Origin of the sequence: Undibacterium sp. WLHG33, assembly GCF_049544815.1 — a bacterium.
GTDB lineage: Bacteria > Pseudomonadota > Gammaproteobacteria > Burkholderiales > Burkholderiaceae_D > Undibacterium.
On sequence record NZ_CP186697.1, the window covers coordinates 288,357 to 344,426 of the forward strand.

At 51.6% G+C, this 56,070-nt stretch carries 56 protein-coding genes and 1 pseudogene (1 of these 57 cut by a window edge); 31 read left to right on the forward strand and 26 right to left on the reverse strand.

Annotated features, from left to right (window positions below):
* Window positions 1-178: 178 nt before the first annotated feature.
* From ACOTSW_RS01285 to ACOTSW_RS01295, 3 genes are all read left to right on the forward strand, one after another.
* Window positions 179-985: an IclR family transcriptional regulator gene (locus tag ACOTSW_RS01285; RefSeq protein WP_423680577.1), complete on the forward strand. Its 807-nt coding sequence runs from the start codon at window positions 179-181 to the stop codon at window positions 983-985.
* Between the two features lie 80 nt (window positions 986-1,065).
* A complete protein-coding gene (hutG, locus tag ACOTSW_RS01290; protein ID WP_423680578.1) occupies window positions 1,066-1,881 on the forward strand; it encodes an N-formylglutamate deformylase in 816 nt (271 codons plus the stop codon).
* Window positions 1,878-3,239 carry a formimidoylglutamate deiminase gene (locus ACOTSW_RS01295; protein WP_423680579.1) on the forward strand — a complete coding sequence of 454 codons (1,362 nt, stop codon included), beginning with the start codon at window positions 1,878-1,880 and terminating at the stop codon, window positions 3,237-3,239. Before hutG ends, ACOTSW_RS01295 begins: the two co-directional genes overlap by 4 nt.
* A 146-nt stretch (window positions 3,240-3,385) precedes the next feature.
* Here the strand turns inward: ACOTSW_RS01295 and ACOTSW_RS01300 are convergent, their stop codons facing one another.
* A complete protein-coding gene (locus ACOTSW_RS01300) occupies window positions 3,386-3,949 on the reverse strand; it encodes a GNAT family N-acetyltransferase (RefSeq protein WP_423680581.1) in 564 nt (187 codons plus the stop codon).
* Between the two features lie 6 nt (window positions 3,950-3,955).
* Between ACOTSW_RS01300 and ACOTSW_RS01305 the strand changes: the two genes are divergently transcribed.
* From ACOTSW_RS01305 to ACOTSW_RS01320, 4 genes are all read left to right on the forward strand, one after another.
* Window positions 3,956-4,135 (forward strand): hypothetical protein, encoded by a 180-nt coding sequence (locus tag ACOTSW_RS01305; RefSeq protein WP_423680583.1) that lies wholly within the window; start codon window positions 3,956-3,958, stop codon window positions 4,133-4,135.
* Between the two features lie 349 nt (window positions 4,136-4,484).
* Window positions 4,485-4,901, forward strand: a complete 417-nt coding sequence (locus ACOTSW_RS01310; RefSeq protein WP_423680584.1) for a BLUF domain-containing protein — start codon at window positions 4,485-4,487, stop codon at window positions 4,899-4,901.
* Between the two features lie 380 nt (window positions 4,902-5,281).
* The gene (locus tag ACOTSW_RS01315) at window positions 5,282-5,407 is read left to right on the forward strand and encodes a hypothetical protein (RefSeq protein ID WP_423680585.1); all 126 of its coding nucleotides are present in this window, start codon (window positions 5,282-5,284) and stop codon (window positions 5,405-5,407) included.
* Window positions 5,408-5,426: 19 nt separating this feature from the next.
* Window positions 5,427-8,195: a M16 family metallopeptidase gene (locus ACOTSW_RS01320; RefSeq protein WP_423680587.1), complete on the forward strand. Its 2,769-nt coding sequence runs from the start codon at window positions 5,427-5,429 to the stop codon at window positions 8,193-8,195.
* A gap of 114 nt (window positions 8,196-8,309) precedes the next feature.
* On the opposite strand, the gene ACOTSW_RS01325 is transcribed toward ACOTSW_RS01320, so the two are convergent.
* A complete protein-coding gene (locus ACOTSW_RS01325; protein WP_423680588.1) occupies window positions 8,310-9,365 on the reverse strand; it encodes a 3-deoxy-7-phosphoheptulonate synthase in 1,056 nt (351 codons plus the stop codon).
* A gap of 143 nt (window positions 9,366-9,508) precedes the next feature.
* On the opposite strand from ACOTSW_RS01325, the gene ACOTSW_RS01330 reads away from it, so the two are divergent.
* The 3 genes from ACOTSW_RS01330 to ACOTSW_RS01340 all read left to right on the forward strand — a co-directional run bounded on the left by ACOTSW_RS01330 (window position 9,509) and on the right by ACOTSW_RS01340 (window position 11,898).
* Window positions 9,509-10,261 (forward strand): phytanoyl-CoA dioxygenase family protein, encoded by a 753-nt coding sequence (locus ACOTSW_RS01330; RefSeq protein ID WP_423680589.1) that lies wholly within the window; start codon window positions 9,509-9,511, stop codon window positions 10,259-10,261.
* A 125-nt stretch (window positions 10,262-10,386) separates the two neighbouring features.
* Window positions 10,387-10,905: a superoxide dismutase [Cu-Zn] SodC gene (gene sodC, locus ACOTSW_RS01335; RefSeq protein WP_423680590.1), complete on the forward strand. Its 519-nt coding sequence runs from the start codon at window positions 10,387-10,389 to the stop codon at window positions 10,903-10,905.
* Window positions 10,906-11,001: 96 nt separating this feature from the next.
* Window positions 11,002-11,898, forward strand: a complete 897-nt coding sequence (locus tag ACOTSW_RS01340) for an alpha/beta hydrolase fold domain-containing protein (protein ID WP_423680591.1) — start codon at window positions 11,002-11,004, stop codon at window positions 11,896-11,898.
* A gap of 63 nt (window positions 11,899-11,961) precedes the next feature.
* On the opposite strand, the gene lysA is transcribed toward ACOTSW_RS01340, so the two are convergent.
* Window positions 11,962-13,209 (reverse strand): diaminopimelate decarboxylase, encoded by a 1,248-nt coding sequence (lysA, locus tag ACOTSW_RS01345; protein ID WP_423680592.1) that lies wholly within the window; start codon window positions 13,207-13,209, stop codon window positions 11,962-11,964.
* A gap of 132 nt (window positions 13,210-13,341) precedes the next feature.
* Between lysA and ACOTSW_RS01350 the strand changes: the two genes are divergently transcribed.
* Complete coding sequence (locus ACOTSW_RS01350) at window positions 13,342-13,797, forward strand: Lrp/AsnC family transcriptional regulator (protein WP_423680593.1); 456 nt, start codon at window positions 13,342-13,344, stop codon at window positions 13,795-13,797.
* Between the two features lie 193 nt (window positions 13,798-13,990).
* Window positions 13,991-14,512: a TlpA family protein disulfide reductase gene (locus ACOTSW_RS01355; RefSeq protein ID WP_423680594.1), complete on the forward strand. Its 522-nt coding sequence runs from the start codon at window positions 13,991-13,993 to the stop codon at window positions 14,510-14,512.
* 19 nt (window positions 14,513-14,531) lie between these two features.
* Here ACOTSW_RS01355 and ACOTSW_RS01360 read toward each other — a convergent pair whose 3' ends face one another.
* From ACOTSW_RS01360 to ACOTSW_RS01375, 4 genes are all read right to left on the reverse strand, one after another.
* A complete protein-coding gene (locus ACOTSW_RS01360; RefSeq protein WP_423680595.1) occupies window positions 14,532-17,129 on the reverse strand; it encodes a cation-translocating P-type ATPase in 2,598 nt (865 codons plus the stop codon).
* A 265-nt stretch (window positions 17,130-17,394) separates the two neighbouring features.
* Window positions 17,395-18,519, reverse strand: a complete 1,125-nt coding sequence (locus ACOTSW_RS01365) for a beta-ketoacyl-ACP synthase III (protein WP_423680596.1) — start codon at window positions 18,517-18,519, stop codon at window positions 17,395-17,397.
* Window positions 18,520-18,865: 346 nt separating this feature from the next.
* Window positions 18,866-19,735, reverse strand: coding sequence for an S-formylglutathione hydrolase (gene fghA / locus ACOTSW_RS01370; protein ID WP_423680597.1), 870 nt, complete (start codon window positions 19,733-19,735; stop codon window positions 18,866-18,868).
* 17 nt (window positions 19,736-19,752) lie between these two features.
* Window positions 19,753-20,859: an S-(hydroxymethyl)glutathione dehydrogenase/class III alcohol dehydrogenase gene (locus ACOTSW_RS01375; RefSeq protein WP_423680599.1), complete on the reverse strand. Its 1,107-nt coding sequence runs from the start codon at window positions 20,857-20,859 to the stop codon at window positions 19,753-19,755.
* A gap of 193 nt (window positions 20,860-21,052) precedes the next feature.
* Here ACOTSW_RS01375 and ACOTSW_RS01380 point away from each other — a divergent pair, with 193 nt between their 5' ends.
* A complete protein-coding gene (locus ACOTSW_RS01380) occupies window positions 21,053-22,057 on the forward strand; it encodes a GlxA family transcriptional regulator (RefSeq protein ID WP_423680601.1) in 1,005 nt (334 codons plus the stop codon).
* Here the strand turns inward: ACOTSW_RS01380 and ACOTSW_RS01385 are convergent, their stop codons facing one another.
* Both ACOTSW_RS01385 and ACOTSW_RS01390 read right to left on the reverse strand, forming a co-directional pair.
* A complete protein-coding gene (locus ACOTSW_RS01385) occupies window positions 22,058-22,690 on the reverse strand; it encodes a YitT family protein (RefSeq protein ID WP_423680602.1) in 633 nt (210 codons plus the stop codon). It abuts the gene before it with no gap.
* A 135-nt stretch (window positions 22,691-22,825) separates the two neighbouring features.
* Window positions 22,826-24,853: a site-specific recombinase gene (locus ACOTSW_RS01390; RefSeq protein WP_423680603.1), complete on the reverse strand. Its 2,028-nt coding sequence runs from the start codon at window positions 24,851-24,853 to the stop codon at window positions 22,826-22,828.
* 291 nt (window positions 24,854-25,144) lie between these two features.
* Here ACOTSW_RS01390 and ACOTSW_RS01395 point away from each other — a divergent pair, with 291 nt between their 5' ends.
* Window positions 25,145-26,455: a hemolysin family protein gene (locus ACOTSW_RS01395; protein WP_423680605.1), complete on the forward strand. Its 1,311-nt coding sequence runs from the start codon at window positions 25,145-25,147 to the stop codon at window positions 26,453-26,455.
* Window positions 26,456-26,537: 82 nt separating this feature from the next.
* Here the strand turns inward: ACOTSW_RS01395 and ACOTSW_RS01400 are convergent, their stop codons facing one another.
* Window positions 26,538-27,647: a 6-phosphofructokinase gene (locus ACOTSW_RS01400; RefSeq protein ID WP_423680606.1), complete on the reverse strand. Its 1,110-nt coding sequence runs from the start codon at window positions 27,645-27,647 to the stop codon at window positions 26,538-26,540.
* A gap of 47 nt (window positions 27,648-27,694) precedes the next feature.
* A complete protein-coding gene (locus ACOTSW_RS01405) occupies window positions 27,695-28,033 on the reverse strand; it encodes an ArsR/SmtB family transcription factor (protein WP_423680608.1) in 339 nt (112 codons plus the stop codon).
* A 188-nt stretch (window positions 28,034-28,221) separates the two neighbouring features.
* Between ACOTSW_RS01405 and ACOTSW_RS01410 the strand changes: the two genes are divergently transcribed.
* From ACOTSW_RS01410 to mdcG, 3 genes and pseudogenes are all read left to right on the forward strand, one after another.
* The gene (locus ACOTSW_RS01410) at window positions 28,222-29,502 is read left to right on the forward strand and encodes an HD-GYP domain-containing protein (protein ID WP_423680610.1); all 1,281 of its coding nucleotides are present in this window, start codon (window positions 28,222-28,224) and stop codon (window positions 29,500-29,502) included.
* A 74-nt stretch (window positions 29,503-29,576) separates the two neighbouring features.
* Window positions 29,577-31,036: pseudogene (locus ACOTSW_RS01415) on the forward strand (biotin-independent malonate decarboxylase subunit gamma).
* 12 nt (window positions 31,037-31,048) lie between these two features.
* Window positions 31,049-31,732: a malonate decarboxylase holo-[acyl-carrier-protein] synthase gene (mdcG, locus tag ACOTSW_RS01420; RefSeq protein WP_423680611.1), complete on the forward strand. Its 684-nt coding sequence runs from the start codon at window positions 31,049-31,051 to the stop codon at window positions 31,730-31,732.
* A 129-nt stretch (window positions 31,733-31,861) separates the two neighbouring features.
* Here the strand turns inward: mdcG and infA are convergent, their stop codons facing one another.
* The 4 genes from infA to ACOTSW_RS01440 form a co-directional block, all read right to left on the reverse strand.
* Window positions 31,862-32,125, reverse strand: coding sequence for a translation initiation factor IF-1 (infA, locus tag ACOTSW_RS01425; RefSeq protein WP_423680613.1), 264 nt, complete (start codon window positions 32,123-32,125; stop codon window positions 31,862-31,864).
* A 527-nt stretch (window positions 32,126-32,652) separates the two neighbouring features.
* Window positions 32,653-33,645, reverse strand: coding sequence for a lipoyl synthase (gene lipA / locus ACOTSW_RS01430; protein ID WP_423680614.1), 993 nt, complete (start codon window positions 33,643-33,645; stop codon window positions 32,653-32,655).
* 32 nt (window positions 33,646-33,677) lie between these two features.
* Window positions 33,678-34,346: a lipoyl(octanoyl) transferase LipB gene (lipB, locus tag ACOTSW_RS01435; protein WP_423680615.1), complete on the reverse strand. Its 669-nt coding sequence runs from the start codon at window positions 34,344-34,346 to the stop codon at window positions 33,678-33,680.
* Window positions 34,347-34,537: 191 nt separating this feature from the next.
* The gene (locus ACOTSW_RS01440) at window positions 34,538-34,861 is read right to left on the reverse strand and encodes a DUF2917 domain-containing protein (protein WP_423680617.1); all 324 of its coding nucleotides are present in this window, start codon (window positions 34,859-34,861) and stop codon (window positions 34,538-34,540) included.
* Between the two features lie 188 nt (window positions 34,862-35,049).
* On the opposite strand from ACOTSW_RS01440, the gene ACOTSW_RS01445 reads away from it, so the two are divergent.
* Window positions 35,050-35,940: a transcriptional regulator GcvA gene (locus ACOTSW_RS01445; RefSeq protein ID WP_423680619.1), complete on the forward strand. Its 891-nt coding sequence runs from the start codon at window positions 35,050-35,052 to the stop codon at window positions 35,938-35,940.
* 103 nt (window positions 35,941-36,043) lie between these two features.
* On the opposite strand, the gene ACOTSW_RS01450 is transcribed toward ACOTSW_RS01445, so the two are convergent.
* From ACOTSW_RS01450 to ACOTSW_RS01500, 11 genes are all read right to left on the reverse strand, one after another.
* A complete protein-coding gene (locus ACOTSW_RS01450; protein ID WP_212677600.1) occupies window positions 36,044-36,325 on the reverse strand; it encodes a DUF493 family protein in 282 nt (93 codons plus the stop codon).
* An 83-nt stretch (window positions 36,326-36,408) separates the two neighbouring features.
* On the reverse strand, window positions 36,409-37,254 hold the full coding sequence (locus ACOTSW_RS01455) for a D-amino acid aminotransferase (protein WP_423680620.1): 846 nt from the start codon (window positions 37,252-37,254) through the stop codon (window positions 36,409-36,411).
* 243 nt (window positions 37,255-37,497) lie between these two features.
* Window positions 37,498-38,646: a D-alanyl-D-alanine carboxypeptidase family protein gene (locus ACOTSW_RS01460; protein WP_423680621.1), complete on the reverse strand. Its 1,149-nt coding sequence runs from the start codon at window positions 38,644-38,646 to the stop codon at window positions 37,498-37,500.
* A gap of 41 nt (window positions 38,647-38,687) precedes the next feature.
* Complete coding sequence (locus tag ACOTSW_RS01465) at window positions 38,688-39,335, reverse strand: alpha/beta hydrolase (RefSeq protein WP_423680622.1); 648 nt, start codon at window positions 39,333-39,335, stop codon at window positions 38,688-38,690.
* 9 nt (window positions 39,336-39,344) lie between these two features.
* Window positions 39,345-39,671 (reverse strand): (2Fe-2S) ferredoxin domain-containing protein, encoded by a 327-nt coding sequence (locus tag ACOTSW_RS01470; RefSeq protein WP_423680623.1) that lies wholly within the window; start codon window positions 39,669-39,671, stop codon window positions 39,345-39,347.
* 99 nt (window positions 39,672-39,770) lie between these two features.
* Entirely contained in the window at window positions 39,771-40,943 is a 1,173-nt protein-coding gene (locus ACOTSW_RS01475; RefSeq protein ID WP_423680624.1) for a VanZ family protein, read from the reverse strand.
* Between the two features lie 7 nt (window positions 40,944-40,950).
* On the reverse strand, window positions 40,951-41,565 hold the full coding sequence (locus ACOTSW_RS01480) for an ABC-type transport auxiliary lipoprotein family protein (RefSeq protein WP_423680626.1): 615 nt from the start codon (window positions 41,563-41,565) through the stop codon (window positions 40,951-40,953).
* A 31-nt stretch (window positions 41,566-41,596) separates the two neighbouring features.
* Window positions 41,597-42,535 carry an MlaD family protein gene (locus ACOTSW_RS01485; protein WP_423680627.1) on the reverse strand — a complete coding sequence of 313 codons (939 nt, stop codon included), beginning with the start codon at window positions 42,533-42,535 and terminating at the stop codon, window positions 41,597-41,599.
* Between the two features lie 7 nt (window positions 42,536-42,542).
* Complete coding sequence (locus ACOTSW_RS01490) at window positions 42,543-43,325, reverse strand: ABC transporter ATP-binding protein (RefSeq protein ID WP_423680629.1); 783 nt, start codon at window positions 43,323-43,325, stop codon at window positions 42,543-42,545.
* Entirely contained in the window at window positions 43,325-44,449 is a 1,125-nt protein-coding gene (locus ACOTSW_RS01495) for an MlaE family ABC transporter permease (protein WP_423680630.1), read from the reverse strand. Before ACOTSW_RS01495 ends, ACOTSW_RS01490 begins: the two co-directional genes overlap by 1 nt.
* A 324-nt stretch (window positions 44,450-44,773) precedes the next feature.
* Window positions 44,774-46,648 carry a phosphoethanolamine transferase gene (locus tag ACOTSW_RS01500; RefSeq protein ID WP_423680631.1) on the reverse strand — a complete coding sequence of 625 codons (1,875 nt, stop codon included), beginning with the start codon at window positions 46,646-46,648 and terminating at the stop codon, window positions 44,774-44,776.
* Window positions 46,649-46,835: 187 nt separating this feature from the next.
* Between ACOTSW_RS01500 and ACOTSW_RS01505 the strand changes: the two genes are divergently transcribed.
* From ACOTSW_RS01505 to rpsC, 13 genes are all read left to right on the forward strand, one after another.
* Window positions 46,836-47,075, forward strand: coding sequence for a hypothetical protein (locus ACOTSW_RS01505; RefSeq protein ID WP_423680632.1), 240 nt, complete (start codon window positions 46,836-46,838; stop codon window positions 47,073-47,075).
* Window positions 47,076-47,161: 86 nt separating this feature from the next.
* On the forward strand, window positions 47,162-47,545 hold the full coding sequence (gene rpsL / locus ACOTSW_RS01510) for a 30S ribosomal protein S12 (protein ID WP_153236384.1): 384 nt from the start codon (window positions 47,162-47,164) through the stop codon (window positions 47,543-47,545).
* 144 nt (window positions 47,546-47,689) lie between these two features.
* Window positions 47,690-48,160 (forward strand): 30S ribosomal protein S7, encoded by a 471-nt coding sequence (gene rpsG, locus ACOTSW_RS01515; protein ID WP_423680633.1) that lies wholly within the window; start codon window positions 47,690-47,692, stop codon window positions 48,158-48,160.
* Between the two features lie 128 nt (window positions 48,161-48,288).
* On the forward strand, window positions 48,289-50,394 hold the full coding sequence (gene fusA, locus ACOTSW_RS01520; protein WP_423680634.1) for an elongation factor G: 2,106 nt from the start codon (window positions 48,289-48,291) through the stop codon (window positions 50,392-50,394).
* A gap of 77 nt (window positions 50,395-50,471) precedes the next feature.
* A complete protein-coding gene (tuf, locus tag ACOTSW_RS01525) occupies window positions 50,472-51,662 on the forward strand; it encodes an elongation factor Tu (RefSeq protein WP_423680565.1) in 1,191 nt (396 codons plus the stop codon).
* A 130-nt stretch (window positions 51,663-51,792) separates the two neighbouring features.
* Window positions 51,793-52,110 carry a 30S ribosomal protein S10 gene (gene rpsJ / locus ACOTSW_RS01530; RefSeq protein WP_110255911.1) on the forward strand — a complete coding sequence of 106 codons (318 nt, stop codon included), beginning with the start codon at window positions 51,793-51,795 and terminating at the stop codon, window positions 52,108-52,110.
* 216 nt (window positions 52,111-52,326) lie between these two features.
* Complete coding sequence (gene rplC, locus ACOTSW_RS01535; protein WP_423680636.1) at window positions 52,327-52,983, forward strand: 50S ribosomal protein L3; 657 nt, start codon at window positions 52,327-52,329, stop codon at window positions 52,981-52,983.
* 3 nt (window positions 52,984-52,986) lie between these two features.
* Window positions 52,987-53,610: a 50S ribosomal protein L4 gene (rplD, locus tag ACOTSW_RS01540; protein WP_423680637.1), complete on the forward strand. Its 624-nt coding sequence runs from the start codon at window positions 52,987-52,989 to the stop codon at window positions 53,608-53,610.
* The gene (gene rplW / locus ACOTSW_RS01545) at window positions 53,607-53,921 is read left to right on the forward strand and encodes a 50S ribosomal protein L23 (RefSeq protein WP_186884625.1); all 315 of its coding nucleotides are present in this window, start codon (window positions 53,607-53,609) and stop codon (window positions 53,919-53,921) included. Before rplD ends, rplW begins: the two co-directional genes overlap by 4 nt.
* Window positions 53,922-53,923: 2 nt before the next feature.
* On the forward strand, window positions 53,924-54,751 hold the full coding sequence (gene rplB / locus ACOTSW_RS01550) for a 50S ribosomal protein L2 (RefSeq protein ID WP_186884626.1): 828 nt from the start codon (window positions 53,924-53,926) through the stop codon (window positions 54,749-54,751).
* A 10-nt stretch (window positions 54,752-54,761) separates the two neighbouring features.
* Window positions 54,762-55,037: a 30S ribosomal protein S19 gene (rpsS, locus tag ACOTSW_RS01555; protein WP_124574225.1), complete on the forward strand. Its 276-nt coding sequence runs from the start codon at window positions 54,762-54,764 to the stop codon at window positions 55,035-55,037.
* A 6-nt stretch (window positions 55,038-55,043) separates the two neighbouring features.
* Window positions 55,044-55,376 carry a 50S ribosomal protein L22 gene (rplV, locus tag ACOTSW_RS01560; protein WP_423017107.1) on the forward strand — a complete coding sequence of 111 codons (333 nt, stop codon included), beginning with the start codon at window positions 55,044-55,046 and terminating at the stop codon, window positions 55,374-55,376.
* Between the two features lie 9 nt (window positions 55,377-55,385).
* Window positions 55,386-56,070, forward strand: partial view of a 30S ribosomal protein S3 gene (gene rpsC / locus ACOTSW_RS01565; protein WP_423680638.1) — the 5' portion only. The gene runs 140 nt beyond the window's last position; the window shows 685 of its 825 coding nt (coding positions 1-685); the start codon lies at window positions 55,386-55,388; the stop codon falls past the right edge of the window.

Here is a 56,070-nt window from a genome sequence, read left to right on the forward strand (position 1 = left end):
ATTATCTGGATTCTGAGATAGCCGAAGTCACCAGATCAAGCGCCCCTTGTGGCGCTTTTTTTCTTGCTGCTAAAAATCTGACACTCTGTTCTCATGAAATGAGAATACCTGCTTGATATTCCGGAGTCTGCTGTTAGCATGGCAGAGCTTATGTTGAAACGTCTGCAATGAATCAGCGATGAATAATTTATCTTCCTCTGCTCCTGTATCCGCTGTCGTTAGCGGGAGTGATGTGCCATCCGGAGAACGTGTACTGCAGGTGCTGGCTTGCGTTGCACGCGCAGGGCAGGCTGTTACTGCCCGAGAATTGGTGGCACAGACCGGCATACCGCTGAGCAGTTTGTACCGGCACATTGCTCTCCTCAAAAAATGGGGACTGCTGCAGGAACATGTGAACAGCGGACAGACAGCTCAGAGCGGATTATATGAACCCGGCCCGATGGCGGTGCAGCTTGCGTGGGGCTTTGATCAGCATTCGTTCCTGATGCAGCAGGCGCGCGAAGAAATGCAGCAATTGCTGGAGCGTTCCGGTGAGAGCGTGGGCTTACTGATTTATCTGCATGGGCAGGTAATTTGTCTCGATATGCTGGAAAGCCCGCAGGCTTTACGCTGTTCGTTCACGCGTGGCAGTACAGGGCCGACGGCGCGCGGCGCATCGGCTAAAGCCTTATTAGCCAGCTTGCCGCCGGCCGTGCTGGATGCCGAACTGGCTGCTCAGCAATTAGATGAGGCCAGCGTGGCTGAGCTGAAACAACAACTGCAAGAGATCGCCCGGCAAGGATATGCGGTCAGTCAGGATGAAGTCGATATTGGCGTCTGGGGCATCAGCGTGCCGGTGATGTCCGGCACGACAAAAGCCGAGGCGACCCTGTCGCTGATGGCACCGACCAGCCGCGCCCTGCCGCGTAGCAATGAATTGATACGGCTGACGCAGGCGGCTGCGGCCAAGATCAGTCAGCGTCTGCGACTCGAAAGCCGCCTCTGAATCTGAACAAACTATATCGACAGTGCCCTTGCCATCGCTAACATGATTTCTATCGTCTTAGCCATTTTTGAAAGCGTCCCATGTATCCCGCATTCCATTTTCAACAAGGCCGCGTGCCCTTACTGATTTCCATGCCGCATGTGGGAACGACGATACCGGCCGACATCGCCGCGCAGATGCTACCTGTGGCGCAAGAGAAAGCGGATACCGACTGGCATTTGCCTTTGCTGTACAACATGGCGCAAGAGCTCGGTGCATCAACGCTGATCGCGGAATATTCTCGTTACGTGATCGATTTGAACCGCGCCCCGGATAACGCGAATCTGTATCCGGGGCAGGATACGACTGGTTTGTGTCCGGTGGATACGTTTTCCAAACAGCCTTTGTATCTGCCGGACCAGCTGCCGACGGAGAGGGAAATTCAGCGGCGTATCAGCGCATACTGGCAACCATATCATCAGCAATTGCAGGCGGAACTTGCGCGTTTGCGGCGACAGTACGGCAGAGTGGTGTTGTGGGATGCGCATTCGATTGCATCGGTCGTGCCGCGCTTTTTTGATGGCACATTACCTGATCTGAATTTTGGTACTGCCGATCAGAAATCCTGTGCGGCGGCACTGCAACAAAGGCTGGCCGATTGTCTGCAATCAGCAGGCGATGCACAAAGTTACAGCCATGTATTCAATGGACGTTTCAAAGGTGGCTACATCACGCGGCAGTACGGTCAGCCAGCACAGCACATAAACGCAGTGCAACTGGAAATGAGCCAGCGCGTATATATGAACGAAGCTGCACCGTATGCGTATCGCCCCGATCTGGCACAGCAGGTGCAGGGTCTGTTGCGGCAATTGCTGCAACAGTGCATAGACTGGGCACATGAAACGGAGTCAGCATGACGACGCTGTTTGCGCACAACGCGTTTTTGCCGCAAGGCTGGGCAAAGAATATCCGCCTGCAGTGGGATGCGCAGGGCGATATTCAAAGCATAGAAAATGATGTCACCGTCAGACCCGGTGAGCCGCAGGCGACTTACGTTTTACCGGGCATGTGCAATCTGCATTCCCACGCATTCCAGCGTGCGATGGCGGGTATGACCGAAATTGCGGGCGACAGCAAAGACAGTTTCTGGACCTGGCGCGATCTCATGTATCGCTACGCGCTGCACATCACGCCGGAGCAGATACAGGCAATTGCCGCACAACTGTATGCCGAGTGTCTGCGCCACGGTTATACCGCAGTGTGTGAATTCCATTATCTGCATCGCGACCCTGCAGGCAAGATGTATGCGAATCCGGCGGAAATGGCGCAACGCCTGATCGCTGCTGCCAAGCAGAGTGGCATAGGCATGACCATGCTGCCGGTGCTATACAGCTATGCCGATTTCAACGCGACGCCGCTGCGTGATGATCAACGTCGCTTTGCAACGAGTGTCGATGACATACTGCTGCTGGTACAAAATCTGGAAGCCAGCCGCAGTCATCAGGTGGAAGTTGGCGTGGCGCCGCATTCACTGCGCGCGGTCAGCATAGGCCAGATACGCGAGCTGCAACTGGCGCTGCCTGCCGGGCGGCCCGTGCATATCCATATCGCTGAGCAGATCAAAGAAGTCGAGGCATGTCTTGCTGCCAGCGGCCAGCGCCCGGTTGAATTGTTGCTCGATAGCGGTCTCGTCGATCAGCGCTGGTGCCTCGTGCATGCCACGCATCTGACGCCTGTTGAAGTGTCAGGCATTGCAAACAGTGGCGCTGTGGCTGGAATTTGCCCGACCACCGAAGCGAATCTGGGCGACGGTTTTTTCGATTTACCGGATTACATCGCCGCCGGTGGGCGTTTTGGCATAGGCAGCGACAGCCATGTTTCGCACAGCGTGGTCGAAGAATTGCGCTGGCTCGAATACGGTCAGCGTCTGCGTTTGCAAGGGCGCAATATTGCCGGCAATGCACAGCAAAAAAAGGTCGGTGATTTTCTGTGGCAGTCCGCGCTACAAGGCGGCGCGCAAGCCAGCGGGCGCAGGCTGGGCAAACTTGCCCCCGGTTACCGTGCTGACTTCGTCGTGCTGGATGATGCGCATCCGAATCTGGCCGGACTTCCCAGCCGCGATGTGCTCAATACCTGGATCTTTGCCGGTAACGACACGCTGGTGCGCGACGTTTATGTTGGTGGCAAACAAGTCGTCAGCAATGGCCGCCACTGCCAGCAAGCGCAGATAGAAAACGCCTACATCAACTGCATGCGCGAGTTGCGCAAGCTGTGATCTGGCATTTTCCCTTGCTGGAAGAAAAAATATACTGGGGGGAGTATTTTTAAACCTCCTTATTTTCTGCTGAGGTTAAGGCGATTTTTATGCATACTCCCCCATTTTCAGAAAATAAATAAGGTCAGCGTGCAACCACTATGCCATTATTTTCCAGGGAAAATATCCTTGGCGGCAGGCGTTTGCTCCAGTACCAGACGCATTGTTTGTGCCAGTAAAGCGGAATCCGGGCGCAGCGGTTCAGGTGTCCCGATAGCCCGAAATCCCTCGCGGAGGTAAAGTCGCATTGCGGCGCTGTCACCGCATGTCACCCCTAATTGAACCAGCTTGGCGCACCTTGATCTCGCCCAGAGAATTGCTGCTCTGAGCAGCTCCGTGGCAACACCTTGTCCGCGATATTCCGGTGCTACCCACATCTGAAAAATATGGACGATGGAAGTATCAGTGGCATCCTCTTTCGCCCACAGCAAGCCAGCAAATTCATTACTAACGTCCGGAATTTCCGCTACTAACGGGTGATCTTTGCCTGAGCTTGTTGCCAGCAAGAGCCGTGTTGCCCACGCTTCGTCAGACCTGTCTTTTTCTGCTGCAAAGGTGCTGCCAAAGGCATTTGGAGAGTCAACAAGAGAACGCAGTCTGGTTTGCCGGTATTGTTGCCATTCGTCTGCTGTTAAATTCCGTACGGTGATAGATGCGGGCGAGGATGTCATTGGCTGATGTCAAAAAAAGGAAGCGTCATTGGCAGGATCGTCGCAGAAAAAGTTGGGCAGGCAGAGGGAAATACTTTGCTGCCAGATACCAGTAATCTGATGGCAGGCAGTGCAGCCGAACTAAGGAAAAGTCCGGTAAATGAAGCCGCTGCCGGATCACCTGTGACTCACTTGTTTCTTCGTTAAAGCTAAATATACTCCCTCCGGGTATTTTCAGACACCCTTATTTCATCGCGAGATAACAGTGAAAATCGCGGATACTCCCCTTATTTTTATAAAAAGAAATATGAATACCGGTTGCATTTGAAATGTCATGGCGACTGGAATACGCCGCGTACGAGTTGGGAAAAAGCCGATCATCTGCTACAGATCAGCGCGCGAATGTCATGCGTCATGGTGGGGTAAGACGATGTCAGCGCCGACATATCTGGCTGACCTCAGCGACCTTTTCCATAACTCTCTATAATCGGCGGCAGCTGCACTGTTGCCCTCTTGTTTCCGGACTGACTCTTGATGATGAAAGTGTTTGATTATTATGATGATTCGTTTAATTTATGCCAGCCGCGCGGTGAATCTTGGCCCAGCAGACGTGAAAGATATCTTGTCCAGTTCGCGGAAAAATAATCAGCAACTGGCCATTACCGGAGCGCTGAGTTTATCGAACGGCATCTTTCTGCAATGCCTTGAAGGCGAGCGTTCTGCAGTCAATGCGCTTTACCATCATATTCTCAAAGACAAGCGTCACACCCGGCCCGAAATACTGGTGCTCGAAGAGATCACACAACGCCAGTTCACCAACTGGAATATGGGACTCATTGCTGCAACAGCTGAGAACTCGGCCATCTTCCTGAAGTATTCACCGACCTCTGAATTTGATCCTTTCCTGCTCCCCGCGCCGGCGCTGAAGGAGTTTTTTACCGAGGTCATTAGTAACGCCAGGCTGTTAAGCTGAGGTTCTGCCAGCGTTCACACTGAGCGGTGTTGTCCAGCCTGCGATGCGCACTGTCACACTCAGGAGCGCTCACACCACCGATGCGCGGCGAGCCTGCATTCGTTTCTGGCCTCGTAAGATACTCCCCGGAGTATTTTATGAGATCCTTATATCATCGGGACATCAGTGCGAAAATTTCACATACTCCCCGTTTTTATTGTTATTACCGGTGAACATCAGGGTTCTTGCCGCAAAGAATTCGTGTTGTTTCATCGACCATATTCTGCATTCCGTCGGTGTATTCATCATTTCGTCACAAACTCTCGCAAAACAATGAAAATTTGTTATGCTTCTTTTCTCGTTTAATAAGAGAACGATAATTTTCTTTCATAACGGGATACATGCAAAACAGCCTTGACGGTGTGATGGTGTCCGTTGTTCTGACTGCTGCGACCGGCCTCGGGCTGGTATCAGAGATCAAAGAAACAGAAGAGAAAAGTTCTGAAGTAGTGAAGCTGACCGTTTAACGACTAATGGAATAAATCAATGAAACTCAAACCAATCTGCCTTGCATTTGCCCTCGCGTTCACTGCTGCGACTGCAATGCCTACCCTTGCAGCAGCGCCAAAAGCGGTTGTTGCAGCAAAAGCGACTGCGTACACCAGTGTGGAAGGCATCACGGAATACCGTTTGCCAAACGGTCTGCGCGTCTTGCTGGCACCGGATGCATCGAAGCCGACCACCACCGTCAATGTGACTTATCTCGTTGGTTCACGCCATGAAAGTTACGGCGAAACCGGTATGGCGCATTTGCTTGAACACATGGTGTTTAAGGGGACCAAAGACCGTGGCAACATCATGCAAGAACTGAGCAAGCGCGGTATGCAGTTCAATGGCACCACGTTTTATGATCGCACCAACTACTTTGAAACTTTCCCTGCCAGTGAAGACAATCTGAAATGGGCGCTGGAAATGGAAGCCGACCGCATGGTCAATTCCAAAGTCGCGCGCGCTGATCTGGACACCGAATTTTCAGTCGTTCGCAATGAGATGGAAATGGGTGAAAATAATGCGTTTGGCGTACTCTGGAAGCAGTTGAGTGCCGCCACTTTCGACTGGCACAATTACGGTCACAGCACCATCGGTGCCCGCTCTGACGTCGAAGGCGTCAAAATTACGAACTTGCAGGCGTTTTACCGCAAGTTCTATCAGCCGGACAATGCCGTGCTGATGGTGGCGGGTAAATTCGATCCGGCAAAAACCCTGGCGCTGATAGAAAAATCTTTTGGTGCTATCGCCAAACCGACCCGCGAACTGAGCAATACCTGGACCCGCGAAGCGCCGCGTGACGGTACGCGTGAAGTGACCGTGCGCCGCGTCAGCGACCAGCAACTCGCTGCCGTGCTGTATCCGACATCGGCAGGCAGTCATGCTGATGCGGCGGCTGTCTCTGCTTTAGGTGAGATTCTGGGTTCCTCACCTAATGGCCGTTTGTATAAAAAGCTGGTCGAAAGTAAAAAGGCAGTGAGTGTCGGTGAAATTACCTTCCAGCTGGCAGAGCCTGGCTATGCGATGTTCGTCGGTATCATGAGCAAAGATCAGAATGTCGCAGATGTGAAAGCGAGTCTGACAGAAACCGTCGAAGGATTGGCGCAAGAGCCGGTCACCGAAGCTGAATTGAAGCGCGCTAAAACCAATCTGTTGAATGCGTTGGAAAAAACCATCAACGACCCGCAACGTCTGTGTGTCAGCATGTCGGAATCGATTGCCCTGGGTGACTGGCGCATGTTTTTCATTGAACGTGATCGTATCGAAGCACTGACAGTGGCTGACGTACAGCGTGTTGCGCAAAATTACTTCAAACCCGATAACCGCAGTTACGGTCAGTTCCTGCCAGTCGCCAAACCTGATCGTGCCGAGATCCCGGCGGCACCGGATGTCGCTAAACTGGTCGAAGGCTACAAAGGCCGTGCGACTGTGGCGGCAGGGGAGACCTTCGATGCGACTGCAGCGAATATCGATAAACGCACAGAAAAACTGACGCTGAAAAACGGTGCGAAAGTCGCACTGTTAAGTAAAAAAACGCGCGGTGAAACTGTGAACGGCAATCTGAGCCTGCATTTCGGCGATGAAAAATCCCTGTTCGGCAAAGTCGCTGTTGCCGATCTGACGGCTGATATGCTGATGCGTGGTTCGGGCAAATTCACCCGTGCCGAACTCGATACTAAACTCGGTGAGCTCAAAGCCAAATTACGTATCTCCGGCTCCGGTCAGAATCTGAATGTCAGCTTCGATACTGTGCGCGCCAATCTGCCGGCATTGCTGGATCTGCTGCGTGAAGTGCTGCGTGCGCCGACTTTCCCGCAATCGGAATTCGATTTGCTGGTCAAAGAAAATCTGACGCAGATAGAAGCCGGTAAAAATGAGCCTCAGTCGGTAGCAACACGGGCGATGGGCGCGTTGAAAAACAGCCTGTATAAAAAAGGGGATATTCGCTACCAGAATTCTTTCGATGAAGCGGCGGAAGAGTACAGCGCAGCGAAACTCGACAGCGTTAAAGAGTTCTACAAAACCTTCTATGGCGCAAACAGTGCCGAGTTTTCTCTGGTCGGTGATTTTGATGCAGCAGAAGTCAAAACCAAACTGGCGACCGTGCTCGGTGACTGGAATAGTCCGACGAAGTTTGTGCGCGTTCCAAGTCTGAATCTGAATGCAGTCGGACAAGCGAAGACCATAGAAACACCGGACAAAGCGAATGCGTTCTATCTCGCATCACTGCCGTTTGAGCTCGATGACCAGTCACCTGATTATCCGGCGCTGCGTGTTGCCAATAATATTCTCGGTGGCGGTATTAAATCTCGTCTGTTCAATCGTCTGCGTCAGAAAGAGGGCATCAGTTACGGTGCCGGCAGTTCACTGAACGTGCCTAGCATCGACAAAAATGCTTCGGTTGCTTTATACGCAATGTACGCACCGCAAAATCTGGCGAAATTACAAACCGGCGTGAAAGAAGAGCTGGCTTTGCTCGTCAAGGATGGTGTGACTGCTGCGGAACTGGCCGATGCAAAACAGTCTATCGCTCAGGAAAGCAATATTCGCCGTGCGCAGGATCCGGCACTGGCAGGCAACCTGCGCAGCCAGTTATTTGTCGGCCGCACCATGGCGTTTGACGCTGAGGTTGAAGCGAAAATTGCCGCACTGACGCTGGACGATGTCAATGCGGTGATCCGCAAATACGTGAAACCAGACAGTTTTGCGCATTTCTATGTCGGTGATTTTGCCGGCGCAGCGAAAAAAGCAGCGGCTGCGAAGTAATTGTTTTTGCAGGCACAACACGGCAGAAAATTTTGCTTGCGTTGATGTCTGCTGAAATATAAAAAAAGCGCAGTGTGATCATTTACACTGCGCTTTTTATTTCTACTGAATCGATTATTTCTGACGCAATCTCGCAGCGGCTTCGCGCAACATGGTCTCTGTCGTGCTCCAGTCCACACAGGCATCGGTCACAGAACAGCCGTATTTCAGTTGCGATAAATCGGCAGGAATAGCCTGATTGCCCGCGACGATATTTGATTCGATCATCACGCCGACGATAGCATCGTTGCCATTGGCAATCTGGTTCACCACATCGGCCATCACCAGTGGTTGCAATTCCGGCTTTTTGAAGCTGTTGGCATGTGAGCAGTCAACGACGATATTCGGCGGCAGTTTCGCTTTCACCAGTGCCTGCTGCGCCATTGCCACCGACACCGTATCGTAGTTCGGACGATCACCACCACCACGCAACACGACATGGCCATACTGATTGCCACTGGTGCGCACTATCGATACCTGACCCTGACTGTTGTAGCCGAGGAAGGAATGCGGATGCGAGGCGGACAGAATCGCATTAATCGCGATACTGATGTCACCATCGGTACCATTTTTGAAGCCCACCGGTGTTGAGAGACCGGAGGACATTTCACGGTGCGTCTGCGATTCTGTTGTCCGCGCGCCTATCGCCGTCCAGGCGATCAGGTCGCCGAGGTATTGCGGTGAAATCGGGTCGAGTGCTTCGGTACCGGTTGGCAGGCCGAGTTCGCAGACGTCAAGTAAAAAGCGACGCGCTTTTTCCATGCCTTCATCGACACGGAAAGAATCATCCAGATACGGGTCGTTGATATAGCCTTTCCAGCCGGTCGTGGTACGTGGTTTTTCAAAATAGACGCGCATCACCAGCAACATCACATCGCTGACTTCCTCTTGCAATGCTTTCAGACGACGCGCGTAATCCAGACCGGCCACCGGATCATGAATCGAGCAAGGTCCGACAACGACGAACAGGCGTTTGTCTTTGCGGTCCAGGATATTGCGCAGGGCTTCCCGGCTTTGTTCAACGACATTACCTGCCGTTTCCGTGAGGGGCAAGCGGGCGTGCAGCTCTTCCGGCGCAGGCATGTGATCAAACGAGACGATGTTGATATTTTCGAGTGCGGTAGTGGTCATGTTGGGAGTCTGAAGTGAAAAACCTGGTTCCTATTATGACTTAATTTGCTGCTGTGCCGCAAAACTTGCCATTTTTTGCGGCAACGCGAAGTTGAGCGCGTGGCACAATAGCACTTTGCACTTTTTGAAAATTGGCAGTAACAATGCTTAGTCTTGATCAGATTCAGGAGTTTCAGACTCAGGGTTTTTTAGTTTTACCAGGATTGGCCACGCCGGATTTTTGCGAACAGGTGATTCACTTTGCAGAGCAACAATTAACGGACGACGTACACCCCATAGAATATGAGGCGGATACCCGCTATCCCGGCGCACCGGCGTCGCGCGAGGCCGAAGGTGGGCATACCGCACGCCGCTTGTTGCAGGCGTATGCACGTGATCCAATACTGGCAAAGTGGGCGACCGGCGCGGCACTGGCGCAGCCATTATTGCAATTACTCGGTGACGGTGCACTGATGTCGCAAGCGCATCACAATTGCATCATGACGAAGCAACCACAGTATTCCACCGCGACTGGCTGGCACCGTGACAGTCGCTACTGGCATTTTGCGCGGGCTGAGCTGATTTCAGCGTGGCTGGCTTTGCGCAATGAAACCGTGGAAAACGGTTGTCTGCTGGTGATACCGGGCTCGCATCAGCTTCCGATCGATGCATCGCAATTAGACACTGCCCAGTTTTTACGCACTGATTTGCCGCAGAATCAAGCCCTGCTGGCACAGGCGCGACCGGTCGCTTTGCAGCAAGGCGATGTCTTGTTGTTCCACAGCAACCTGTTTCATGCCGCGGGGAAAAATCAGACCACGGCGGGCAAATTTTCTATGGTGTTCACTTACCGGGATGCGGCAAATGAGCCGGAAGCAGGTTCTCGTTCGGCGGGTTTGCCTGAAATTCCTTTGTGATATAAAAAGTGTATAGTCAGTCTTTGCTGTGTTTCATAGTCCATTGCAGATAAAGTTGCAGAACGTTGTTACATGCATGCGGGCAATGGTTTCGTTTCACCTGTCATTCAACCTGAGGAGACACCATGTTATCGAAAATGAAGCTGAGTCTGATAGCAGCAAGCCTGATCACTGGAATAGCGCAGGCACAAACTGTGGAATTGCATTTTGTCGATGCGAGCGGCAATCTAGGTTCTGCTGGCAAAGTGACACTGGAAGATACTGCCTACGGTTTGCTGATCACACCGGATTTAACTGGTTTACCAGTAGGTGTACACGGGTTTCACGTACACGCGAATCCTTCTTGCGCACCTGCGGCAAATAATGGCGTGGCAACCGCCGCTCTGGGCGCCGGAGGGCACTGGGACCCGGAAAAATCAGGTGCGCATCTGGGGCCGTATGGCAAAGGACACAAAGGTGATTTACCGGCTTTATACGTGAATGCGGAAGGCAAGGCGAATTATCCGGTGCTGGCACCGCGTCTGAAAGCGGCCGATCTGAGCGGACATGCGCTGATGGTGCACGCGGGTGGCGATAATCACAGCGATCATCCTGCGATGCTGGGCGGCGGCGGTGCTCGCATGGCGTGTGGCGTGGTTCCATAAACATGCAAGCATGTGAACAGCTTTTGTGTCGTGATATAAAAACCTTGCGTCTGACGTGAGGTTTTTTTCTTTGTAGTTTATTTTTAATGGTTTTTTATGCTTCTGCGTCTTTGTTTCACTTTGTTGATTCTGGTGACCTTCATTCATCCGGCACAGGCTGTAACGCCCGCAGCAATGCCTGTATTGCAAACCGTCACCGCTTGCGGCAATGACCTACCGCTGAAATTTGATGTGCTGCCGGCGACCAATGCATCGCCGCCGTACTCTGCGGTGGTGGTGGTGCATGGCGGTGGCTGGCTCGGTGGTTCCCGTACTGATTTACACGGTTTGTTGCAGCAATTATCACGCATGGGTTTTGTCGCGATGAGTGTCGATTACCGCCTGGCACCCGCAGCACGGTTTCCGGCGCAGATAGAGGATGTGAAATGTGCGGTACGCTGGTTACGCAGCCATGCAGTTGAGTATCAGATCAATCCAGAGAAAATTGGTGCATTTGGTGTTTCTGCCGGTGCGCATTTGCTTGCACTGGCAGCGGTTACGCCAGGGAAGTGGGACAACGCTGGTGGTTACAGCGGCGTCAGCAGTCAGTTGCGGTGTGCAGTGTTACATGCGCCCCCGCTGGATTTCCCCAATTGGTGGCAGACTGCCGACCCTGCAATACGTGGCCCCATGTCACCGCGGGTGATGCTGAAATCGTTGCTGGGTGAGGATTTTTCTGCTTCGGCGAAGATATTCCAAGACGCCAGTCCCATCAGTTATGTCCCGGCATCAGGTAAGCTGAGAAATAAGTTGCCGCCATTATTGCTGTTGCAGGGCGAGCTGGATGCGACGGTACCTGTGCAGCAGGCAAGGGATTTTACAAAAAAAATGAAAGCAGCTGGCGCATCGGTGGAGTTAATGACGATTGCCGATGCTGATCATTTTACTTTTGGTTCTCAGGGGCGTCAGGTGTCCGCAAAAATTCAGGAGTTTCTCAGCGCTTGTCTGAAATAAAAAAAGGCGCAACAGCATCAGCTGTCTGCGCCTTTCGTTTTCATCGCAATGGAATGTCAGGTATTACAGCTCTAAAGCGATGAGTTCCTGTATGGTCTGACGACGGCGGATTTGTGTGATTTTATCGCCATCGACCAGCACTTCCGGAATCAGCGGGCGTGAATTGTAATTCGACGACATGCTGGCACCATACGCGCCGGTATCGTGAAAGACAAACAGATCGCCGATCTCGCAGGCGGGTAAATCCTGCGTTGTCACGACGCCGCCATCTTCCTGCGTAAACACATCACCGGATTCGCACAAAGGACCCGCCACCACGGTTGGCTTCAATGCGGTCGTGCGCGGTGTTCCGTCTGCGGCGTGTGCCGAAATGCGATGGAAACTGCCATACATAGCAGGCCGTGCCAGATCATTGAAGCCGGCATCGACCAGTACAAAGAAATTACTGCCGACCTGTTTTTGCGCACGTAATTCCGAAATCAGGATGCCCGATTGCGCAACCAGAAAGCGTCCCGGTTCAATTTCCATACTGATTTTGTGGCCGAGATGCGCTTCAATTTCTTTGCGCGCTTTATCCCAGATCTGGAAATAATGATCGGTATCGACCACAGCTTCGTCGCCACGATAAGGAATCGATAAGCCGCCGCCGATGGAGATCGCCTGCAAGTCACGATTTGCGGTTTTTACCTGCGCGATCATTGCATCGCAGACGCTTTGCAAGTGGTCGTAATCGACGCCTGAGCCTATGTGCATGTGCAGACCTACCAGTTGTAATCCATACTGGTCGATGATCTTCAGCGCCTCCGGCAATTCTTCAAACCAGATACCGTGTTTGCTTTGTTCACCGCCGGTATTGGTTTTGCGGCTGTGGCCATGACCAAAACCGGGATTAATACGCAGCCAGACCGGATGCCCGCGATGTGCCTGACCCAGCTGTTCCAGCATTTGCGGGGAGCCGCAGTTCACCGGAATATTCAGTTCCACCACGCGTTTCAATGCATTGCGATCCAGCAGGTCGGCAGTGAACACGATAGGGGCGTGGGTTTGATCTGCACTGGCAGTGGGCGCATAACCGGCCGCCAGTGCCCGCTCAACCTCACCGAGAGAAACGGAGTCCACCATCACACCTTGTTCGCGCATCAGGCGCAGCAGATGAATATTACTGGACGCTTTCTGTGCAAAACGGATCACGTCAAACTGTTTCAACCGGGCGATTTGCTGACGGATGATGCTGGCATCGTAAGCCCAGCATGGTGTGTGAAATTCGTTGGCGATCTGCGCGATCTGGGCATTGCTGATAGTGGTTGTCATGATGACCTCTTGAACCTTAGCGGGTATAGTGTAAGCTCTACTCTAACAAGCACTTCGTGATGCTTAAATAGGATTCCATAAGCAATTCAGCCGTGATGGATGGAATTCAACGGAAAATTCTCTTGTCTCCTTATGAATCCCAAAATAGATAATTTTGATCGGAAAATCCTGAATTTATTGCAACAGGATGCGCGCATGTCGCATGCGGAAATTGGCCGTCAGGTGCATCTGAGTCAGCCTGCCGTCTCAGAACGTATCAAGCGTCTTGAGGCCAATGAAGTCATACGCGGCTACCGCGCAGACGTGAATCCCAGGGCGCTTGGTTATCAGATCACGGCCATGATACGTTTATCGACACAACAGGGCAGACCTTATGCGCAGTATGTCGCGTCCTGTCCTGAAATTATCGATTGCTACACAGTGACCGGTGAAGACGGCGCAGTGATGCGAGTGCTGGCAACCGATGTCGAACATTTACAGCGCATTATCAATGAACTCAATGCTTTTGGCTCAACTTCGACAGCGATTGTGCTGACAACGCATGTGGCTGGCAAGACCATTACTGCGCCTGCCTGCGAAGACGTCTGACATGCCAGCGGCTGTGTTCTGATGACCTCTTTGTGTACACAAAAGTAGCGCTAAGCTTCTGTTGCCGGTGTCTGTTTATTTGATAAAAGTCAGGAGCCGGGCAGTCAGTGCGGCACGGCGAGAGTGGCTTGCTACCGCTGTCACGCATTAACCGTATAATGCGCGCTTATCACTGAACTATTGAGGAAGTCCTATGCTTGCTCCATCTTCTCCGCGTAAATTCGCTATCTTTGCCGTCGTCGCAGCCATTGCACTGGCTGTGCTAGGGTTTCTTTTTTATCAGTCAGTTGTGGCCAAACCCTCCATGCCGCAAGTCACATTCACTAATCTGAAAGGCGATAAATTCTCGACTCAGGATTTGCGTGGAAAGGTAGTGATGGTCAATTTCTGGGCAACCTCCTGTTCTACCTGTATCGCGGAAATGCCGCGCATGATAGAGACCTACAATAAGTACAACAAACAAGGTCTGGAATTTGTGGCGGTGGCGATGAGCTATGATCCGCCGAATTATGTCGTCAATTACGCAGAAACCCGGCAACTGCCATTTCACGTTGCATTAGATGTGCAGGGCAGGCTGGCGCAGGCTTTCGGCGATGTCAAACTGACGCCGACCACCTATGTGATTGACAAACAGGGCACTATTTTAAAACGCTATGTCGGTGAACCTTCGTTCACCGAACTGCACAGCTTGCTCGAAAAAGCTCTGGCCGCCTGAGGCTTATTCACAACCTCGCTCAGTAAAGACGGCGCTGGCGATAACGGTAAGCTTTGCCTGCGGCAATCAAGCAGATGCAAAGCAGAGCCGTTGCAGCGCTGATCAGCACTTCCGATAACGCAGGTTGCCCGAAGTGGAACAGCGCACTGATCACCGGTACGGTCAGTGCCAGCAGTAAGATGACTGAGGCGATAGCAACCACCCACCACAATGCCGGATTCGGCAGCCGCAAATTGTGCATGATGTCCGATGACACGCTGCGATGAATAAAAATCAGACCGATATTTCCTATCACCATCGCAGTGAACGCCAGCGCGCGGGCTTCTCCGGTGTCTGGATAATGTTGCAAGGCAGACCAGTAAATACCGGCAACTGTCAGCAGCAATGCAGTCCCATGCAGCAGGCCGGTGCGTAACACTGCGGTGCCAAAAATACTGGCATTCACGGAACGTGGCGGTCTGCGCATCACATCAGGTTCTTCTGACTCTGCCTCAAACACCAGTGAACAGGTCGGATCTATGATCAGTTGCAACACCATGATATGTACGGGCATCAGCACCAGCGGCCAGCCTGCCAGCACCGGAATCAGTGACATACCGATCACAGGAATATGCACCGCAATGATAAAGCGTATCGTTTTGCGTAAATTATCGAAGATGCGCCGTCCTGAGCGTATGGTCGCAACAATCGCTGTGAAGTCATCATCCAGCAAGACCAGCGCTGCTGATTCGCGCGCCACATCCGTACCACGCTTGCCCATCGCAATGCCGATATGTGCGGCCTTTAATGCAGGAGCATCATTGACGCCGTCACCGGTCATCGCGACGATCTCACCATTTTTTTTCAGTACATTGACCAGCCTTAGTTTCTGCTCTGGCGATACGCGGCAAAAGATACTGCTTGTCTTCACACGTTCGCTGAGTACGGCATCGTCAATGGCGTTTAATTCAGCTCCGGTCATGATGCCGGTAGCTGCCGCAAAGCCACATTGCTGAGCAATATTCTGCGCGGTGGCCGGATAGTCGCCGGTAATCATGATCACGCGGATGCCGGCATTCTGGCAATCCTGTATCGCTGCTGGTACGCCAGCCCTGATCGGGTCGGCCAGCGCGATCAGACCGATGAACTCAAACTCGAAATCATGCTGGATAGGCGGCAGTTTTTTACCCGCATTTTCAGCCTCAGGCAAAGATATTGTTTCCGGGCTGAATCGTGCCTTGGCGACACCGAGCACACGCAAGCCCTGTTGCGCCAGCAAATCGACTTCTTTGTGTAAAGCGTTTATCTGCTCAGTACTGAGATGACAGAGATCCGCAATCGCTTCGGGCGCCCCTTTGCTGGCGATCACAAAATGCGTGTGATCGGCGGATTGCCATACACGTGACATCGCCAGTAGTTCTTTTGAGAGCGGATATTCATCGACCAGAGTCCAGCTATCGTGCAGGTGTTCAGTCTGCCCCAGCATTGATTTTCCGAACTCCTGAATCGCCACTTCCATAGGATCAAACGGCGAGCGATGACTGGCCAGAATCGCGTATTCCAGTACCTCGTGAAATTCCTCCGCCAGTTCCTGAGGCTGTTCATGGCCGGGCTTGATGGCATAGTGGCTGCCTTGCGCGAACAAGCGCGCGACCGCCATTTTATTTTGTGTCAGTGTGCCGGTTTTATCGACACACAGCACTGTTGTTTCTCCCAGCATCTCGATTGCTGGTACGCGCCGGGTCAGCACTCGTTGCCGCGCAATTCTCCATGCACCTAAGCCGAGAAACAGTGCCAGCACGACTGGTAATTCTTCCGGTATCAGTGCCATGGCAAACGTGATACCGACCAGAATACCGTTCAGCCAGTCGTGGCGGCTGGCGCCGTAGAATATTGTGAGCAGCAGCGCAACGGCGAGACTGGCGGCGGCGATCATTTTGACGACCTTATCCGTCTCTGTCTGCACACGTGTCGGCTCCAGCTGTACGCTGGCCAGCGCCTGACCGATTTTTCCTATCGCTGTGCGGCTGCCGGTTGCCATCACGCGTGCGAGGCCTTTGCCTTGCACCACCAGCGATCCGGAAAATACAAAGGGCATGTGTTCACCGCCAGCTTGTCCCATCGTCAGTGGTGCGGGGTCTGTCACTGCCTTCTCAACGGGTAAGGATTCCCCCGTCAGCAAGGACTCGTCGACACTCATGTTCATGCACGACAGTAATATGGCATCAGCGGCGATGCGGTCGCCTTCAGATAACACCAGCAGATCGCCGCAAACAACTTCCCGGCTGGGGATGTTTTGCTGTGTGCCGTCGCGTATTACGATGGCTCTCGGGCTGGATAAATCACGCAGCGCTTCGAGCGCACGTTCAGTTTTATGTTCCTGAAACAGACTGATGCTGACGATAATCAGGATAAAAAATACCAGTACGACAGCACCATGTGTATCGCCAAGAACCAGATAGATGCCGCCACACGCAAACAGCAACAGCAGCATGGGTTCACTGACGACTTTCCATATCATGCTGCCGACGTTGCGCGGTTGTGCCGACGCCAGTTCATTCGCTCCATCGGTCCGGAGTTTTTCCTGCGCGCTCAGTGTCGTTAAACCCGAGTTAATGAATGTATCTTCTGCAGCCATATTGTTGAACCTGTCACTGGTGGTCGTGCGCGACGCTGTACAAGCGAAACGGAATAAATCGCAATGCAGAATATAGTGTAACAGCCATACTTCAGTGCAAAAAAATGAAGATGCTGAACTTGATGTGGCGCAGAGAGCGGGCTAAGCCGTATCTCTGGCAAGTCACCGCAGAGTGTTTCAGTCAAAAAAATGGCTGCCGGTATCAGCGGCAGCCACGGATATCATGTCAGACAGCACATTCCGTACCGGCAGACCTCGGTTGGCCTTACGGCAGTTTTCTGACCACAACACAACCAATCGAATAACCTGCACCAAATGAGCAGATGACGCCGACTGTACCAGCTGCCAGATCGTCCTGATATTTATGGAAAGCGATAATCGAACCGGCAGAGGAAGTATTGGCGTAGGTGTCGAGTATCGTTGGCGACTCTTCCGGTGTCGCATCACGACCCAGTATCATGCGGGAAATCAGCAGATTCATATTCAGATTTGCCTGATGCAGCCAGAAGCGCTTGACATCCGGAATTGCGATGCCGGACGCTTCTACGGTCGAAGTGATCATGGCTGCGGCCATCGGGCAGACATCTTTGAATACTTTACGACCTTGCTGACGGAACAGTTTGTCAGGCTTAGCGATGCCGGATTCGTCGGCACGGTTCAGAAAACCGAAATTATTGCGAATGTTATTGGAGAACTGGGTTTTCAGTTTCAGTCCAACGATTTCAAACTGATGTTTCGATGTTGCCAGATCAGCGCGTTCCAGCAAAATGGCGGTGCAGGCGTCACCAAAAATAAAGTGACTGTCGCGGTCACGCCAGTTCAGATGACCACTGGTGATTTCCGGGCTGACAACCAGCACCGCACGGGCTTGTCCGCTTTGTATCGCACTGACTGCTGCCTGAATACCAAACGTGGCGGACGAGCAGGCAACGTTCATGTCAAAGCCATAACCGTCAATGCCCAGCGCATTCTGAATTTCGACCGCCATCGCCGGATAGGCTCTTTGCATATTCGATGCAGCACAGATGACGGCATCCACATCTGCCGCTGTGCGGCCTGCGCGTTCCAGCGCCTGCTGGCAAGCGTTGATCGCGATTTCGCACATGACGGAGGGTTCGTCGTCACTGCGCTCTGGAATACGCGGCACCATGCGGTCAACATCGAGCACGCCGTCTTTGTTGATGACATAGCGAGATTTAATGCCGGATGCTTTTTCTATGAATGCGACAGACGATTCTTCCAGCGCTTTGACTTCACCGGCAGCGATCGCTGCGGCGTTTTCCTGATTGAATTTTTGTACGTAGGCGTTGAAACAGGCGATCAGTTCTTCGTTGGAGATGGATTGGGAAGGGGTGTAAAGGCCGGTGCCGCTGATGACTACTTTGTTCATCGTTTTCTTTCTTGTGCCGGGCACTGCATTTCCGCTACGTGATCATGTACAGAGCGCACTGGGCGCACTGAACCGGTGACGTTGATCGGAATATGAGGGATAGCGGTGCCCTGATGTTGGTCATGTGATGCGCTGTCAGCGCCTCGTTGTCGCCCAATTTTACACAAAACTGGGCGGTATTGACCGAAGCGGCGACAGAAATAGCATTTTTATGCTGGTTGATGGTGCAAAAGCATAAACATGAAACAAGTATCTTCAAGCCGGAAATCGCACAGACTGACTACTCCGGGCCGCAGCTCAGGAATGGCTGAGGTAAGGATTTTGCCGTACCTCAGCCGCAACCGGATCAAGCCGAAAGCTGGTTTTTATGATGCAACAGATGATCTTCAATCAGGCTGCTGATGAAGTAATAACCGTGGTCATAGCCGGCATGCCGGCGCAGATTCAGTGTCTGTCCCACTTGCTCGCAGGCTGCCACGAACAGTTGCGGGTATAACTGAGTCGCCAGAAACTGATCTGCTTCACCCTGGTCGATCAGGATGCCTTGCGGATACGGAGCGTGTTTTTGCTGTGTCATCAGCGCACTGGCATCATGTGCCGCCCAGCTTGTCTGATCGGAGCCGAGGTAAGCAGTAAACGCTTTTTGTCCCCACGGACATTGGCTAGGCGCTGCGATTGGTGCAAATGCGGACAGGCTTTTGTAGATGCCTGGATGACGCAAAGCCAGTGTCAGTGCGCCATGTCCCCCCATAGAATGCCCCATAATACCGAGATGTTCCTGATCGACAGGCAAGAACTGATTCAGCAACTTGCGCAGTTCATGGACGATGTAACTTTCCATGCGGTAGTGTGCACTCCACGGTGCTTCGGTTGCATCCAGATAAAAGCCCGCGCCGACACCGAAATCCCAGGCGTCGCTATCACCAGGAATATTCGCACCACGCGGACTGGTATCCGGCGTGATCAGTATCAGCCCTTCACGCGCCGCGACGCGTTGCGCCCCGGCTTTGATCATGAAGGTTTCTTCGGTGCAGGTCAGACCTGCCAGAAAAAATATCGCCGGGCATACAGCGCCTGTCAGTGCCTGTGGTGGCAGAAAAACTGAAAAGCGCATCGGCAGCCCGATTTCTGTGGACGCATGACGATAAAACTGCTGCAGCCCGCCAAAACACGCGTGTTGGCTCAGCAGTTCCACACCTTCAGGCAGCGCCTTCATCGTGACGTCCGCCATCATCAGTACAGCACAACAGAACGGATAGATTCGCCGCTCTTCATCAGATCAAAACCTTCATTGATCCGTTCCAGCGGCAGACGATGGGTAATCAGATCGTCGATATTCAGTTTGCCTTCCATATACCAGTCAACGATCTTTGGCACGTCGGTACGACCACGCGCACCGCCGAAGGCAGTGCCTTTCCATTCACGTCCCGTCACCAGTTGGAAAGGACGGGTGCTGATTTCTGCACCGGCTTCCGCCACGCCGATGATGAAGGATTGTCCCCAGCCTTTGTGGCAGCATTCAAGCGCCTGGCGCATGACTTTGGTATTGCCTATGCATTCAAACGAATAATCGACACCGCCATCCGTCAGTTGCGTGATGTGATCCACCACGTTGTCAACTTCATTCGGATTCACAAAGTGCGTCATGCCGAATTTGCGTGCCATTTCCTGACGTTTAGGATTGATATCGACACCGATGATTTTGTCTGCACCAACCATTTTGGCTGCCTGAATCACGTTCAGACCGATACCGCCCAGACCAAAGACGGCAACATTCGCGCCGGCTTCCACTTTGGCGCTGAATACAACAGCACCGACACCGGTGGTCACGCCGCAGCCGATGTAGCAGATTTTGTCGAAAGGCGCGTCTTCGCGGACTTTGGCGACGGCAATTTCCGGCACGACGATGTAGTTGGAGAATGTCGAGGTGCCCATGTAGTGGAACAGCGGTTGGCCATCCAGAGAAAAACGTGATGTAGCATCTGGCATCAGGCCGCGACCCTGAGTCGAGCGTATCGCCTGACAAAGATTAGTTTTGCGTGACAGGCAGAATTTGCATTGACGACATTCTGGCGTGTACAACGGAATCACATGATCACCTTTGCGAACGGAGGTGACACCCGGGCCGGTATCAACAATGATGCCGGCACCTTCATGGCCCAGAATCGCCGGAAACAGACCTTCAGGATCAGCGCCGGACAGTGTGTAGTAATCGGTGTGGCAGATACCGGTGGCTTTGACTTCAATCAGCACTTCACCTGCGCGTGGTCCTTGCAGGTCAACTTCTTCTATCGTCAATGGTGCTCCGGCTTTCCAGGCAATGGCGGCTTTGGTTTTCATGTTAATCCTTTAACGAGGGAACGCCGGGAATGGCGCTCTTCAGATGATGTGATACCGCAGATTGTCGTGGATAGCACGCGCGCTTGCATCGCTTATTGCGTAGTGTGGCGCAAAACGTCTGAAGAATGGCTGAATCTGACGGTATTCCCGTTCGCGATTATGATGTCGTTGTTAAGTTGACCGGATGTGTTTGATGAAATCAGAAAAGCACCACTTGCCCAGAACTGTGGATATTGTGATTTATCCCGGATTTAAATCCCTGGAGGCCATTGGTCCTATGTCCGTTTTTGAATATGCGAATATTCATTTGCAGCGCCAGGGCAAGCCCGCGGCATATGACGTAAAAATCGCCGCAACGCAGATCGGTCTGGTGCGCTCCGATACGCTGATGTGTCTGGAGGCGACCAAGGCGCTGAGTACACTGGCGTTACCCGACGATGCGATTATCGTCGGCTCCCGTCACATCAATGCCGCATTGGCCGACAACCCAGAAATCATCGATTGGGTGTCGGCGGTCGCACCGAAAATTAACCGGCTGGCGGCCTTGTGTTCTGGTGCATTTTTTCTGGCGCAGGCGGGGTTGCTGGATCGCAAACATGCAACGACGCACTGGAGCGTTGCCGCACAATTACAGCAGGATTTCCCTGCGGTTCAGGTCGATGCAGATGCGATTTTTATCCGCAGCGGCAATCTCTGGACTTCAGCGGGTGTGACCGCCGGTATTGATCTGGCGCTGGCATTTGTTGAAGCCGATTGCGGCCATGCGCTGGCGCTGGAAGTCGCGAGTGACATGGTCGTGTATCTGAAGCGGCCGGGTGGACAATCCCAGTTCAGCACGCATTTATTGAGTCAGAAAACAGCGCAATCGAATATCCGCGATGTGCAGCAATGGATCATGGCTAATCTGCATCAGCGCCTGCCTGTCGCGCAGTTAGCCAAAATGGCGGGGATGAGTCTGCGCAATTTCAGTCGCCTGTTTCATCAGGAAGTCGGTGTCAGCACGCTGGAATTTATTGAAGCGGCAAGGGTCGAATTTGCCTGTCAGTTATTGGCAGACAATGCGGAAAAAAATGCGCCCGTTAAGGCCATTGCAGCGCGTTGCGGTTTTTCCAGCGATGATCATCTGCGCCGCGTATTTCAAAAACGTTTATGCTGCTCACCGACCGATTATCGCGCCAGATTGCGTGCGATAAAGTGATCACATCGCCATATAGCGACCGGGGCGGTGATTCAGGCTGATCGCCAGATTCAGTGCAAAAGCCCCGAGTATCGAGGCTGCCAGTGCGAGCGGTGTGACGACGGCGAGAGACGCCAGCACAATCACGAAGTCCAGCCCCATTTGTATTTTTCCAGCGCGGATACCGCGCGTCTGTTGCAGGTACAGCGCCAGAATATTAATCCCGCCCAGGCTGGCCTGATGGCGGAACAATACGATAAATCCAACGCCCATCAGTAAGCCACCAATCAGGGCAACATAAAACGGCGTCAGCATATTCACATCGACCAGATGTACCAGTTTCGGATGCAGCCCGGAAAATAAAGACACCAACGCGACCGAGCAAAATGTCTTGAGCGTAAAACGCCAGCCCATACGTTTCCAGGCGAGCCAGTAAAACGGCAAATTCACCAGAAAAAAGACTGTGCCGAACGACAAGCCTGTACGGTAATGAATCAGGAATGCCAGACCTGCCGTACCTCCTGTCAGTAAGCCGGCCTGATTGAAGAGCGCGACCCCGAGCGAGACAAATAGCGTGCCGGTCAGAATTGCCAGCACGTCTTCCAGCAAACTGTGCGGAATAAAGCGTTTGGATGGTGTGGGCTGCGTTGACATGATGGGAAGCGTCGGAACCGGAAAGGCCGCTTATTGTACCTGTTGATCTGGCGCGCGCAGCAGCTTCACGATGCTTGGAAACTGCTGTGAGCCAGAGACTTGAGTTGCATCAATAACAGACCCAGAAGAGACGCCTTAATGTTGCTGATCGCGTTGTTCTGGCGCTGGATTTTCCGCATGTGGCTCTTTGCCGGGAAAGAAAAAATCCCTGCCACCGGAACGGAACCTGCGCCACAACAAATGTACCAGCGTACTGCCGCGACCAAAGCTGACGCGACGTGAGCGCAGAGCAACCAGCATCGCCAGACTGAAACTGACGCCAAGATTAACGACACCAATCAACAAAATGCCGAGTAATGAATATAGTGCCAGTTGCCAGCTGATCTGATGATCCAGACCGACTAATGCAAAAGCAAAATTGGCACTGGAAAAAGTGATGTGGCGGATATCGACCGGCAGTCCGAAGAAAACGCCTAACTGACCAATGGTGCCGAGCATGATGCCGAAGAAAAAATTCCCTGCCAGTGCGCCCAGATTGTCGCCGATATAATCGGTAACGCGGTGCAGACGTTCTTCGCCCAGTATTTTTCTTGGCCAGGTGAGTTGTCGTAAGCGTGCGGGAATATGTCCGTAGCTGGCTTTGTTATCGTAGTAGCCTGAAATTAATCCCGATAAAAATAAGCAGACGCCGGCAATCGCGGCATGCGGAAGTGCAAGACTGTTGATCGGATCAAGATCGTGCAGAAGATGTTCAGCTTTTTCCGGCGTGACTAAATGGCTGCCGGTCATCCACAGCCAGGCCCACGCAATGACGTAGGCCGTCGGTATCGCTAAACCGATATTGCCTATGATGGCAATGAACTGTGAGCGGAACACGCGCACGATCAGTTCAACCAGCTCATCCAGTTTCTGCTTGCCTTCGTCAATTGCGCGGGCAATCAGCGCGGCAGTCATCGCCGGTTGTTTGGTCGCAATCGTAAAATGCAGCACATGCACCAGCATGAATCCCGTTGAATAATTCAGGCTGAAGAGAAGCGCATATCCAAACGGGGCCAGCGCTAATTTACTGAACAGAATTTTGATCATCGCCATGAAGCCGACGATAAAGCCGGCACCGAGTGCCGAGCGCAGCATTGCCATCCACTCGCTGCGATTATTGGTCACATAATGTTCACCGCTTTTCCCTGCACGCTCTGTGACTTGCAGCGACAGTAATTCGGTATTCGTCTGCATCAGGTCGGTCAGGCTGTGGCGTTTGTTGTCAGCAATGACGAGTTCTTTGAATAAGCGTATGCCGATTGCAGACACTTCGTTCGCTTCCGTGCTGTCGAGTAAATCCAGCAGAATCCGCAACCTGCGCCTGCTCTGTGTCAGACGCAACAGCAAGCGGGTCAGGCTGACAGAAACGCCGCTGACAGCGGCGGTCTTGCGTATCCGGTTGACGATATCATCACACTGCGACAACAAGACTTCGATATGTTTATTGTCTTCACGCGCGGTTGTGCAGTCGTGTAACCATGTGCGATAGCTGATCACATAATTATTGATTTCATCATTTTGCCGTAGAAACGGGGACTCGAATCTTTCGATCTCGGGATAATTACGCACCAGCTCTGCTTCGAGTCCGATATTGGTAATCCGGTATGACAATACCTGTACGGCGCTCAGAATTTCGTTGGTCAACGCCGCATGCGCTTGTCGTGCCTTCGAGGTACGAAAACCGATACTGCTGATCAGGTCCTGCCAGGTACTTTCTTCCAACTGGTTAACCCAGACGTGATCGGAAGGGTGATCAAAGATTTGCCCGAAAATGTCTTTCACATAATCGTTATTGACTAAGGGCGGCAGAAATTTATTGATCAGTCTTTGCCAGGCAGCACCCCAGAAGCCATTGTTTAAGGTGATGCCGGTATCTGTCAGTAAATGAACCAGGGTGCGGGTGCTGATAACTTGCAGCATATATTCACGCAGCGCCTTGCGCCATGCCGGATGCTGGCGTAACACAAAGCACAATGCCCTTATGTTATCGGTCGCTCTTTGCTTGTCGGTCGCTTGCCGGGGCCGTATTTGTGCTACCAGACGGCGCAGAGGACTGATGTCGTTATATGCCGGTGTTAATGCAAGGCTGGACTTTATTTCTGCCAGAATCATATCGAAAGACATGTGATTCTCCTTAATTTTTACTGACAACTTGTAGCGTACTTTGCACGATTTGTCATGGTGCCGGGTTCATTTCTTGCTATTCACGATGAACGCCAGGTTATGGAGGAGGAAGATGCCGGTGCCGGCTGCAGGTTCAATACCTGAATGAACCTGCTTTACCTGTGAGGTGTGACAAGATTGACCGGGGAAAACCAGGAAAAGTTCCAATTTTTGTCTCACTCACGGCCATTTACATGCAAATGTAAGTAAATTAGTCTAAAGTAATGCCGTGTTCATAACCAAGGTTTCGTGTTGGATAATTTATTGTTAGTGATCGCTGCGCTGTTACTGGTCCTGTTAAACGGTTTTTTTGTGGCGGCTGAATTTGGACTGGTGAAATTGCGCCAGACCCGTATCCGCAGTATCGCCAAAACGGCTGGCTTGCGCGGCAAACTGCTCATCAAAGTACATCAGCATCTGGATACATACCTTTCCGCCTGTCAGCTGGGGATTACCCTGGCCTCACTCGGCCTCGGCTGGATAGGCGAACCCGCATTTGCACGTTTGCTGCAACCCTTGTTCCACATACTCGGGGTGACTTCGGTTGATGTTATCCACGGCGTTTCCTTCTTTTTTGCATTCTTCGTTATCTCTTTCCTGCATATTGTGGTGGGCGAACTGGCACCGAAATCGATGGCAATCCGTATGCCGGAAAAAGTGTCTTTGTGGACGGCTCCCGCTTTATATGCATTCTACTGGCTGATGTATCCGGTGATCTGGGTGCTCAACAGCAGTGCGAATCTGGTACTGAAATGGGTGGGGCTGGATGTTGCTCACGGTAGTGACAGTCATTATTCACCGGAAGAGCTGAAGCTGATTTTGCGCGGCAGTCACGGCGGCAGCAAAGAAATCCGTGATGAATGGAGCATCATGGCGCAGGTGCTCGATTTCGGTGGCCTGGAAATTTCCGATCTGATGCGCCCGATCAATGAAGTGGTGGCGATGTACAAAAGCGCCAGCCTGGAAGAAAACATGGAGACGGCTGCACGCAACCGTTTCAGCCGCTATCCGTATTTTGATGAAGATGAAAAAACGGTGCTTGGCATGCTGCACCTGAAAGATTTATTTCTGGCGCAGCAATCTGGTAAGCCGTTGGATGATCTGAGTAAACATTTGCGTCAGGTAGAATTCGTGCCGCCGAATATGCCTGCTCTGGAGCTGTTCCGTCGCTTTCGTAAAGGCGCACCGCATTTCGCGATAGTCGGACACAAAGGCAGCAAACCGGTCGGCTTCTTAACGCTGGATAATTTGCTGGGTGCATTAGTAGGTCAGATCCGCGATGAATTCCGGCAGAATGAAAACGATTGGACATTGCTGGACGATGGCACCCTGATAGGCAAAGGCAGCTTACCTTTGTACACGCTGGGCATGGCGCTGCGCTTTGATCTAGACAGTGACGAAGTCGAATCAATCGGCGGTCTGATTATGCAGAAATTAGGTGACTTGCCGGTTGAAGGACAGAAAGTGGAATTCGACCGTTTTGACGCCGTGGTCAAAAAGATGAACGGCCCGCGCATCGTTCTGGTCAGGATTTACCCTAAAAAAGAAATAACAACGACCTAGTCTTATCGTCGTTCACTTTTGGGGACAGTGAGTCAGCATGCCGGGATGACATCTGATTCACTGCCGTCAGAGGCTTGAGCGATCAGTCGCCGAGACAGATGTTCAGGTCGCGCGCGGTCTGCACAATATCACCATTGAGCGGCACACTTTTCATCCGTCCCGCCACTTCTTCCAGTGCGACATAATTCACGTCTGGATAGGCCAGTGCCACCATGATGCCGGAATGGCCTTCGTCTAACGCCCTGACTGCTGCGGTACCAAAGCGCATTGCTGAGACGCGGTCAAAGGCACTCGGACTGCCACCGCGTAACAGATGGCCAAGCACGACGGCGCGCGCTTCTTTGCCCGTCTTTTTCTGTAATGCCTGCGCCAGGTTTTCTCCTATGCCACCGAGTCTTTCCACATAGCCTGCTCCGGCTTTTTCATGCAGCACACGCTCACCACCCAGCGGACTGGCGCCTTCAGCTACGATCACGATGGAATAGTGATGACCTGCGCGGTCTCTGGCAGAAAGATGGGCGGCCAGTTGATCAATATCGTAAGGAATTTCCGGGATCAGGATTGCATGTGCATTTGCCGAAATGCCGGTGTGTAATGCGATCCAGCCGGCATAGCGTCCCATGACTTCGACCACCATGATGCGCTGATGGCTGGCAGCAGTACTGTGCAGCCTGTCTGTACATTCGGTCGCAAAGGCAACGGCGGTATCAAAGCCAAACGTGGTAAAAGTTTTGTCGAGGTCGTTATCTATCGTTTTAGGAATACCGACAACACGCATTCCTTGCTGGTGCAGCACATTGGCAATCGTTAATGTACCGTCGCCGCCGATGCAGACCAAGGCGTCGATATCCATCGCCTTCAGTGCCGCGTGTATTTCGCTGCTGCGGTCTGTCTCTGTCACGCTGCCATCTGGCATGGTGGTGGCGAACTTAAGAGGATTGCCGTGATTCGTCGTTCCCAGTATCGTTCCGCCGAGATGACCGATATGATCGACCTGCGCCATCGTCAGTCTGGTAATGCCATCCACCGGATAGCGATCGGGTCGCAATATGCCGTTGAAACCTTCGCGGATACCGAAGCATTCCCAGCCACGTTTGGCTGCAGCGAAAACGACGGAGCGTATGACCGCATTTAAACCCGGGGCGTCGCCACCACCGGTACTGATGGCAATACGTCGTATAGGATGTGACATGAATTCCTCTGAGTGATAGCAATGAAGCGGATCAGATTCCGCTCAGGTCACGATTTACCTCTGATTGATCCCAGCAATGCGGCTTGTGCATCAAGTTGTCTGGCGACATTGCCGCAAACCAGATCGCATAGGTCGTAGACGGATTGATCGGCAATCCGGTAGAGCGCCGTTGTGCCACGGCTATGGCGCTCTACCAGGCCGTGTTTTGCCAGCGTCGATAAATGGCGTGACGCATTTGCCTGCGAGCACTGGCAGCGTTCTGCCAGTTCGCCGACGTTCAGTTCTCCCTCGCGCAGACAATTCAGAATGCGCAAACGTGTCGGCTCAGCCAACGCCGAAAAATACTGCGCGACTTGCGTCAGCGCCTGATCAGACAAGCCTTCCATCAAAGTAGCAAGCTCCGCTTCTAAAGTATTAATAATACCATTTCAGCGCCTGGCTCAGGCACTGTTACAACCGTGTGACAGCTCCTGCGCGTTGTGGCTTGCATATTTCGCCACAACAGCATTGTGCTGCGGTCACTCACCTCCGACAGACTGTTAAAATAGCCCGATTCCTACTTTTCATCTGCAACATGTGTGCTACACCAATTACCGTGAACGTTCCCGTCGAGCAGCTGTGCGTCGGTTTGTATGTTCATCTCGATATTTCCTGGCTTGATCATTCGTTTGCATTAAATAGTTTTAAGATAAAAAACGAGCAGGAAATTCAGGCACTGCGTCAGCTGGGATTAAAAACGATCAGGGTGAATCCGTCAAAATCAGATCGCCGTCCATTGCCTCCGCCACCGGCCGACGCACCCGTTGTGGAAGTAGCGCAGCCGACCCCGCAAGAGCTCGAGAAAATCAAAGAAAAGCGCGAACGTATTGATCGACTGCTGAAAGAGCGTAACGCCATTGCCCAGTGCGAAAAAGAATTGCTGAAAGCAGCAGGCACTCTAAAAAATATTACCCGGAATCTATTTGCGCGTCCGCAGGAATCCGTTCGACAAGCAGACGAGCTGGTACAGCAGATGCTGGAGTCACTGCTCGTCGATAAAGATATCGCTATCCATCTGATGAATGACAAAATCGCTGGCGAGGAGGCGTATTACCATTCGCTGAATGTGACTGTACTGACGATGATGCTGGCGAAAGAACTCGCTTTTTCTGCCGATGATATCAAGCTGATGGGGATGGGATGCCTGTTTCACGATATCGGCAAAATCGAGATTCCTGACCGTATCATTCACAAAACATTCGAACTCACGCGCGCAGAGCAGAATTTATTCCGGCAGCATGTTTTTTATGGCCAGCAAATCGCCGAAAAATTACATTTGCCTAAACAAGTGGTGGACATTATCAATCAGCATCATGAATACATGGACGGCAGTGGTTACCCTGCTGCTTTGCCTGGCGATAAAATTTCTCCGCTCGCGCGTATCGTAACGATAACGAATGCTTACGATAATTTGTGTAATCGCCCTAACCCAGCAGATTCTATGAGCCCTTACGAGGCGATGGCACATATGTTTGGTCACATGCGCAAACAGTTTGACCCGGCTGCTCTGAATATTTTTATTCGCAGCATGGGTATCTATCCTCCCGGAACGATCGTTAGGTTATCTGACGGTACGTTCGGTATGGTTGTTTCCGTCAATTCCGGAAAACCTTTACGCCCCAGTGTCCTGATTTACGATCCCAGTGTACCTAAATCGGAGGCGATTATTCTCGATCTGATTCACGAGCCCGCGCTGGAGATTGAGGCGAGCCTGAAGCCTTCGCAGCTGGCACCTGAAATGTATGACTATCTGAGTCCGCGCAAGCGCATGACTTATTTCTTCGACACGCAAAAAAATCCCGGCCAGTCATCGTGATTCATTTGCACGATAAGGCTGATTGACCATAGCTCTTATCGTGCAAGGAACGGCAAATTTATCCGGATAAGGACATGATCAGTTATCTGCAGGCGACTGCCCGGCAACGTATTGACGGCATCATCGAACATTTTCAGGAATGGTTGCCAGCATCGCCAGCATGGGGGAGTCCGCATTTGCCACTGCTCCATGCCCCGGTCGCATTTGATGACGGTGTCATTATTGGTTATGGCTATCTGTCCGGAAAAATAGTGTTTGCCGCCGCGCAGGATGGCAATTTCATGGGTGGTGCGATAGGGGAAGTTCACGGCGCCAAATTAGTTGGCTTATTGCGCAAAGCGCTGCAAGAGCGGCCCGCAGCGGTGATACTTATGGCGGAGTCGGGGGGGGGGCGTTTACACGAAGCCAATGCAGGCCTGATCGCGGTCTCTGAGGTGATGCGCGCCCTGTTGGCTGTGCGTACAGCTGGAATTCCAGTCATCATACTGAATGGCGGCAGGCAAGGCTGGGTATGTCCGGACCCGGCGTCATTGAAACGGTGCATGGTGTTGCTGAATTTGACGCCAGCGATCGCGCATTGGTATGGCGCGTGAATGGTGGCCTTCATCGCTACCGGAGTGGTGATTGTCAGATGCTGGTGGCCGATACGATGGCCGCATTCAAAGTAGCTGCGGCGCAGGCAATGGCATTTTCGCCGCAGTCTGTTGCGGACGTAAACGCACTCGAAGCCGAACATGCAATGTTGACGCAGCGTTTGGCAACATTTCCTGCATCGGGCAGCGATACTGACGTTGCTGATACTGGCAGAGCAGAACAGCCTGCGCTGGAATGGCAGCCTCTGGCAGCACAGCTTTTCCCGGAAGGATATGACATCACCGAAGAAAATGCGGTGCTATCCGGCGCTGCGCAAATGCATGGCTCCACCATCAGCATTATCGGTACGACGAATCATACCGAGATCGGTGTGGAAACAGCGCTGAAACAAGCGCAATTGCTGCTGCGGACGATACGCGATTTTCCAGGGCGACCAATTTTTTTACTGGTCGATACGACGGGACAGCGTTTGCGGCAGAGGGATGAAAAGATGGGTATCCAGCGCTATATGGCGCATCTCGGAAAATGTATAGAATCAGCGCGGTGTCGCGGGCATAAGATCCTTGCTCTGGTTTACGGACAGGCATTGTCCGGCGGTTTTGTCAGTAGCGGAATGATGGCTGACGCCTGTTATGCATTGCCATCATCAATCATCAGAGTGATGGATTTGTCGGCGATGGCACGCATTATTAAGATTCCCGAGGAAACGCTGGTACTGCTCGCACAATCTCATCCGGTGTTTGCGCCCGGCCCGGAAAACTATCAACGTATGGGCGGCATAAAAGATATATGGAGGCAGGATCTGGCATCCTGCCTGTTCACCGCTTTCGCAGATCTGTCTGCCGAAGATGTACGGATGTCGCTAGGAGTAGCGAGAGGCGGGCGTGTCATGGCACAAAAGGTCGTTGATGCCGTATTATTCGCGGATATTAAACACTAAGGCAGTATTGAATTGGATCAGATTGAACAATTTCAGCGTCACGATCTGGTGTGGTTATCTGATCAGGCATGGCGCGAGATTTTTTCCAGAGAAAAGCAGAACAGCGAAGGTTTACAACGCTGGCAACGCGAGGAGTGGCCAGCTGTGGTGTTACGCCGGGATGCAGAAGCTGGCGATGATGAAGTCTGCATAGGTTTTTATTTTTCTCAGGCAGACGGGCGTCAGTCTCGCTTATTTGCCCGAACCCGGGTCGAGAACATCATAGAGCATCAGTCAAGCTTGGCGTTGAGCACTGTGATTCCGGTCGCACCGGCTGACTGGCAGCCGGCATTACGGGAGCTGAACCTGGAAGCCACTGCTGCCGGCGTGCGTCTGCGCGTATACGGTGCACTTGCATTGCAGTTTCTGACGGGATTAAATTATCTCGATACGAATGCCAGAATTGATGTCCTGTTTCGACCACAGGACTACGAACATCTTGTTGCTGGCCTGACTTTATTGCAGCGCTATCGTGAGCGGATGCCACTGGACGGCGAAGTTATTTTTCCACGCGGGCAGGCGGTCAGCTGGAAAGAGTGGTTGTTATCTGATTCGGTACCTGAGCCGGTGCAGGAGCAGCTTGTTCTTGTCAAAGACATGTATCAGGCGCGGCTGCTTCCCAAACATCTGCTGACAGAAAGTCTGCGTGAACCTTAGCGCCGTTGTAGTGCACAAAAGACAGGCAGAGTGAAAGTCAGAGTGGCATCAGTATTGGACTCCTCGTCCGCAGATGAATTACTCATCCGGAGCAGTCCGGACTCTGGATACCGCTGCGCAGCCGAAGAACTAAGCGCGGCGCCGTGGTTGCGCAGAACCTGAACCACTGTGTTTTTCAATATGACGGAAAGTGATGCGACCCTTAGTTAGATCATAAGGCGACATTTCCAGCGTGACTTTATCTCCCGCCAGAATGCGGATGTGATGCTGACGCATTTTGCCTGAGGTGTATGCGATCAGTTGGTGTCCATTATCCAGATTCACTCTGAAGCGGGAATCCGGTAAAACTTCTTCAACCAGACCGCTCATTTCTAACAGTTCTTCTTTTGCCATTGTGGGTTCACATTCATGTTGATTGTTGGGCACTGCTGCTGTGGCGACAGTGGATATAGTCCCGCAACGTCATTGCGGGAAGTGATTTTACTTACTGTTCGTGCAGCACATTCGCCGCATGAGAGAGAAAAAGATCGTTTTGCTGATGGTATTTTTATATGGCATTCACGTCGTCGCGTAATGACATACACGGAAAATCAGCACAGGCAAGAGCCATCAATTGACGCAAAATTACTCAGCGGACGGAAGAGGACAACAGATGCCGGAATAATCGTTTGATAAGTAGATTAATTCACTTTAATCGCAAATTATACTCTGATTAAGCAATAGCCGTCGTTTTGTCTGCGAATGGATTGACTCGTTAGTACAGCATATGATGCTGCGTAACACAAAAAAACAGGTCTCGTTGATGTCTGGATGTCAGTCGCACAGTCGGCGACATTGCTTGCGTTGCAAATTTTTGAAGGACGTAAAATGACTGGTGCCGGAAATTCATGTCCGCCGACACCATGAGCTCCGCAGTATTTTTAACTCTTATCTGTACCAACGCCATGCGCCTGCTGATCTGCGTGGTACGAGGAGCGCACCATCGCGCCGACGGCGGCGTGGGCAAAGCCCATTTTGTAGGCTTCTTCCTCATACATTTTGAAGACGTCAGGATGCACATAACGGCGCACCGGCAGATGATGTCCGCTTGGTGCAAGGTACTGGCCTATGGTCAGCATATCGACATTGTGGGCTCGCATATCGCGCATGACCTGCAGCACTTCTTCATCGGTTTCACCGAGGCCCACCATAATGCCTGATTTGGTCGGTGTGTCCGGATGTTGTTCTTTAAAGCGCTTGAGTAAGCTCAGTGAATATTCGTAATCTGAACCGGGGCGGGCTTCTTTGTAGAGGCGTGGTGCGGTTTCCAGATTATGGTTCATGACGTCAGGCGGTGCCATGTTCAGAATTTCCAGTGCGCGATCCATGCGGCCACGGAAATCCGGTGTCAGGATCTCGATACGTGTGGATGGTGATAGTTCGCGGATTTTTGTAATGCATTCAGCAAAATGGGCAGCGCCGCCGTCACGCAGATCATCACGGTCCACCGACGTGATGACGACATAACTGAGTTTGAGATCGGCAATAGTTTTCGCCAGATTCAATGGTTCATTGACGTCGAGCGGATCCGGGCGGCCATGACCGACATCGCAGAACGGGCAGCGGCGTGTGCATTTGTCGCCCATGATCATGAACGTTGCCGTACCTTTACCGAAGCATTCGCCGATGTTCGGGCAGGATGCTTCTTCGCAGACAGTGACGAGCTTGTTGGCGCGCAGGATGTCTTTGATTTCATAGAAGCGGGTCGTTGGCGAGCCGGCTTTAACACGTATCCAGTCAGGCTTGGGCAAGCGTTCCATCGGCACAATCTTGATCGGGATACGTGCAGTTTTACTCGCACCTTTCTGTTTTTCAGTCGGATCGTAAGCAGCAGTCGTGGTATCTGGAGATGCGGGTGTGTTGTCGGTTGTCATGATACGGATCAGTTCAGAAAATCAGAAAACGTTTATTGAGTAACAGTCAAAAGATGCTGCAAATGTTGTGCGAGTGCAGTTTGTACCTCAGCGAGTGGAACGCTGACTCCCAGCGTCTTCATATCCACCGTGGCCAGCCCCGCATAGCCGCAGGGATTGATCCATGAAAATGGTGTCAGATCCATAGCTACATTCAGTGAAACACCATGGTAAGTGCAGCCATTGCCGCGCACTTTGAGTCCCAGTGCGGCGATCTTCGCGCCTTTGTACTGGCCGTCGGAAACATAAATTCCCGGCGCGCCGGCTTTGCGTTCGCCGGCGAGATTATACGCTGCCAGTGTGTCTATCACTGCCTGCTCTATCCGGTGCACAAATTCACGCGCAAACAAGCGCGCTTTCGGATGGCTGCGGCGCAGATCCATCATCAGATAAATCACGACCTGTCCCGGGCCGTGAAAGGTGACTTCGCCGCCGCGATCGGTCTGCACCACCGGAATATCATGCGCTGCCAGTACATGCGACTGATCTGCGCCGAGACCGAGTGTGAAGACGGGAGGATGTTCAACGATCCAGAATTCATCCGGTGTCTGCGCATCACGTGCATCGGTGAATGCACGCATCGCGTCAAAAGTGAGCTGATAAGACTCGACGCCGCGATGGATGACGCGAGGGGAGAGGGAAGTGGGCTGAGCTGCTTGCATAGAACGCTAGTGTAACATTGCTGCGGGTTGAATTCTGCTATCGCGTGGACTGCAGCGGTGTAATTCAGTGAGTGGCCTGGCATGCTGAGGCATCCCGGCGGGCGCGCTTGGGCAAGTTAATGTGCTCCCCAAAAAATAAAGATCACGCGGATTTCCCGGTGATCTTTATGCTGAAACAATGGCGACCTTGATCAGGCGAAAACGTGGCTGATTTTTTGTGTCAGTTTTTGCCATTGGAACGGGAAGCTTGCATTTTTTGCTGGCGCTTGTTGTGGCTGGATTGCTGCCACGGAGGCGACGCTGCTATTCTGCTGATCGGCTTCTATCACGACCAGACGGTGTGCTGGCACCGTCACAGATTCGCCCGCGCTCAGCCAGAAATCTTCATCTTCCCCGGCGATCGTCAGCCAGACCCGGCCACTTGTGACGGTGAATGTCTGTGCCTGTTCGCTTTGTCCCGAAACGGTGCTGCCAGCAGCGACCGTGAATGATGGATTTGTGAAATTAATTGTCATTTCCAGACTCCTTGCTATATTTGCATTAATTGCCTGTGCAGCGCTTTATCTCTCTGAAAGACACATACTGCATTACGATGTCGGAATTGTAGTCTTTGGCAATACAGAAACAAAATGAGTAATTTTGTCTTTTCTTGCTAATTAAATTCACAGTAATATGCGTTATCGAAATACGAGATATTACGCAAATGGATTTCCGTCGCCTACCCAATCTTGCTGCTTTGCGTGCGTTTGAAGCGGCGTCCCGCCATGAAAATTTCTCGCGTGCTGCCGATGAGATCCATCTGACGCATGGCGCGATCAGCCATCAGGTCAGGTCGCTGGAAGAAGAGCTCGGCGTGGCGTTATTCGTCAGACATGGCAAGCGCATCCGCATCACGCCGGATGGTGAGCGTTTTGCCAGCGCGATACGGCGTTCCCTGCAAGATCTGGCGGAGGCGGCCGATCTGCTGCGTGACCGTAACAAGCAAAAACGACTCGGGATTACTTCACTGCCTTCATTTGCGGCACGCTGGTTATCGCCGCGGCTGGGGCGTTTCATCGAACATCATCCAGATCTTGAAGTCAGTCTGCAATCGAGTTCATCGCTGACCGATTTCAACCGTGAACAGGTCGATATCGCGATCCGTTTTGGTCTCGGTCATTATCCCGGGCTGGTCAGTGAATTACTGATGGGCGATGAATATTATCCGGTTATCAGTCCTACGTATCCGGCCGATAAAGTGCCGCAGACGCCGGCCGAGCTGGTGGGTGCACATTTGTTGCGTTGTGAAGAGGAACCCTGGCAACCCTGGTTTCGCGCGGCCGGTCTCGATGCCGATGAACCCAGTGGCGGTCTGATTTTTCAGGATTCATCCATGCTCGCCAGAGCGGCGGTCGATGGACAGGGAATTGCGCTCGGCAGGCATGCGATCGTTGAGTCAGATATCCAGTCCGGTCTGCTCAGGCGCTTGTTCGACATCAGTATTCCTTGCCCGGTGTCGTATTACCTCGTATATCCGGCCAGCGCGATGGATAAGCCGCAGGTGAGGGCGTTCAGAGAATGGCTGCTGGCAGAAGTACGCTCCGCCAGAACCTGATTTCGGATACTCCCCCTCGTTTTAATGAAAAAGCCCTTTATGTCCGCAGAAATAAGGGGCTTTAAAATATACTCCGGGGAGTATGTTTGATGCGAAAAACAGCTTACAGCACGACCTTGACCATAGGATGACCTGAGAGCTCGCGGTACAGATTGTCGAGCTGTTCGCGGCTGGTCGCGCGGACCGTGACGGTTAATGACAGATACGTGCCTTTACTGGAAGGGCGCATATCCATTTTACCGGCGTGAAACGTCGGGTCGTGCAGCGTGACGACTTCCACCATGGTCTGTGCAAAGGCGTCGTGCATCGCGCCCATGATCTTGATCGGAAAATCACTCGGATATTCGATCAGGCTTTCTTCTGGCGGGATAGGTCTCATTTCCATGGTCGTTCCATTTCTTCATAGTGCCGGCAGGCGCTGCGTATGTCGGTATTCCGGATTCATGCAGAAATGGAAATACGCTGCGCTTAAGCTGCTTTGGCTAATTGGTATGCAGCATACAGTTTGTTGTAGATGGGGCCGGGCTGGCCATTTCCAATAGTCTGATCGTCAAGTTTGACCACGGCAAGCACTTCTTTAGTGGCGGACGACAACATGACTTCGTCTGCCGCGAATACTTCTTCACGCGTGATACGGCGAGCCTGGAACGGAATATTATTGGCGGCGCAGATTTCTTCGATCAGCGCATAACGTATGCCTTCCAGAATCTGATTGTCTTTCGGTGGTCCCATCAGCACGCCGTCTTTGACGATCCAGACATTCGCCGACGAGGCTTCGGTCAGATAACCGTTACGGAATTGTATGGTTTCTGTGACGCCATGTTCAGCAGCATTCTGCGCCGCAAAAACATTGCCGAGCAAAGAAATCGATTTGATCTCGCAGTGCAGCCAGCGCAGGTCTTCCATCGAAACACAGGCGACGCCGTGTTCGCGTGCTTCTGCTGATGGCATCACGATAGGATTAGTCATGATGAACACGGTCGGTGTCACATCTTTCGGATAGGCGTGGGCGCGCTTGGCAACACCGCGTGTAATCTGCAGATACACCATCTGATCATCGGCGTCATGCGCATCCATGACCTTGGCGATCAGTGCCAGCCATTCTTCCTTGCTGTGCGGATTTTTGATGCCGATCGCGTCGAGGCTGCGGAACAGGCGCGCCAGATGCTGGTCAGCGCGGAACATTTTGCGGCCATAGACGGGAATGACTTCGTAAATGCCATCGCCGAAAATAAAGCCGCGGTCGAGTACGGAAATTTTAGCTTCGGAGAGGGGCGTCATTACGCCGTTCAGATAAACCAGAGGATCATTCATGATGACAGTGCCAGTGAGAGGAAAAAATTCATTCTTACACAAATTGTGCCGACAGATTATGCAAATATCGCATACAAGGATGCCTGAGGGTTATCTGTCAGCCGCTGTATTTGTCGGACTGGCAACGCAAGCGGCGAGGCTGCAGAAGTAAAAAAGCCACGCAAGCCGGGCTGGCAAACGTGGCTGGCGAATGTGGCTTTCGACAGGGCATGATGAACGATGCCCGCGTTGGCCTGATCCGGTTTATTTGAACATCAGGCGCACTGAATCCCAGGCGCGGCCAAAGATGCTGGCCTGATCAACTTTTTCTAAAGCGAGTACCGGGAATTCAGCAATCGCTTTACCATCGAGCATCATTTTCACGGTGCCGACCTTGCTGTTCTGGGCAATCGGTGCCACCAGTGGATCTTTGCGTTCCAGCGCTGGCTTCAGTTTAGCTGCCGAGCCTTTTGGCAGCGTCACGTACAGGTCGCGGTCGAAACCGATCTTGATCTGTGCCTGCGAACCTTTCCAGATCACCGGCGTATCGATGGCCTGACCTTTGGCATACAGTTTGACCGTATCGAAATTCAGGAAGCCCCAGTTCAGCAATTTCAGGCTTTCCTGTGCCCGCACCTGATCGCTGGCGGTGCCGGTGACAACGGAAATCAGGCGGCGCTGACCTGTGCCATTCGGACGATTCGCCGAAGAGATCAGGCAATAGCCCGCTGCTTCGGTATGGCCGGTTTTCATGCCATCGACGGTTGGGTCCAGCCACAATAAACGGTTGCGATTCGGCTGGGTGATTTTGTTGTAGGTGTAACTCTTGGTGCTGTAATAGGTTTTGTAATACTCAGGAAAATCGCTGATCAGACGTGCCGCTAAAGTGGAAAGATCGCGCGCAGTCGCATAGTTTTCAGGGCTGGGCAAACCATGCGGGTTACCGTAGTGGCTGGATTTCATGCCTATGCGTTCAGCTTCGCGGTTCATCTGTACGACGAAGGCTTCTTCGCTACCCGCGACGGCTTCCGCCAGTGCAACCGCTGCGTCGTTACCGGATTGCACGATCAGTCCGTACAGCAATTCATTAATGGTGACTGGTTTGTTCGGCTCGATGAACATCTTCGAGCTGCTGGCATCGACCTTCCAGGCACGAGTGGAAACATTCACAGTCTGATTCAGATCGAGCTTTTTCTCTTTGAGCGCAGAGAACACCAGATAGGCGGTCATGATTTTCGTCAGTGACGCCGGTTCTATGCGCAGATCAGCGTCCTGAGCGGCGATGACCTGATTACTGGTGGCATCCACCAGTATCCAGGATTTTGCAGCAACTGTCGGTGCGGGCAGTGTTTGTGCCATCGCCACGGACATCGTCAGTAGTGAGGCGGCAATAGTAGCAAGGAATTTTTTCATTGGATGAGACTTAAAAAAACAAAAATAAAAGCAAAAAGATATCAGCGACCGGCAGGCTTATCCCACATGCTGGTAACGAGCTGTTTGATATGGTGCAGGCGACGATGGAAAAAATGATCGGCACCGGGAATCACAGTGACCGGAATATCTTGCGGGCGCAGCCAGTCAAGAACGGCCGACAGCGGTATCGTGTCGTCCTGTTCGCCGTGAATCAGGATGGTGTTTGCCGGAATCTCAGGCATCGCCCATTTACCGGCGGCGGCACCGACTAACACCAGACGTTCGGCGGGCGTACCCGCCTGTATCAGCCTTTGTTGCAGACAGGCTTGTACGAAAGTACCGAAAGAAAATCCCGCCAGCGCTAATGGTAATGCAGGATAACGTGTGCGCATGTGTGCCAGTAACAATGCCATGTCATCGGTTTCCCCGATGCCTGCATCATGTGTTCCGGCAGACTGGCCGACGCCGCGGAAATTCATACGCACGGCGGCATAGCCCAAGCCAGTGAAGGTACGCGCCAGCGTTTGCGCGACTTTGTTATCCATCGTACCGCCGTACAGCGGATGCGGATGCGCGACCAGTGCCAGACCGACAGGCGCCGCAAACACTTCAGGATCAGGTAAATCGAGCGCGCATTGCAAAGAGCCGACGGCGCCGGGAATCAGAAAATGTTCAGTTTGAGCGTTCATGCGGATAAATCAGGTGTTCGGTAATTGCAGGCGTTTGACGATGCCGCCGCCGATCAGATCCACGTCTATGATTTCATCAATATCTGTCTGATCGACGAAGGTGTACCAAGTGCCTTGCGGATAGACCACCATCACTGGCCCTTCATCGCAGCGATCCAGGCAGCCGGCTTTGTTGATGCGGATTTTGCCCTGACCGTTCATGTCCATCTGTTTGATGCGGCGTTTGGCGTGTTCCTGCGCTGCTTGTGCGCCGTGATCGGTACAGCACGGCCGACCATCGTCGCGCTGATTCATGCAGAAAAACACATGTTTTTGAAAATAGAGAGGTTCAGACATGATGAGGACTTTATTCATTTCAGACAGTGGCTGTGACCCCGGAACGACATCGGTAAATGCTTGCCGGATGAGCGCGTGGGTCGCATTGCCGGTAAGCCGCTATGATACTGCAACTTGCGCAGCAGCCGGTTTTGGCTTTCGTAACAAAGTCCACAAGGCCATCCACGGCCAGCACAGCGATAAGAATTGCGCAGCACCGTTAAAGTTCAAAAATTTTCCCTGCACCCAGGTTTGCATCGTCGCGGCGAAGTAGGGATTGTCCGGTAACAGATTCAGCACCACGAGCGAAATCAGCAGCAGTAAAAATGCCAGTCGCTTCTGCGCCCGCACCGGCGCGAATGAAAAACCGTACAACATGATGGCGCTGATCAGTAAGCCGCCGATCGCGCCGGGCGTCATCCACGCATACGCATATTCGGGCTTGAACAGCAAAGCGCTGGCGAGTGTTTTGGCGATCAGTGTCATACTCAGCAGCAGCATACCCAGCGGGAATTTCGGCGCGTGACGATTGAATATGCTCAGGCAAATCAGTATCGCGCCGGTACAACCACTGGCAGTGATGAAAGTTTCCGCCAGCAGATATTCATCGGCACTGAATTCCATGCCTTGCAGAACAAATGCACCTATGTCGATATCCATGTCAAACAAATCGCTGAGTTGTTGCGACAGGATGGGAAACAATTGTCCCAGCCCGAACAGATAGGCCTGCGGATACAGCTGTGCCATTGGCCATAAACCCAGCAAGACGATTTCCCAGCTCGAATCCTGATACGTCCATTGTTTGCGCAATAATTGCAGGCGTCCTTTTTCCAGTATCAGCGGCGTCAGCAGCGCACCTAAGATCGCGCCCAGCACCGCGCCGCTGGTATTGGTCAGAAAATCGAGCAGAGACGTGACCCGGCTCGGCAGAAAATATTGCACCAGCTCGGCCACTGCAGAAATCAGCGCGCCGCCAAAACAGGCAATCAGCGCCGCCCACCAGCGATTCACCAGCGGGTACAGCGCAAAGACGATCAGGGTTCCGAACGGGATATAACCAACAATATTGATACCGGCATCAAATTTGGTCCAGTAACGTGGCCACTGCCGTATCACGTCAGGCAATGCCGACAAATTATTTGCCTGCCAGCCGGTGAACGGATACCAGCTCGCATACAGAATCAATACGGTATAGGCGAGCAGGCAGACCCGTGCAAAAGGGGAACTATGTAAGTGACTGGCCGCACCTGTGTCTGGCGACGCATCGCGGCTGGCCGGCAGGGGCTCACTCATGGCGGCGTTAATTCAGGGCTAAGCTGGTAAGCCATTGCTGCATGTCGCTGATCATATTGTCGACCGCTGTCTGCATAGCCTTTGCACCACTGGCAGCATCCGGGCTGGCAGCCGGTACCTGCAGCAGGAAATTCCGCGTGCCGATGATGTTGCGTCCTTTCACAACAATGCCGCGCGCATAAATGTGTGCATGGCTGGTGCTTGGCGTGGTGAATACCTGAGAAAATTCATCGAGTTCCATGCGTAAGACCGGCAAACTTCCCGCGCTGTCAGCGGTGTTGGTGACGACAGCGCCGCGCGAGTTCAGCACCAGCTTGATTCTTTGCGCGACTAACTGTGCGGGCGGCATACTCCAGCGCGCCTGCGCATACGGCTTTAACTGCTGTGCGTTGTCGTATTGCAAGCGGTACAGCATGGCATTGCTGTCGAGCGCTGCCGGTACCTGAATTTCGGCGAGCGCAATTTGCATTTTTGTATTCGGCAGCGAGACCGTATTGAACGGGCCGAAATCGTATTGCTGGCGTTGTGCCGGAGCCGTGCTGCTGCAGGCGCTCAACAGACTGATACTGAATATCATCAGCGGCAGAAAACGGTAGTGAGTAATGCGGTAGAGTCGTTGCATACGATGTCCTCAGATAGTCTTCTCTGTGTCTTTATTTGGGCGCGACAAAACCGGCTTCGCCCGGGCCGGGCGCTGCTGGCGGATTGCCGAACAGGATACTTTGTGGCCTGTCGTTCAGATTTTCCGTTGCGCGATTCAGGGAGCGCATACTGCTGCGGGCTTCGCCGGTCAGACTCTGAATACGCGGCAGCGTTTCCACGGCGACACCGTTTGTCAGCTGGTCTATCGCCAGATTAAAGCGGGCGATCGGGCCATCGGCAGACTGCAATTGCGTACTGAGCTGGTTCAGATTATTGGTGAAGCGCGATGCGTCTTTGGAGAGCACGCTGACGGTGTTCAGCGTATTTTGTGTCTGATCAATTAGCCCTGGCAATTTATCCAGGCTGGGGTTGAGTTTGTTCGGCAATGCTTGCCACGCTTCCGCAGCTTTGTTGATATTGTCGACGGCGCTGATCATGGTTTGACGATTTTTCGGATCGAGCAGGCTGTTGATACGGCGGGTCAGTTCTTCGGTTTGCGTCAGAATTGCGAGCCCGCGCTCTTCCAGATTCTGCATCACACCGGGACGCAGCGGAATCCGTTGCGTCGTACCGTCCGGCACTAACGGGACAGAAGTGCCCGCTGTTTTGTCTTCATCAAGCTGCACAAATGCAATCCCGGTCACACCCTGATAGGCGAGGGTGGCGAAGGTGGCGCTGGTGACCGGCGTATCCGGAATCACTTCCAGGCGCAGTATCAGTTGTCCCGGATTTTTGTCATCAAAATCGATATCGGTCACATTACCGACTTTAATCCCTTTGTAGCGGACTGCCGCTTGCAGGTTGAGGCCGGAGACCGCTGATTTGGTCACGATCTCATACGGCGTGCGCTGAATTTTGTCGCGTCCCAGCCAGATCGCGATAAAAATAGCGAGGATCAATAAGGCGATGGTGAAGAATCCGGCGATTAAGGCGTGCGATCGGTTTTCCATGGCTTTCCTATTGTGAGGCAGGTGTCAGCACTTCCATGGCGCGCTTGCCACGACCACCGAGGAAGAAGCTGCTGATGAACGGATGCTGGAAGCGGACGACTTCCTGCGGTGTGCCGACGACGATGACTTTTTTTTCGGCCAGCACCGCAATTCGGCTCGATAGTGCAAACAGGCTGTCGAGATCATGCGTGACCATGATCACCGTCAGGCTCAGCTGGCGGTGCAATGACTGTATCAGCTCGACGAAACTGTCTGAACTATCCGGATCCAGTCCGGCGGTCGGTTCATCCAGAAAGAGTAGTTCAGGATCCAGCGCCAAAGCACGAGCAAGCGCGATCCGTTTGATCATGCCGCCGGATAAATCTGCCGGCATTTTCGGCGCATGTTCAAAGGCGATGTTCACCATCTGTAATTTCAGATACACCAGATCGGTGATCAGAGATTCCGGTAATTTTCTGAGTTCCCGCATCGGCTGTGCGATATTGTCGAACACATTCAGCGCTGAATACAGAGCGCCATGCTGGAACAACATGCCCGACCTTTTGCGCAGATAATCAAGATGACGGCTGTCGGAAACCTGGATGTCTTCACCGAAGACTTTGATGCTGCCGCGACGCGGCGTTTCCAGTCCCAGCATCTGGCGCACGAGTACGGTTTTACCGGTGCCGGAACCGCCCACGATAGACAGAATCTCACCGCGCCGTACCGACAAATCCAGATTGTCGTGGACGATTGCGCGACCGAACTGGGTACGTAAGCCCTGGATTTCGATTACGTTATCGGTCGTCATCAGTAGCCCACTTTACTGAAAATAATCGCAAAAATCGCATCGGCAATGATCACGACGGTAATTGCAATCACCACGGAATTGGTGGTGCCGTGCCCCAGGCTTTCCGTATTCGGCTTAATGCGCAAGCCGTAATGGCAGGCAATCAGTGCGATCAGAATACCAAAGGCAACACCTTTACCCAAACCTATCCAGTAATTCAGCAGCGGCACCGCATCCGGTAATTTAAAGACAAAAAATTCCGGACTCATACCGAGTAGTGCTTGCGCTGAAATCATGCCGCCTATCAGTGCCATCACATCGGTCCAGATCACCAGCAGTGGCATGGCGATGGCCAGTGCCAGCACCTTGGGCAGGATCAGGCGCGAACCATGCGGTATGCCCATCACCAGCATCGCATCGAGCTCTTCGGTGACCCGCATCACACCGAGCTGCGCCGTGATGGCTGAGCCCGAGCGACCGGCAACCAGAATTGCGGCCAGCAAGGGACCGAGTTCGCGGATGATGCTCATGCCGAGAATATTGACGATAAATAAATCACCGCCAAACGTCAGTAATTGTTGTGCTGACAGGTAAGAAAGCACGATCCCGATCAGGATGCCGACCAGCGCGGTAATGCCCAGCGCCTGCGCGCCCATGCGATACAGGTTGGCGGATAATTCTTTCCACGGGCCTCGCAGCGGATGACGTATAAAACCGGCCAGATCGATCATCAGTTGACCGAGCAGGATGCTGAAGCCGTACAAATGCTCAAAGAAGCCGAGCACGATGTCGCCCAGTTGCATGATGCTGTAAAAGCGCGGACGTTTTGCTTCGACTAAATTGACCTGACCGGCTTCCGCCACGCGCTGAAACAGACCTTCATGTACCGGTTGCAGTAACAGATGTTGTGGCTTTTTCTTGCCCCAGGCGCGCCACAATATCTGCGCACCGACATGATCGAGCGCACTGATCTGGCTTAAATCCCAGTGAATATCGTCGCGCTTTCCCTGGTTGGTCAGCTCCGTCTGCAAATCATGCAAGCGGTGACCTTCGGATAATGCGTGCACCAGCCACGCGCCAGCGACGCTAATCGTGGTCTGATCTGCATGATTGACGGTCAGGGTGGGAGGGCTAACTGAGGGCATGTCGTCAGTGTAAACGAGATAACTGTTTTGCTGCAATGAAGCAAAGCATACATTGACTGATGTTGATCTTCATTAAAAGAAATACGCCATCGGCGTCTGAGCTCGACCGCTAGCGATTACGTAAGTCAGATGCTTTGCAGAAAAACTGGTTTTATTCTGCTGTGAAAATGAGCTTTAAGGGGGAGTATATTCAAAAATCGGGCTATTCTCAGCATAAACATTGGGCTTTTAAATATACTCCACCCAGTATATTTAGTGCTCAACAGGCGCTCGCAGGCACATAACGGCAGGATGCTGCATCGGTGTTGTCACTTGGTGTAACGCTTATTTCTCTTGTCGTACCGGCGTTTTTTTATCGATGACTTCGCGGCAATCTCCCTTCAGCGTCGCATTATCGTAATCAGACCAGCCGTAACTATCGACATAGCGCGTGTGTGCAACCAGTTGCGGACTAAGGATGCTCCAGTTCAGCCTTTCATCAGGATAGCGAATATTGCCCATGTCGAGCAAAGTATGAAAAACATTTTCCGTCGACAGGCGGAATTTCTGGTGGCGTTTGAGCTGGCGAATTTTCTCTGGAAATAATTGCTGATAGTCGTCCGAATACCAGATGAAGGCAGGGATATGGAATTCATATTGCGTATTGTGGCCATGAAACGCGAGGCCGCAACTGCCGTCATACAAGGTTTGCCCATGATCGGAGATATACATCATTGAGGTAATCTGTTTGCTCGCTTTCAGGCGCTGTATGACTTCCGACAACATCCAGTCGGTGTATAAAATGGAATTGTCATAGCTGTTGCTGAGCGCCGCTTTGTTGTTCAGATCGGTATAGGCGGGGTTGTCAACACCGAACAACGAGGGCTTCCAGTGGTCGTATTCTTTCGGGTAGCGGTGGCTGTAATTCCAGTGGTTGCCCAGCGTATGCAGAACGATCAGCTTTTTAGGTGCGGCATCGTTCATCGCGCGACTCATGGGATCGAGCAGGATGTCGTCGAAACTGGAATTATTGGTGAAGCCACCGAGATTCAGAAACTGCGTGACATCGGCTTCTTTGGCGAACACTGAGATCGGCGTGTCGAACTGACCAAAGCTCATTTGGTTCGATATCCAGAAGGTTTTGAATCCCGCTTCTTTAAATGCAGACAGAAACGATTTTTCAGAGAACCCCGCCTTCAGACTTTGTGCCGCCGGCTTGCGCGAAACGATGACAGGCACGGATAAGCGTGTCGCAGCGACGGCAGTAATCATGTCGCTGAAGCTGACCAGATTGTCTTCCAGTGACAATAAGGGATTGGTTTCACGTTCGTAGCCATTCAGGCTCCAGCGGTCGTAGCGTGATGATTCTCCGAGCACAACAACGATAGTCTGCGCTAACTTCGGGTCACCTTGCAATGTCGCGTTGAAGCGGAAGTTGCGGCTTTTTTCAGACAGCTTTGATAAATATCCACGTTCGCTCCAGAAATCTGCGATGCGCACCGCGAGACCGAATGGCCAGGTGCTGGTGAAGACATCCTCGTCATAACGTATTCTGGCCCAGGATGGCAGTGGCCCGAGTAGTTTGCTTAATGTCTGACGCTGATGTTCCAGCCACGCCTGCGGAATCACTTTGCCCGTTGATTGTGTGCTTGCAGCTGGTGCCGGCGTATCCTCGTCGTCAGTACTATCGCTGGCGCTGGGTGTCACCGCCGGAGGCGCTGCCCGCACGCCGACATATTCGCCGTAAGCCCAGATCCCGCAGCCCATCACCACCATACTGATCAATGCCCAGCGGCTTGGATGGTGCCAGTGCAGTGCTGGTGTATTCAACGCAATTTTCAGTAGACTCCACCACCACGCCGTAATCATTAACGTCAGAAATAACAGTAACCAGACTTTTTGCCCAAGAAATTCAATCGCCTCTTTGGGGCTGGTTTCCAGTAAAACGCCGAGGTGATGAGTGGAAATACTCTGCCCGAAATACAGTCGCAGATAAATCTCTATCGGTATTGCCAGCATCGCCGGCAGCAACAAAAAATGAAACCAGCGCGGATGTTTGAAGACTGCCCACAGTACCGGCCAGCAGATCACCTCGATCGCCAGCAACTGCCAGCCTTTCTCAACCGGCTTTCCCAGTACCAGAGAGAAAAACGGAATCGCTGAGAGCAGCAGATAACTCAACAGGAGAAAAAGGGGGCTGGGACGGAGTAAAGAACGCATCGGGATGGTAGCTGGCTTGCTTGCGGTAGTTGCTGGGCGAGGGGGTATCGCCATCGACTGCAATAGAGAGTGTGAAATGGTCGCTTAAATAATTCAGGCCGACAATATAAATGATTTATGAAAACATGGCGCGGCTGCCTAAGCGCCTTTTCCGCTCAGGACGATGCAAAGAGTCATGCAAGCTTAAATGAAAACAAACAAAAATCCGGAAATACTTGATTTTCTTATGAAATTTCCTACTCTGATCTGCCACGTGCAGGCAGCGTGGGCAACCCGTCGCGTACCGAAAATCGTTGACATGGCTGGATCAGGCGACATAAAATTGCGAGTTCTCGATTTTGGGTTTGCAGTTTTCAACATGTTTCTAGCGGTTTTTTGCGAAAAAATATGCTTAAAAAGCAGGCAGATATTGGGCTCGTCTGAATAATTCGGACGTAAAAAAATTGATTTTTAGTTCCCGGGCAACCGTTTCCGGGTTTGTGTTTAACGTTGTATTTTGTTGGATTAAAAACGATGCCAACCATCAATCAACTGATTCGCCAACCACGTGTTTCTGCAGTGGTTAAGAGCAAATCGCCGGCGCTGGAAAACAGCCCGCAGAAACGTGGCGTTTGCACCCGCGTTTATACGACAACTCCAAAAAAGCCGAACTCGGCTTTGCGTAAAGTTGCCAAAGTTCGCCTGACTAATGGTTTCGAAGTAATTTCGTACATTGGCGGTGAAGGCCATAACTTGCAAGAACATAGCGTAGTCCTGCTGCGCGGTGGTCGTGTAAAGGATTTGCCAGGTGTTCGTTACCATATGGTTCGCGGTGCTTTGGATACTCAAGGCGTTAAAGACCGTAAGCAAGCTCGTTCCAAATATGGTTCTAAGCGCGCTAAGGCAGCTAAGAAGTAATTATCTCGTAATTTAATCTCCGTAAAGTATTACGGATCAGTGTCGGTTCGGAATGAGCCGAGTAAGTGACTGGCTATGATGGCCTGTCGCGAGTGCAGGGTGAATTGTTGCTCAGCGCTCAACTGAAGATTGAAAGGAATTGAAATGCCACGTCGTCGTGAGGTCCCGAAACGGGACGTATTGCCAGATCCAAAATTTGGCAATGTAGAAGTTGCAAAATTTGTTAACGTATTGATGTTGTCAGGCAAGAAGTCTGTTGCTGAAGGTATCATTTACGGTGCTTTTGATCACATCCAACAAAAATCTGGTAAAGATCCTCTGGAAGTGTTTGCATTGGCTATTAACAATGCTAAACCACTGGTTGAAGTAAAATCCCGCCGTGTTGGTGGCGCGAACTACCAGGTGCCTGTTGAAGTGCGCCCGGTTCGTCGTCTGGCTTTGTCTATGCGTTGGTTGCGTGAAGCTGCAAACAAGCGTAGTGAAAAATCCATGCCACAACGTCTGGCTGGTGAGTTGTTGGAAGCCGCAGAAGGCCGCGGTGGCGCAATGAAGAAACGTGATGAAGTGCATCGTATGGCTGAAGCCAACAAAGCCTTCTCTCACTTCCGCTTCTAAGAGTAAGAGCAAGGAGCCTTTGTGTGATGATTATGCAATGGTTCTGGCAAATATTTTGAATCAGGCCGGGCGCGATTTTTACAAAAAATTGCGCTCGGTTTTGTCTATTAAAAGATTTAGGATTATCTATGGCCCGTAAGACCCCCATTGAGCGCTACCGCAATATCGGTATCTCGGCTCACATTGATGCAGGTAAAACGACGACGACGGAACGTGTTCTGTTCTACACCGGTGTTAACCACAAAATCGGTGAAGTGCATGATGGCGCTGCTACCATGGACTGGATGGAGCAAGAGCAAGAGCGTGGTATCACTATTACTTCTGCAGCGACAACTTGCTACTGGAGTGGTATGGCGAATAATTTCGCTCCGCACCATATCAACATTATTGATACACCGGGTCACGTTGACTTCACTATCGAAGTTGAGCGTTCCATGCGTGTTCTCGATGGCGCCTGCATGGTTTACTGTGCAGTCGGTGGTGTTCAGCCTCAGTCTGAAACCGTATGGCGTCAGGCTAATAAGTACAAAGTCCCACGTTTGGCATTCGTCAACAAGATGGACCGTACTGGTGCGAACTTCTTCAAAGTATACGATCAAATGCGTGCACGCTTGAAGGCGAATCCTATTCCGATTCAAGTGCCTATTGGTGCTGAGGATTCGTTTGAAGGTGTTGTTGATCTGGTTAAGATGAAAGCAATTATCTGGGATGCAGCTTCCCAGGGTATGAAGTTTGAATACGGCGATATCCCTGCGCATCTGGCAGCAGACGCTAAAAAATGGCGTGAAAACATGGTGGAAGCAGCAGCTGAAGCCTCTGAAGAATTGATGAACAAATACCTCGAAGAGGGTGATTTGTCTGAGGCTGATATTAAAGCAGCACTTCGTCAACGTACGATCGCCGGTGAAATTGTTCCAATGATGTGTGGTACTGCCTTTAAAAACAAAGGCGTGCAGGCGATGTTGGACGCGGTCGTTGAATTCCTGCCATCTCCAGTGGATATTCCACCTGTACCTGGTACAAATGAAGATGAAGAGCCAGTGGTTCGTTTGGCAAAAGATGATGAGAAATTCTCTGCGCTGGCATTCAAAATCGCAACCGATCCATTCGTTGGTCAACTGTGCTTTATCCGTTGCTACTCCGGTACTTTGAACTCCGGCGACTCAGTCTATAACTCTGTTAAAGGTAAAAAAGAGCGTATCGGTCGTATTGTTCAGATGCATGCGAATCAACGCGAAGAAATCAAAGAAATGATGGCTGGTGATATCGCTGCGGTTGTTGGTCTGAAAGACACAACAACTGGTGATACGCTGTGTGATGACAAAGCGATCGTTATTCTGGAACGCATGGTATTCCCAGAGCCAGTTATTTCTCAGGCAGTTGAGCCAAAAACAAAAGGCGACCAGGAGAAAATGGGCCTGGCACTGAATCGTCTGGCTGCGGAAGATCCATCTTTCCGTGTGCGTACTGATGAAGAGTCCGGTCAGACTATCATCGCTGGTATGGGTGAATTGCATCTGGATATTATCGTTGATCGTATGAAGCGTGAATTCAACGTGGAAGCGACTGTTGGTAAGCCACAAGTTGCTTACCGCGAGACTATCCGTAAGACTTGCGAAGAGATCGAAGGTAAATTCGTTAAGCAATCCGGTGGTCGTGGTCAGTACGGTCACGTTGTTCTGAAGATCGAACCACAAGAGCCAGGTAAGGGTTTTGAATTCGTCGATGCGATCAAAGGCGGTACAGTTCCACGTGAATACATCCCTGCGGTTGAAAAAGGTGTGCGTGAAACACTGACATCCGGCGTGTTGGCTGGTTATCCAGTGGTTGACGTTAAAGTGACCTTGTTCTTCGGTTCCTACCATGACGTTGACTCCAACGAAAACGCGTTCCGTATGGCGGCTTCGATGGCGTTTAAAGATGGTTGCCGTAAAGCTTCTCCAGTTATTCTGGAGCCAATGATGGCAGTTGAAGTTGAAACGCCAGAAGATTACGCTGGTACAGTCATGGGTGATTTGTCCTCCCGTCGTGGTATGGTTCAGGGTATGGATGAAGTTGCTGGCGGTGGTGGTAAGATCATTAAGGCTGAGGTTCCTTTGTCTGAAATGTTCGGTTATGCCACTTCATTGCGTTCCGCAACACAAGGTCGTGCAACGTACTCGATGGAATTCAAGCATTACTCCGAAGCGCCGAAAAATGTTATCGACGCAATCGTGACATCCAAAGCTAAGTAATTCGTAATCTGAAAGCCTGCTCCTTGCCCGGAGCAGGCATCTTATTGATAAATCGTTCTTTTTGAAGGAAGAATAAAATGGCAAAAGGTAAGTTCGAACGCACCAAGCCGCACGTTAACGTAGGTACAATTGGTCACGTTGATCACGGTAAAACAACATTGACAGCAGCGATTGCAACAGTATTGTCTGCAAAATTCGGTGGCGAAGCGAAGAAATACGACGAAATCGACGCAGCACCAGAAGAAAAAGCACGCGGTATTACAATTAATACTGCGCACGTTGAATACGAAACAGCAACACGCCACTACGCTCACGTTGACTGCCCAGGCCACGCTGACTATGTTAAAAACATGATCACCGGTGCAGCGCAGATGGACGGCGCGATCCTGGTTTGCTCTGCAGCAGACGGCCCAATGCCACAAACACGTGAGCACATCCTGTTGGCTCGTCAGGTTGGCGTTCCATACATCATCGTTTTCCTGAACAAATGCGACATGGTTGATGACGCTGAGTTGCTGGAATTGGTAGAAATGGAAGTGCGCGAATTGCTGTCCAAATACGAATTCCCAGGCGACGACCTGCCTATCATCCAGGGTTCTGCAAAACTGGCGCTGGAAGGCGACAAAGGTCCTTTGGGCGAAGAAGCCATCCTGAAACTGGCTGACGCACTGGATACTTACATCCCAACACCGGAACGCGCTGTTGACGGTGCCTTCCTGTTGCCAGTTGAAGACGTATTCTCCATCTCCGGTCGCGGTACTGTGGTAACTGGTCGTGTTGAACGCGGCATTATCAAAGTCGGCGAAGAGATTGAAATCGTTGGTATCAAAGAAACAGTAAAAACAACATGTACTGGCGTTGAAATGTTCCGCAAACTGCTCGACCAAGGTCAGGCAGGCGATAACGTTGGTGTACTGCTGCGTGGTACAAAACGTGAAGATATCCAACGCGGTCAAGTGTTGGCAAAACCAGGTTCGATCAAGCCACATGCACATTTCACTGGCGAGATCTATGTTCTGTCGAAAGACGAAGGTGGTCGTCATACACCATTCTTCAACAACTATCGTCCACAGTTCTACTTCCGTACAACGGACGTCACTGGCTCGATCGAGTTGCCAGCAGATAAAGAAATGGTGATGCCAGGTGATAACGTCTCTATCACAGTCAAACTGATCAACCCGATTGCGATGGAAGAAGGCTTGCGCTTTGCGATTCGTGAAGGTGGTCGTACTGTTGGTGCAGGTGTTGTTGCTAAAATTATCGATTAATTCTGTAATTTTGTAGTACACTACGCGGCTGCTGCTGATTTTTTAAGCGGCAGCCGCTTTTTTGTATTCGCTCTTTGTAAAAAATGCCATTTCCCCAAGGGGTGGTGGCTCGCTCTTTATAGGAATTATTATGTCTACACAGAATCAAAAGATCCGCATTCGCCTGAAAGCATTTGATTATAAATTGATCGATCAATCTGCTTTGGAAATCGTTGAAACAGCGAAGCGCACTGGTGCAGTTGTTAAAGGCCCGGTTCCTCTGCCAACCCGTATTCAACGTTTCGACGTTCTGCGTTCACCGCACGTGAATAAAACTTCCCGTGATCAGTTTGAAATTCGTACACACCAACGTTTGATGGATATCGTTGATCCAACAGATAAAACAGTTGACGCTTTGATGAAGCTCGATTTGCCTGCTGGTGTTGATGTTGAAATCAAATTGCAGTAATCGAATTTCCGGTAATTTTTGATTTTTTTTAAAAATCAAAAACTGAAGAAATTTGACATACCACAATTCTTCGAATTTTCAAATAATTTGCCTTGTAAATAAAAAATTTGCGGGCTATAATCGAAGGCTTAAATGTGGGTCGGCTTTTGCTGACCTTTTCGTTTAAGTTTTTTAAACATCAGCCTCACCCAATCGTAGGTGAGAATGGAGAAAATAATGAGCTTGGGCCTAGTTGGTCGCAAGGTTGGCATGATGCGTATCTTTACGGATGACGGGGATTCTATTCCTGTTACTGTTTTGGATGTGTCCAACAACCGCGTGACGCAAGTCAAAACTCCTGAAACAGATGGTTATTCCGCTGTTCAGGTTACTTTCGGTCAGCGCCGTGCATCCCGTGTAAATAAAGCGGCTGCCGGTCACCTCGCAAAAGCAGGTGTTGAAGCTGGTACTGTATTAAAAGAATTCCGTGTTGACGCTGCTAAAGCTGCTGAATTGAAGGCTGGCGATGTTGTGCCTGTCGGTATGTTCGAGGCTGGTCAGAAAGTTGATGTGCAAGGTGTGACAATTGGTAAAGGTTATGCCGGTACCATTAAACGTTACCACTTCTCTTCTGGTCGTGCTACTCACGGTAACTCCCGTTCCCATAATGTTCCAGGTTCTATCGGTATGGCGCAGGATCCAGGTCGTGTTTTTCCTGGTAAGCGCATGACTGGTCATCTGGGTGACGTTAATCGCACTGTGCAAAATTTGGAAATCGCTCGCGTTGACGCAGAGCGTTCTTTGTTGCTGGTGAAGGGTGCCGTGCCTGGTGCAAAAAATGGTCAGGTGATCGTATCTCCTGCTGTTAAAGTTAAAGCTAAGAAGGGAGCCTAATCCATGGAACTGAAGCTCCTAAACGAACAAGGTCAAGCGGCTGCAAACGTTGTAGCTCCTGATACTATTTTCGGTCGTGATTACAATGAAGCTCTGATTCATCAGGTGGTTGTTGCTTATCAGGCTAATGCTCGTAGTGGTAACCGCAAGCAAAAAGATCGTGAAGAAGTCCACCACACAACCAAGAAGCCTTGGCGTCAAAAAGGTACTGGTCGTGCACGTGCTGGTATGTCTTCTTCTCCTTTGTGGCGTGGTGGTGGTCGTATATTCCCGAATAGCCCGGATGAGAACTTCTCTCACAAAGTTAATAAGAAGATGTATCGTGCTGGTATCTGCTCGATTCTGTCTCAGTTGGCTCGTGAGGATCGTTTGAGTGTGGTTGACTCTATTGCGGTAGATGCTCCTAAGACTAAGCTGTTGACTGAGAAGCTCAAAGCATTGGGTTGCCTGGATTCTGTTCTGATCATTACTGACGAATTCAATGAAAACCTGATGTTGGCGGCACGTAATCTGGTGAATGTACTGGTTGTTGAACCACGTTACGCTGATCCAGTTTCTTTGGTGTTCTACAAGAAAGTGTTGATCACCAAGCCAGCACTGGCAAAGATTGAGGAGATGCTGGCATGAGTGCATTAATCAAACATAGCGAAGAACGCCTGATGAAGGTGTTGCTGGCTCCTGTGATTTCTGAAAAAGCGACTATGGTTGCTGAAAAGAATGAGCAAGTGGTTTTCCTGGTTACTCCAGATGCAACCAAGCCAGAAATTAAAGCTGCCGTCGAATTGCTGTTTAAGGTTCAGGTTGAATCTGTGCAAGTGGCAAATCGTCAAGGTAAACAAAAACGTACCGGTAGATTTACTGGCCGCCGCAACCATACAAAACGTGCTTTTGTATGCTTGAAGCCTGGTCAGGAAATCAACTTCACTGAGGGGGCATAATAATGGCACTCGTTAAGATGAAGCCAACCTCACCAGGTCGTCGTGGTATGGTGAAAGTGGTAACAGAAGGCCTGTTTAAAGGTCGTCCGTTTGCTGCTTTGTTGGAAAAGAAATCCAAAACTGCTGGCCGTAATAATAACGGTCACATCACTACCCGTCATATCGGTGGTGGTCATAAGCAGCATTACCGTGTTGTTGACTTCAAACGCAACAAAGATGGTATTCCTGCAAAAGTTGAGCGTATTGAATACGATCCTAACCGTACAGCGCACATTGCATTGTTGTGCTATGCGGATGGTGAACGTGCATACATCATCGCACCTAAAGGCGTTGCTGTCGGCGACCAGTTGATCAGCGGTTCTCAGGCTCCGATCAAATCCGGTAACTGCTTGCCTATTCGTAATATCCCAGTTGGTACAACTATGCACTGCGTGGAAATGTTGCCAGGTAAAGGTGCTCAGATTGCTCGTACAGCTGGTGCTGGTGTTGTTCTGATGGCACGTGAAGGTACTTACGCTCAGGTTCGTCTGCGTTCCGGCGAAGTTCGTCGCATTCACATCGAATGCCGCGCAACTGTCGGTGAAGTCGGCAATGGCGAACACAATCTGCGTAAGATTGGTAAAGCTGGTGCGATGCGTTGGCGCGGTATCCGTCCTACCGTCCGCGGTGTGGTAATGAATCCGGTTGACCATCCTCACGGTGGTGGTGAAGGTAAAACTGCAGCAGGCCGTCATCCAGTTTCTCCATGGGGTCAACAGACCAAGGGTAAGAAGACACGTCGTAACAAACGTACTACTTCGATGATCGTCTCACGCCGTGGTAAGAAATAAGGGATAAAACATGACACGTTCATTGAAAAAAGGGCCGTTTTGCGACGCTCATCTGGTGAAGAAAGTCGAAGCTGCTCAGGCAAACAAAGACAAAAAGCCAATCAAGACTTGGTCCCGTCGTTCGACAATTATGCCGGACTTCATCGGTTTGACCATTGCGGTTCATAACGGTAAGCAGCACGTACCAGTTTATGTTTCCGAAAACATGGTTGGTCACAAGCTCGGCGAATTTGCGCTGACCCGTACGTTCAAGGGTCACGCTGCCGACAAAAAGGCTAAGAAATAAGGACCGATGATGGAAACTAAAGCTAATCTTCGCGGTGTGCGTCTGTCCGAGCAAAAAGGTCGCCTCGTGGCAGATCTGATCCGTGGTAAAAAAGTTGATCAGGCATTGAATATCCTGGCATTCAGCCCTAAAAAAGGTGCTGCAATCATCAAGAAAGTGTTGGAGTCTGCAATTGCAAACGCTGAACATAATGATGGCGCAGATATCGATGAGCTGAAAGTAACGAGTATCTATGTCGAGAAAGGTGCGATCCTGAAGCGCTTCACAGCACGCGCTAAAGGTCGTGGTGATCGTATCTCTAAACAATCCTGTCACATTTATGTGACTGTTGGTAACTAAGGAGTCACGATGGGACAGAAGATACATCCAACCGGTTTTCGTCTGGCGGTAACGCGTAACTGGTCTTCCCGTTGGTATGCAGGCAATGGTAACTTTGCTTCTATGCTTGGTGAAGATCTGAAGGTACGTGAATACCTGAAGAAAAAACTGAAGAACGCATCTGTAGGCCGCATCGTTATTGAGCGCCCTGCTAAAAATGCACGTATTACTATTTACAGCTCCCGTCCAGGTGTTGTAATCGGTAAAAAAGGCGAAGACATTGAAGTATTGAAAGCCGACTTGTCGAAAATGATGGGCGTGCCAGTGCACGTGAACATCGAAGAAATTCGCAAGCCAGAGATCGATGCTCAACTGATCGCTGACTCTATCGCACAGCAGCTCGAAAAACGTATTATGTTCCGTCGCGCGATGAAGCGTGCGATGCAGAACGCAATGCGTCTCGGTGCGCAAGGTATCAAGATCATGTCCGGTGGTCGTTTGAATGGTATCGAAATTGCTCGTAAAGAATGGTATCGCGAAGGCCGTGTGCCTCTGCATACATTGCGTGCTGATATCGATTACGGCTTCGGTGAAGCATCCACAACATACGGCATTATTGGCGTAAAAGTGTGGGTCTACAAAGGTGATCGTTTGGCAAACGGCGATGCGCCTGTGATTGAATCGACTCCGGAAGACGACAAAAAACGTCGTGGTC

Excerpts from the sequence above, each read along its gene's own strand:
- ACOTSW_RS01285 (WP_423680577.1), top strand. The coding sequence starts at position 179 with ATGAATAATTTATCTTCCTCTGCTCCTGTATCCGCTGTCGTTAGCGGG.
- hutG (WP_423680578.1), top strand. The coding sequence starts at position 1,066 with ATGTATCCCGCATTCCATTTTCAACAAGGCCGCGTGCCCTTACTGATT.
- ACOTSW_RS01295 (WP_423680579.1), top strand. The coding sequence starts at position 1,878 with ATGACGACGCTGTTTGCGCACAACGCGTTTTTGCCGCAAGGCTGGGCA.
- ACOTSW_RS01300 (WP_423680581.1), bottom strand. The coding sequence starts at position 3,949 with ATGACATCCTCGCCCGCATCTATCACCGTACGGAATTTAACAGCAGAC.
- ACOTSW_RS01305 (WP_423680583.1), top strand. The coding sequence starts at position 3,956 with ATGTCAAAAAAAGGAAGCGTCATTGGCAGGATCGTCGCAGAAAAAGTT.
- ACOTSW_RS01310 (WP_423680584.1), top strand. The coding sequence starts at position 4,485 with ATGATGATTCGTTTAATTTATGCCAGCCGCGCGGTGAATCTTGGCCCA.
- ACOTSW_RS01315 (WP_423680585.1), top strand. The coding sequence starts at position 5,282 with ATGCAAAACAGCCTTGACGGTGTGATGGTGTCCGTTGTTCTGACTGCT.
- ACOTSW_RS01320 (WP_423680587.1), top strand. The coding sequence starts at position 5,427 with ATGAAACTCAAACCAATCTGCCTTGCATTTGCCCTCGCGTTCACTGCT.
- ACOTSW_RS01325 (WP_423680588.1), bottom strand. The coding sequence starts at position 9,365 with ATGACCACTACCGCACTCGAAAATATCAACATCGTCTCGTTTGATCAC.
- ACOTSW_RS01330 (WP_423680589.1), top strand. The coding sequence starts at position 9,509 with ATGCTTAGTCTTGATCAGATTCAGGAGTTTCAGACTCAGGGTTTTTTA.
- sodC (WP_423680590.1), top strand. The coding sequence starts at position 10,387 with ATGTTATCGAAAATGAAGCTGAGTCTGATAGCAGCAAGCCTGATCACT.
- ACOTSW_RS01340 (WP_423680591.1), top strand. The coding sequence starts at position 11,002 with ATGCTTCTGCGTCTTTGTTTCACTTTGTTGATTCTGGTGACCTTCATT.
- lysA (WP_423680592.1), bottom strand. The coding sequence starts at position 13,209 with ATGACAACCACTATCAGCAATGCCCAGATCGCGCAGATCGCCAACGAA.
- ACOTSW_RS01350 (WP_423680593.1), top strand. The coding sequence starts at position 13,342 with ATGAATCCCAAAATAGATAATTTTGATCGGAAAATCCTGAATTTATTG.
- ACOTSW_RS01355 (WP_423680594.1), top strand. The coding sequence starts at position 13,991 with ATGCTTGCTCCATCTTCTCCGCGTAAATTCGCTATCTTTGCCGTCGTC.
- ACOTSW_RS01360 (WP_423680595.1), bottom strand. The coding sequence starts at position 17,129 with ATGGCTGCAGAAGATACATTCATTAACTCGGGTTTAACGACACTGAGC.
- ACOTSW_RS01365 (WP_423680596.1), bottom strand. The coding sequence starts at position 18,519 with ATGAACAAAGTAGTCATCAGCGGCACCGGCCTTTACACCCCTTCCCAA.
- fghA (WP_423680597.1), bottom strand. The coding sequence starts at position 19,735 with ATGAAGGCGCTGCCTGAAGGTGTGGAACTGCTGAGCCAACACGCGTGT.
- ACOTSW_RS01375 (WP_423680599.1), bottom strand. The coding sequence starts at position 20,859 with ATGAAAACCAAAGCCGCCATTGCCTGGAAAGCCGGAGCACCATTGACG.
- ACOTSW_RS01380 (WP_423680601.1), top strand. The coding sequence starts at position 21,053 with ATGAAATCAGAAAAGCACCACTTGCCCAGAACTGTGGATATTGTGATT.
- ACOTSW_RS01385 (WP_423680602.1), bottom strand. The coding sequence starts at position 22,690 with ATGTCAACGCAGCCCACACCATCCAAACGCTTTATTCCGCACAGTTTG.
- ACOTSW_RS01390 (WP_423680603.1), bottom strand. The coding sequence starts at position 24,853 with ATGTCTTTCGATATGATTCTGGCAGAAATAAAGTCCAGCCTTGCATTA.
- ACOTSW_RS01400 (WP_423680606.1), bottom strand. The coding sequence starts at position 27,647 with ATGTCACATCCTATACGACGTATTGCCATCAGTACCGGTGGTGGCGAC.
- ACOTSW_RS01405 (WP_423680608.1), bottom strand. The coding sequence starts at position 28,033 with ATGGAAGGCTTGTCTGATCAGGCGCTGACGCAAGTCGCGCAGTATTTT.
- ACOTSW_RS01410 (WP_423680610.1), top strand. The coding sequence starts at position 28,222 with ATGTGTGCTACACCAATTACCGTGAACGTTCCCGTCGAGCAGCTGTGC.
- infA (WP_423680613.1), bottom strand. The coding sequence starts at position 32,125 with ATGGCAAAAGAAGAACTGTTAGAAATGAGCGGTCTGGTTGAAGAAGTT.
- lipA (WP_423680614.1), bottom strand. The coding sequence starts at position 33,645 with ATGACAACCGACAACACACCCGCATCTCCAGATACCACGACTGCTGCT.
- lipB (WP_423680615.1), bottom strand. The coding sequence starts at position 34,346 with ATGCAAGCAGCTCAGCCCACTTCCCTCTCCCCTCGCGTCATCCATCGC.
- ACOTSW_RS01440 (WP_423680617.1), bottom strand. The coding sequence starts at position 34,861 with ATGACAATTAATTTCACAAATCCATCATTCACGGTCGCTGCTGGCAGC.
- ACOTSW_RS01445 (WP_423680619.1), top strand. The coding sequence starts at position 35,050 with ATGGATTTCCGTCGCCTACCCAATCTTGCTGCTTTGCGTGCGTTTGAA.
- ACOTSW_RS01450 (WP_212677600.1), bottom strand. The coding sequence starts at position 36,325 with ATGGAAATGAGACCTATCCCGCCAGAAGAAAGCCTGATCGAATATCCG.
- ACOTSW_RS01455 (WP_423680620.1), bottom strand. The coding sequence starts at position 37,254 with ATGAATGATCCTCTGGTTTATCTGAACGGCGTAATGACGCCCCTCTCC.
- ACOTSW_RS01460 (WP_423680621.1), bottom strand. The coding sequence starts at position 38,646 with ATGAAAAAATTCCTTGCTACTATTGCCGCCTCACTACTGACGATGTCC.
- ACOTSW_RS01465 (WP_423680622.1), bottom strand. The coding sequence starts at position 39,335 with ATGAACGCTCAAACTGAACATTTTCTGATTCCCGGCGCCGTCGGCTCT.
- ACOTSW_RS01470 (WP_423680623.1), bottom strand. The coding sequence starts at position 39,671 with ATGTCTGAACCTCTCTATTTTCAAAAACATGTGTTTTTCTGCATGAAT.
- ACOTSW_RS01475 (WP_423680624.1), bottom strand. The coding sequence starts at position 40,943 with ATGAGTGAGCCCCTGCCGGCCAGCCGCGATGCGTCGCCAGACACAGGT.
- ACOTSW_RS01480 (WP_423680626.1), bottom strand. The coding sequence starts at position 41,565 with ATGCAACGACTCTACCGCATTACTCACTACCGTTTTCTGCCGCTGATG.
- ACOTSW_RS01485 (WP_423680627.1), bottom strand. The coding sequence starts at position 42,535 with ATGGAAAACCGATCGCACGCCTTAATCGCCGGATTCTTCACCATCGCC.
- ACOTSW_RS01490 (WP_423680629.1), bottom strand. The coding sequence starts at position 43,325 with ATGACGACCGATAACGTAATCGAAATCCAGGGCTTACGTACCCAGTTC.
- ACOTSW_RS01495 (WP_423680630.1), bottom strand. The coding sequence starts at position 44,449 with ATGCCCTCAGTTAGCCCTCCCACCCTGACCGTCAATCATGCAGATCAG.
- ACOTSW_RS01500 (WP_423680631.1), bottom strand. The coding sequence starts at position 46,648 with ATGCGTTCTTTACTCCGTCCCAGCCCCCTTTTTCTCCTGTTGAGTTAT.
- ACOTSW_RS01505 (WP_423680632.1), top strand. The coding sequence starts at position 46,836 with ATGAAAACAAACAAAAATCCGGAAATACTTGATTTTCTTATGAAATTT.
- rpsL (WP_153236384.1), top strand. The coding sequence starts at position 47,162 with ATGCCAACCATCAATCAACTGATTCGCCAACCACGTGTTTCTGCAGTG.
- rpsG (WP_423680633.1), top strand. The coding sequence starts at position 47,690 with ATGCCACGTCGTCGTGAGGTCCCGAAACGGGACGTATTGCCAGATCCA.
- fusA (WP_423680634.1), top strand. The coding sequence starts at position 48,289 with ATGGCCCGTAAGACCCCCATTGAGCGCTACCGCAATATCGGTATCTCG.
- tuf (WP_423680565.1), top strand. The coding sequence starts at position 50,472 with ATGGCAAAAGGTAAGTTCGAACGCACCAAGCCGCACGTTAACGTAGGT.
- rpsJ (WP_110255911.1), top strand. The coding sequence starts at position 51,793 with ATGTCTACACAGAATCAAAAGATCCGCATTCGCCTGAAAGCATTTGAT.
- rplC (WP_423680636.1), top strand. The coding sequence starts at position 52,327 with ATGAGCTTGGGCCTAGTTGGTCGCAAGGTTGGCATGATGCGTATCTTT.
- rplD (WP_423680637.1), top strand. The coding sequence starts at position 52,987 with ATGGAACTGAAGCTCCTAAACGAACAAGGTCAAGCGGCTGCAAACGTT.
- rplW (WP_186884625.1), top strand. The coding sequence starts at position 53,607 with ATGAGTGCATTAATCAAACATAGCGAAGAACGCCTGATGAAGGTGTTG.
- rplB (WP_186884626.1), top strand. The coding sequence starts at position 53,924 with ATGGCACTCGTTAAGATGAAGCCAACCTCACCAGGTCGTCGTGGTATG.
- rpsS (WP_124574225.1), top strand. The coding sequence starts at position 54,762 with ATGACACGTTCATTGAAAAAAGGGCCGTTTTGCGACGCTCATCTGGTG.
- rplV (WP_423017107.1), top strand. The coding sequence starts at position 55,044 with ATGATGGAAACTAAAGCTAATCTTCGCGGTGTGCGTCTGTCCGAGCAA.